This is a genomic window from Brevibacillus sp. HB1.3 (assembly GCF_013186635.1).
Lineage (GTDB): Bacteria > Bacillota > Bacilli > Brevibacillales > Brevibacillaceae > Brevibacillus > Brevibacillus brevis_D.
In genome coordinates, this window is the sequence record NZ_JABMIT010000006.1 from 288,358 (window position 1) to 346,028 (window position 57,671).

General features: G+C 46.8%; 51 protein-coding genes, 2 tRNA genes, 1 pseudogene and 1 riboswitch (2 of these 55 only partly in view). Of the genes and pseudogenes, 17 read left to right on the forward strand and 37 right to left on the reverse strand.

The features are described from left to right. The 10 genes from cas4 to HPY31_RS16540 all read right to left on the reverse strand — a co-directional run. Window positions 1-325 carry the 5' end (the start) of a CRISPR-associated protein Cas4 gene (cas4, locus tag HPY31_RS16495; protein ID WP_087346075.1) on the reverse strand. It extends 359 nt beyond the left edge of the window, so only the first 325 of its 684 coding nucleotides appear in the window; the start codon lies at window positions 323-325; its stop codon lies off the left edge, out of view. A gap of 18 nt (window positions 326-343) precedes the next feature. Further along, complete coding sequence (gene cas7c / locus HPY31_RS16500) at window positions 344-1,225, reverse strand: type I-C CRISPR-associated protein Cas7/Csd2 (protein ID WP_172141582.1); 882 nt, start codon at window positions 1,223-1,225, stop codon at window positions 344-346. 31 nt (window positions 1,226-1,256) lie between these two features. Next, window positions 1,257-3,053, reverse strand: coding sequence for a type I-C CRISPR-associated protein Cas8c/Csd1 (gene cas8c / locus HPY31_RS16505; RefSeq protein WP_172141583.1), 1,797 nt, complete (start codon window positions 3,051-3,053; stop codon window positions 1,257-1,259). Between the two features lie 4 nt (window positions 3,054-3,057). Next, window positions 3,058-3,699, reverse strand: a complete 642-nt coding sequence (gene cas5c / locus HPY31_RS16510) for a type I-C CRISPR-associated protein Cas5c (RefSeq protein WP_172141584.1) — start codon at window positions 3,697-3,699, stop codon at window positions 3,058-3,060. A 15-nt stretch (window positions 3,700-3,714) separates the two neighbouring features. Beyond that, window positions 3,715-5,967 carry a CRISPR-associated helicase Cas3' gene (gene cas3, locus HPY31_RS16515; protein WP_172141585.1) on the reverse strand — a complete coding sequence of 751 codons (2,253 nt, stop codon included), beginning with the start codon at window positions 5,965-5,967 and terminating at the stop codon, window positions 3,715-3,717. Window positions 5,968-6,149: 182 nt separating this feature from the next. After that, a complete protein-coding gene (locus HPY31_RS16520) occupies window positions 6,150-7,241 on the reverse strand; it encodes a YheC/YheD family endospore coat-associated protein (RefSeq protein WP_172141586.1) in 1,092 nt (363 codons plus the stop codon). Between the two features lie 118 nt (window positions 7,242-7,359). Continuing rightward, entirely contained in the window at window positions 7,360-8,553 is a 1,194-nt protein-coding gene (locus HPY31_RS16525; protein ID WP_172141587.1) for a M20 metallopeptidase family protein, read from the reverse strand. 73 nt (window positions 8,554-8,626) lie between these two features. Next, complete coding sequence (locus HPY31_RS16530) at window positions 8,627-9,625, reverse strand: histidinol phosphate phosphatase domain-containing protein (RefSeq protein ID WP_172141588.1); 999 nt, start codon at window positions 9,623-9,625, stop codon at window positions 8,627-8,629. A 152-nt stretch (window positions 9,626-9,777) separates the two neighbouring features. Beyond that, window positions 9,778-10,254 (reverse strand): dihydrofolate reductase, encoded by a 477-nt coding sequence (locus tag HPY31_RS16535; RefSeq protein ID WP_015892627.1) that lies wholly within the window; start codon window positions 10,252-10,254, stop codon window positions 9,778-9,780. Further along, window positions 10,251-11,045: a thymidylate synthase gene (locus HPY31_RS16540; protein ID WP_172141589.1), complete on the reverse strand. Its 795-nt coding sequence runs from the start codon at window positions 11,043-11,045 to the stop codon at window positions 10,251-10,253. The genes HPY31_RS16535 and HPY31_RS16540 overlap by 4 nt, the downstream gene beginning before the upstream one ends. 107 nt (window positions 11,046-11,152) lie before the next feature. Between HPY31_RS16540 and pdxR (HPY31_RS16545) the strand changes: the two genes are divergently transcribed. Further along, complete coding sequence (gene pdxR, locus HPY31_RS16545) at window positions 11,153-12,592, forward strand: MocR-like pyridoxine biosynthesis transcription factor PdxR (protein WP_172141590.1); 1,440 nt, start codon at window positions 11,153-11,155, stop codon at window positions 12,590-12,592. Window positions 12,593-12,709: 117 nt separating this feature from the next. After that, window positions 12,710-12,910, forward strand: coding sequence for a hypothetical protein (locus HPY31_RS16550; protein ID WP_015892632.1), 201 nt, complete (start codon window positions 12,710-12,712; stop codon window positions 12,908-12,910). A gap of 116 nt (window positions 12,911-13,026) precedes the next feature. Here the strand turns inward: HPY31_RS16550 and HPY31_RS16555 are convergent, their stop codons facing one another. Then, the gene (locus HPY31_RS16555; RefSeq protein WP_016743125.1) at window positions 13,027-13,233 is read right to left on the reverse strand and encodes a cold-shock protein; all 207 of its coding nucleotides are present in this window, start codon (window positions 13,231-13,233) and stop codon (window positions 13,027-13,029) included. A 124-nt stretch (window positions 13,234-13,357) separates the two neighbouring features. On the opposite strand from HPY31_RS16555, the gene HPY31_RS16560 reads away from it, so the two are divergent. Continuing rightward, on the forward strand, window positions 13,358-13,816 hold the full coding sequence (locus HPY31_RS16560) for a hypothetical protein (RefSeq protein ID WP_172141591.1): 459 nt from the start codon (window positions 13,358-13,360) through the stop codon (window positions 13,814-13,816). Between the two features lie 186 nt (window positions 13,817-14,002). Then, entirely contained in the window at window positions 14,003-15,466 is a 1,464-nt protein-coding gene (putP, locus tag HPY31_RS16565) for a sodium/proline symporter PutP (protein ID WP_172141592.1), read from the forward strand. A 129-nt stretch (window positions 15,467-15,595) separates the two neighbouring features. On the opposite strand, the gene pdxR (HPY31_RS16570) is transcribed toward putP, so the two are convergent. Continuing rightward, window positions 15,596-17,017: a MocR-like pyridoxine biosynthesis transcription factor PdxR gene (gene pdxR, locus HPY31_RS16570; protein WP_172141593.1), complete on the reverse strand. Its 1,422-nt coding sequence runs from the start codon at window positions 17,015-17,017 to the stop codon at window positions 15,596-15,598. A 114-nt stretch (window positions 17,018-17,131) separates the two neighbouring features. On the opposite strand from pdxR (HPY31_RS16570), the gene HPY31_RS16575 reads away from it, so the two are divergent. From HPY31_RS16575 to HPY31_RS16590, 4 genes and pseudogenes are all read left to right on the forward strand, one after another. Further along, window positions 17,132-17,707: a GNAT family N-acetyltransferase gene (locus HPY31_RS16575; protein WP_172141594.1), complete on the forward strand. Its 576-nt coding sequence runs from the start codon at window positions 17,132-17,134 to the stop codon at window positions 17,705-17,707. A 202-nt stretch (window positions 17,708-17,909) separates the two neighbouring features. After that, window positions 17,910-18,329 (forward strand): annotated as a pseudogene (locus HPY31_RS16580) (DUF4280 domain-containing protein); the annotation flags it as partial. Window positions 18,330-19,180: 851 nt separating this feature from the next. After that, window positions 19,181-19,450: a hypothetical protein gene (locus HPY31_RS16585; protein WP_172141595.1), complete on the forward strand. Its 270-nt coding sequence runs from the start codon at window positions 19,181-19,183 to the stop codon at window positions 19,448-19,450. A gap of 345 nt (window positions 19,451-19,795) precedes the next feature. Then, window positions 19,796-20,659 carry a hypothetical protein gene (locus HPY31_RS16590; RefSeq protein ID WP_172141596.1) on the forward strand — a complete coding sequence of 288 codons (864 nt, stop codon included), beginning with the start codon at window positions 19,796-19,798 and terminating at the stop codon, window positions 20,657-20,659. Between the two features lie 107 nt (window positions 20,660-20,766). On the opposite strand, the gene HPY31_RS16595 is transcribed toward HPY31_RS16590, so the two are convergent. Together HPY31_RS16595 and HPY31_RS16600 are read right to left on the reverse strand one after the other, a co-directional pair. Next, on the reverse strand, window positions 20,767-22,734 hold the full coding sequence (locus HPY31_RS16595; RefSeq protein WP_172141597.1) for a dynamin family protein: 1,968 nt from the start codon (window positions 22,732-22,734) through the stop codon (window positions 20,767-20,769). A 5-nt stretch (window positions 22,735-22,739) separates the two neighbouring features. Continuing rightward, a complete protein-coding gene (locus tag HPY31_RS16600) occupies window positions 22,740-24,401 on the reverse strand; it encodes a dynamin family protein (RefSeq protein WP_172141598.1) in 1,662 nt (553 codons plus the stop codon). 210 nt (window positions 24,402-24,611) lie between these two features. Between HPY31_RS16600 and HPY31_RS16605 the strand changes: the two genes are divergently transcribed. Genes HPY31_RS16605 through HPY31_RS16620 form a run of 4 tightly spaced genes read left to right on the forward strand, consistent with a single transcriptional unit; the run spans window position 24,612 to window position 28,675 of the window. Next, entirely contained in the window at window positions 24,612-26,186 is a 1,575-nt protein-coding gene (locus HPY31_RS16605) for a spore germination protein (RefSeq protein ID WP_172141599.1), read from the forward strand. After that, complete coding sequence (locus HPY31_RS16610; RefSeq protein WP_172141600.1) at window positions 26,187-27,293, forward strand: GerAB/ArcD/ProY family transporter; 1,107 nt, start codon at window positions 26,187-26,189, stop codon at window positions 27,291-27,293. Beyond that, window positions 27,286-28,518 (forward strand): Ger(x)C family spore germination protein, encoded by a 1,233-nt coding sequence (locus tag HPY31_RS16615; RefSeq protein WP_172141601.1) that lies wholly within the window; start codon window positions 27,286-27,288, stop codon window positions 28,516-28,518. The genes HPY31_RS16610 and HPY31_RS16615 overlap by 8 nt, the downstream gene beginning before the upstream one ends. A 4-nt stretch (window positions 28,519-28,522) precedes the next feature. Next, window positions 28,523-28,675: a hypothetical protein gene (locus HPY31_RS16620; protein WP_172141602.1), complete on the forward strand. Its 153-nt coding sequence runs from the start codon at window positions 28,523-28,525 to the stop codon at window positions 28,673-28,675. Between the two features lie 43 nt (window positions 28,676-28,718). Here the strand turns inward: HPY31_RS16620 and HPY31_RS16625 are convergent, their stop codons facing one another. The 5 genes from HPY31_RS16625 to HPY31_RS16645 form a co-directional block, all read right to left on the reverse strand. Then, entirely contained in the window at window positions 28,719-30,440 is a 1,722-nt protein-coding gene (locus HPY31_RS16625) for a hypothetical protein (protein ID WP_253901828.1), read from the reverse strand. A 230-nt stretch (window positions 30,441-30,670) separates the two neighbouring features. After that, window positions 30,671-31,195, reverse strand: a complete 525-nt coding sequence (locus tag HPY31_RS16630) for a type 1 glutamine amidotransferase domain-containing protein (RefSeq protein WP_064201036.1) — start codon at window positions 31,193-31,195, stop codon at window positions 30,671-30,673. A gap of 175 nt (window positions 31,196-31,370) precedes the next feature. After that, a tRNA-Leu gene (locus HPY31_RS16635) sits at window positions 31,371-31,453 on the reverse strand. Between the two features lie 17 nt (window positions 31,454-31,470). Next, a tRNA-Pro gene (locus tag HPY31_RS16640) sits at window positions 31,471-31,547 on the reverse strand. Between the two features lie 134 nt (window positions 31,548-31,681). Next, window positions 31,682-32,170, reverse strand: coding sequence for a hypothetical protein (locus HPY31_RS16645; protein WP_172141604.1), 489 nt, complete (start codon window positions 32,168-32,170; stop codon window positions 31,682-31,684). A 136-nt stretch (window positions 32,171-32,306) separates the two neighbouring features. On the opposite strand from HPY31_RS16645, the gene HPY31_RS16650 reads away from it, so the two are divergent. From HPY31_RS16650 to HPY31_RS16660, 3 genes are all read left to right on the forward strand, one after another. Further along, window positions 32,307-32,531, forward strand: coding sequence for a hypothetical protein (locus tag HPY31_RS16650; protein WP_172141605.1), 225 nt, complete (start codon window positions 32,307-32,309; stop codon window positions 32,529-32,531). Between the two features lie 67 nt (window positions 32,532-32,598). Then, window positions 32,599-33,051 carry a metallothiol transferase FosB gene (gene fosB, locus HPY31_RS16655; RefSeq protein WP_172141606.1) on the forward strand — a complete coding sequence of 151 codons (453 nt, stop codon included), beginning with the start codon at window positions 32,599-32,601 and terminating at the stop codon, window positions 33,049-33,051. Window positions 33,052-33,205: 154 nt separating this feature from the next. Beyond that, window positions 33,206-34,927: a protoglobin domain-containing protein gene (locus HPY31_RS16660; protein ID WP_172141607.1), complete on the forward strand. Its 1,722-nt coding sequence runs from the start codon at window positions 33,206-33,208 to the stop codon at window positions 34,925-34,927. 5 nt (window positions 34,928-34,932) lie between these two features. On the opposite strand, the gene HPY31_RS16665 is transcribed toward HPY31_RS16660, so the two are convergent. The 17 genes from HPY31_RS16665 to HPY31_RS16745 form a co-directional block, all read right to left on the reverse strand. Next, complete coding sequence (locus HPY31_RS16665; RefSeq protein ID WP_172141608.1) at window positions 34,933-36,036, reverse strand: chymotrypsin family serine protease; 1,104 nt, start codon at window positions 36,034-36,036, stop codon at window positions 34,933-34,935. 1,728 nt (window positions 36,037-37,764) lie between these two features. Further along, on the reverse strand, window positions 37,765-39,075 hold the full coding sequence (locus HPY31_RS16670; RefSeq protein ID WP_172141609.1) for a nucleobase:cation symporter-2 family protein: 1,311 nt from the start codon (window positions 39,073-39,075) through the stop codon (window positions 37,765-37,767). A gap of 32 nt (window positions 39,076-39,107) precedes the next feature. Further along, window positions 39,108-39,698: a xanthine phosphoribosyltransferase gene (locus tag HPY31_RS16675; protein ID WP_172141610.1), complete on the reverse strand. Its 591-nt coding sequence runs from the start codon at window positions 39,696-39,698 to the stop codon at window positions 39,108-39,110. Between the two features lie 231 nt (window positions 39,699-39,929). Next, a riboswitch (purine riboswitch) is annotated at window positions 39,930-40,031 on the reverse strand. A gap of 133 nt (window positions 40,032-40,164) precedes the next feature. Then, window positions 40,165-41,250 (reverse strand): ribosome small subunit-dependent GTPase A, encoded by a 1,086-nt coding sequence (gene rsgA / locus HPY31_RS16680; RefSeq protein ID WP_172141611.1) that lies wholly within the window; start codon window positions 41,248-41,250, stop codon window positions 40,165-40,167. A gap of 243 nt (window positions 41,251-41,493) precedes the next feature. After that, window positions 41,494-41,742, reverse strand: a complete 249-nt coding sequence (locus HPY31_RS16685; protein ID WP_172141612.1) for a hypothetical protein — start codon at window positions 41,740-41,742, stop codon at window positions 41,494-41,496. 99 nt (window positions 41,743-41,841) lie between these two features. Further along, window positions 41,842-42,063, reverse strand: coding sequence for a WYL domain-containing protein (locus HPY31_RS16690; RefSeq protein ID WP_172141613.1), 222 nt, complete (start codon window positions 42,061-42,063; stop codon window positions 41,842-41,844). A gap of 169 nt (window positions 42,064-42,232) precedes the next feature. Further along, window positions 42,233-43,474 carry an MFS transporter gene (locus HPY31_RS16695; protein WP_172141687.1) on the reverse strand — a complete coding sequence of 414 codons (1,242 nt, stop codon included), beginning with the start codon at window positions 43,472-43,474 and terminating at the stop codon, window positions 42,233-42,235. Between the two features lie 274 nt (window positions 43,475-43,748). Further along, window positions 43,749-44,372 carry a YcnI family copper-binding membrane protein gene (locus HPY31_RS16700; protein WP_016743149.1) on the reverse strand — a complete coding sequence of 208 codons (624 nt, stop codon included), beginning with the start codon at window positions 44,370-44,372 and terminating at the stop codon, window positions 43,749-43,751. Window positions 44,373-44,386: 14 nt separating this feature from the next. Then, on the reverse strand, window positions 44,387-45,673 hold the full coding sequence (locus HPY31_RS16705) for a copper resistance CopC/CopD family protein (protein ID WP_172141614.1): 1,287 nt from the start codon (window positions 45,671-45,673) through the stop codon (window positions 44,387-44,389). A gap of 178 nt (window positions 45,674-45,851) precedes the next feature. Next, window positions 45,852-46,955, reverse strand: a complete 1,104-nt coding sequence (locus HPY31_RS16710) for a Ger(x)C family spore germination protein (RefSeq protein WP_172141615.1) — start codon at window positions 46,953-46,955, stop codon at window positions 45,852-45,854. Then, a complete protein-coding gene (locus HPY31_RS16715) occupies window positions 46,952-48,061 on the reverse strand; it encodes a GerAB/ArcD/ProY family transporter (RefSeq protein WP_253901829.1) in 1,110 nt (369 codons plus the stop codon). The genes HPY31_RS16710 and HPY31_RS16715 overlap by 4 nt, the downstream gene beginning before the upstream one ends. A gap of 17 nt (window positions 48,062-48,078) precedes the next feature. Further along, window positions 48,079-49,554, reverse strand: coding sequence for a spore germination protein (locus HPY31_RS16720; protein ID WP_172141616.1), 1,476 nt, complete (start codon window positions 49,552-49,554; stop codon window positions 48,079-48,081). A 150-nt stretch (window positions 49,555-49,704) separates the two neighbouring features. Then, entirely contained in the window at window positions 49,705-50,760 is a 1,056-nt protein-coding gene (locus HPY31_RS16725; protein ID WP_172141617.1) for an ABC transporter substrate-binding protein, read from the reverse strand. A 60-nt stretch (window positions 50,761-50,820) separates the two neighbouring features. Then, window positions 50,821-51,615, reverse strand: a complete 795-nt coding sequence (locus tag HPY31_RS16730; protein WP_172141618.1) for an ABC transporter permease — start codon at window positions 51,613-51,615, stop codon at window positions 50,821-50,823. Next, window positions 51,612-52,415 carry an ABC transporter permease gene (locus HPY31_RS16735; protein WP_049684184.1) on the reverse strand — a complete coding sequence of 268 codons (804 nt, stop codon included), beginning with the start codon at window positions 52,413-52,415 and terminating at the stop codon, window positions 51,612-51,614. Before HPY31_RS16735 ends, HPY31_RS16730 begins: the two co-directional genes overlap by 4 nt. 44 nt (window positions 52,416-52,459) lie before the next feature. Beyond that, complete coding sequence (locus tag HPY31_RS16740) at window positions 52,460-53,446, reverse strand: ABC transporter ATP-binding protein (protein ID WP_016743157.1); 987 nt, start codon at window positions 53,444-53,446, stop codon at window positions 52,460-52,462. A gap of 154 nt (window positions 53,447-53,600) precedes the next feature. Then, window positions 53,601-54,551: a DMT family transporter gene (locus tag HPY31_RS16745; RefSeq protein ID WP_172141619.1), complete on the reverse strand. Its 951-nt coding sequence runs from the start codon at window positions 54,549-54,551 to the stop codon at window positions 53,601-53,603. 136 nt (window positions 54,552-54,687) lie between these two features. Between HPY31_RS16745 and HPY31_RS16750 the strand changes: the two genes are divergently transcribed. After that, a complete protein-coding gene (locus HPY31_RS16750; protein WP_172141620.1) occupies window positions 54,688-56,037 on the forward strand; it encodes an aminotransferase-like domain-containing protein in 1,350 nt (449 codons plus the stop codon). 321 nt (window positions 56,038-56,358) lie between these two features. After that, the gene (locus tag HPY31_RS16755) at window positions 56,359-56,982 is read left to right on the forward strand and encodes a YqaA family protein (protein ID WP_172141621.1); all 624 of its coding nucleotides are present in this window, start codon (window positions 56,359-56,361) and stop codon (window positions 56,980-56,982) included. A gap of 55 nt (window positions 56,983-57,037) precedes the next feature. Here HPY31_RS16755 and HPY31_RS16760 read toward each other — a convergent pair whose 3' ends face one another. After that, on the reverse strand, window positions 57,038-57,671 hold the end of the coding sequence (locus HPY31_RS16760; protein ID WP_172141622.1) for an ATP-dependent Clp protease ATP-binding subunit. Its footprint extends 1,505 nt past the window's final position; the window shows 634 of its 2,139 coding nt (coding positions 1,506-2,139); the start codon falls outside the window, past its right edge; the stop codon is at window positions 57,038-57,040.

Genomic DNA, 57,671 nt, shown 5'->3' on the forward strand with positions numbered 1-57,671 from the left:
GAACAACTTTCCAATATCCTTCTCGTCCGTCTAATACAACAGTCTCTTCTGATTCCTCATTGACACGCCTGAACTCTACCATATCCGCGATGCCTCGGATCTTCAATTGCTCCGACAGGACTGGCATAGAACGGACAATCCGTAAGTTCCCTCTCGTTTCGTCAAAGCCATCCTCATCGACGCGTCGATGCACATGTTGTCCTTGTGTAGTCAATACATTTTCCTGCCATTGCTGTTCAATGTGAATCAATGCCCATTGCCGCTGACAAAAAGCAAAATGTTGTATACCGGAAATCATTAAGAAATCGTCTTCAGCCTTCCACATTTACCTTACCCCAGCAATCTACAGCTTTTCGTCAATCGTTACTCCAGAAGGAGCTTGTCCAATTACAACCTCATAATCGTCAAAAGAACGGGCAAGATCAACGTCAGGTTTGCGAGAAACCTTCACCAATTGAAACAGTTTATGTGCCGGAGCATTCCCTAAAGCAGTCGCATGTTCAAAGACAATCAGCTTTTGCGCTGCCATTTTGCCCCTGGAGGCGGATCGATCATGATCAAACATATTCACAAGCGCGATCCACAGTTCATTTAAATCTTCCTCGCTAAAATTGGTCTGATTTGCCAATGGTGCAGATACATACCCTTCCATACGATAAAGCCCATAGGGAACGATGCTCTTCCTTCCCATCGTACGCTCTTTATCCGCATCTTTTTCGTTTGTAACAGCCATCCGTGTAATTGTTACTTCTTGTGGAGAAATTGGATCGATGCTTTTCGAAAAACTAAACTGGACAGGTCCACGTACTTGGCCGCAGTTCACTCCTGTAGTCATTACGGCTCCAAACGTTCGGATATCATAATATTTGTCACACATCCAACGTGTAAGTGTAAGCTGGTCACTCTTTTTCTTTGCTTCCATTTTATCTTGTTTATTTTCTTTCAACTCGATATCCGGATTGTTTAAAAAGGCTTCTTTATTTAAATTGTTTAATACGGCTGATTCCTTTACATAAATTTCAAATGACGGTTCTCCGCCTTTGGCTAACTCTATATAATTTCTGACTTTTCTTTTCAAACACACATCAGTGACCAGACCACAACCCGTTTCAGCATCCAACCGCGGCATATTTCCGGCATCTGGATCACCATTCGGATTCCCATTCTCAACATCAAACAGCAATACAAATTCATAGCGTTTTGTCAGTGCTTTTTTTTCAGTCATTTTATCGTCCTACTTTCCTTTATATTTTGGATTATTGGTCTGCTTTTGGGGTGTACATTTCTTGACGTTGATGATAATAACCAAGCGCAAACATTCCTTGTTCCTCGAGTGTCAATCGCTTCGGAAATTGTTCAGGTAAAGCGTTCATTACTTCTGCAATACGCTGGTCATTATTTCTCCCCCATTTTTCGTCTTTGGTTATATGGTGCTGAGACAATTTAAGTAATCGCGGAAAAACGTTTGCCGGGGTAGCTGTTGCTGCTCCCCAATATCGATCACGGATGGTAGCATTGATCCCTTGCCCTAAAGCACTCACCTGTGTTTTCTCCAGACATGCGAATAACCTGCCCAAATGATATGGAACACTCGTTGATTGTGGATTCAGAGTCATTGTCAGTTCCCCTTCCCTATTAATTTTACGAGCGCGATAATAGCGAATTAAGTAAGCCTTGATCATGGCTGCGCGAACAGTACCAATTTTGTATAATCCTTTTTTGGGATCATCGGATTCGGAACGAATACGATTCATTAATTGAGCAAATATTGATCGTGAATAAGGTTGACCAAGGATAATCGCTCGAAACATTTGGCCTTCCATGTTTGGAGGAATATTACCCCACTCGTGACCGACAGCAATTTCTCTTAGAAGTTCTTTGATAGTTGGGCTACGATCTAATCCATCAATTGACAAATCATGATAATGCCGCCACATCCTTTCACCAATTTCCCCAAGAGATCCTGTGTACCAAAAACGAACAGATAATCTGGCCGCATTTGGAGAAAGCCCTAACACATAAAAAGTCGTGTTTACATCCAGATCATGAAATGTATCTCGAAATTGTTGACCTTGTCGTATTCGAACAACTGCACTTTTTACCCTTTCTCTGATACTTTCTTCATCTGCTTGTGAATGGTCAGCTTCCTCTTTGAATTCCTGAAATAAACTGGATAGCAAATCCTGCTCATTCATTTTTGCTGATTCCGTCCAAAAGACAACTGTCGTATCATTGATCCGGACTTTATGATTTGGGTCTGCCAAAAATCGATTGAGCACATATCCGTATGCGTCTGCTGCCTTTTGAGAGGTAGGGGCGTTATATGATTGTTCTCGTCCAAAGGAGCAAAATGACGGAATATTGAATGAAACAATGGCTGCACCAGACGATTGAGCACCTGTAACATTTTTTATGCTTGGGTGAAGGCGAGCAATTTGGTCTGTAGAAATTTGTTCTCCAGTCAGTAAACACATCTGAATTTTTGCACTATCGTCATTTACTCGTAAACGTGTGTAATAGTTTTCCCACGCCTGTTGAATCACTGGATCATCGTGAAAGAATTTCCCCGTTGGAGCAAACTTCAACACACACAAGCCGCCTGTCTTCAAAGAATCTTGTAATTCCGGGTCAGATATTAGCTGAAGTTGCTCCACTAGTTGTTCGGTAGAGAGTTCCAAAAAAGCATGCAACGCTAGAGCCTCATCTGATTCTGTCCCAGTATTCGCCAATACGTCACTCCATAATTGCTTCAGGCCATCCCGACACACTTGCCGTAAAGATATAGCAGAACCAAACAAATACTCAGCCTTCTCACACAAAAAGTAGGGATTTACTCCAGAACCAGACCTTTTATCCTGTTTCGGTACGTTGTATGTCTGTTTGTCTACCTTCCCTTTTTCATTTACATATGGAATAATCGATACAACATGCCCCCGCTCGTCCAACTGAATCTCGAATGATACAGTCGCAGACGTATACTCATCCCGCGGCATACTGTCTCCTTCTCTTTCCAGCAGCAATTGATAATATCGATGCAACGCCTGTAAGATCATCGACTCACCTCTCTTCCAATTTCGGTATCTCAATGACACTGTCTACCATACGTGCACGGAAGAAATGCGGAACTACTTCTTTCGTCTCTCCTTTTGCATTTACGTGAAAGACTTGGTCGAGCAGTATATACCCCAAATCCTTCACACCTGGATGTACATTTTCGTATGAAACCATACCGCCTTCCAACAATTCAAAATGTGCCTGAAATTCCCTGCATCCTAAATAGGGACGGTGGAAACATTGTCCTTGTCTCGCCCTTCGCAAGAAAACGTTATAATGCTTTTCTGGTGTATCTTCTGCACCTCTTTGCTCCGTCATTTCAAAGTGAGCTTCGATAATGTACTCCACATTCTTCAATAACATGGAAGCACGCTGTTGACGCTCTTCTGTTACATAGATGGACGCTTTTTTTACAGAAGCTTTCGACTCTACTTCATTCCTGCGAATATTTTCAAAACAAATTGGATTAACCACATGAATCCGATCAATTACCCAACGAATCGCCGGCTTCCAGTGAATCGCTTCCAAAATTCCACGAGCAGCAGAGGGCGTTATCACGTCATAACTTACACGCTCCACCTTCATCTCCGGACGCGTAAAGCATGCGTACTCTCCCCAAACCCGTAATCTTATGCCATAGCCCATTGAATCCACTCCTAACTAAAATAGCAAGACGTCCATTTCTGGTTCATCAGTGGCTGCCAACAGTCCCGTCTGGGGATGGTAATACCCATTTTCTAACAGAACCAAAACACCCTCCACGTTCATAAGCAATTGCTTGTTTAGGAACTCTCTGTATTCATGTTGATAAATTTGAACCGTATAAGACTGTAATTGACGCATCACCTGCAACGGATAAGGACTAGTCCTTAACTGCTCAATCAATTGCAGAGCATGGGAATCATAAGGAACGACTATTGCTTTCATTTGTCCGTCAATGAACGTAAAATCTTCTGCAATGTCCTCGAATGGAATTTCCAAATTGGTATTTTTACTTCTCAGCAACTGCATAATTCGTTTCGAATCCGTTACCTGCTCCACTCTACCGTCACATATTCCGTGAATTCGTTCAAAATAATTCCGGATACTGGATAAAGATAGCGGTGATCCCTTATGGTATTTGATCGTATTCTGTGCTTCTATCACCGTTTCTTTTAGCCATCCTCTTGAGGGCATGCCGTGTTTTTCAGGATAAAATACGATTACTCTTCCAGACTCACGACGACCTTCTCGATTACAGCGACCCGCCGCCTGCGCAATGGAATCCAATCCAGCATAGGCACGAAATACTTTAGGAAAATCAAGATCGACCCCTGCCTCTATCAACTGAGTGGATACCAATCGGCAAGGCTCCTGATTTTTCAAGCGTTCAGAGACTTCTGCAATGATTGCGGAACGATGTCTTGCACAAAGTCTCCCGCTCAAATGATAGAGTCCTTCTACCTTGCGTTCCGATAGTTGTTCAAACAATACCTTGGCATGTTTGCGCGTATTCACTATACAAAGAGCTTGCTCTGCTTCCCACATCCACTCTACAATTTTGTCATCAGCAGTCACCTGATTATCGCTACCGCTCACTTCAACCTCAACGCGTTTAAATACTTCCACTAACTCAGCAGGCGTTGGCGTATCCATTATTTCTGTTACTTGTATTCCCAACCCAGACCAGGACGGCTGAGTGGCTGTACAGAGAACTACAGAACATCCATACGCCGCAATCAATTCTTGTAAAGCCTTCATACAAGGCTTCATGTAACCCCGCGGGAGACTCTGCGCTTCATCAATGATGATCACAGAGTTCGCGATATTGTGAAGTTTTCGCAACTTACTGCGTTTATTGGAAAACAGCGATTCAAAAAACTGTACAGAAGTGGTCACAACGACTGGTGCGTCCCAATTTTCCGAACTAATTTTCAATCGCCGCGCTTCATCTCTTCCATAGTTTTCCTCATATTCTTCCTGGTTAAAGTTGCTATGATGCTCCAACACAGTATCCTTGCCAAGAACTGTGCGAAACTGCTCTGCGTTTTGTTCAATGATACTTGTAAAGGGGATGACGTATATGATTCTGCGCTTGTCGTATGCAGCCGCATGCCGCAGAGCAAAGGCAAGTGATGATAGCGTTTTACCGCCGCCCGTGGGGACCGTTAGTGAAAATAATCTTGGGGTAGTTTCTGCCTGACGCGCACATGTAGCTAATATTTGCTGTCTCATTTGGTTGATTCTTGTATTTTGGATATTTTGAAGCTTTTCGGACATATATTTTTCAAATCTTCCGTACATCTCGGTCATAGAAATCGCTTGTCTCATATTAAGCAATTCACGGTCTTCCCGATTACAGTAATCTCTGGTGTCAATCGAATCGGCGTCAACTAAACAAGAATAAAGCATTCTTCCTAAAAAGCTATAATTCCATGCCAAATCCTCTTTACTCCACCCGGAAACAAGATTCACTTTTTCATTAGACCAATCCCGCTCATTAATTTCTATTTCCCTCCATGAGTAAGACCAGTCCGGAATCTTCTCCATTCCCAAGCGATACTGTAAGGTTCCTGCTTCATCCATTGTCCCATAGTTTTGTAATCCACCATGATGTCCAGCTATAATATGTGCAAGTAACCTAGCCATCCTATGATCAAACTGAGTCTCCCCCAAATATTTGCGTATCACTTCACTCTGTACAATCCATTTCGCTCCTGCTGTTGAATGATCGACCCGAATATTGGCACCACGAATACGCTTTTGAAACTCGGATGAATATTTGCCAATGTCATGCAATATTCCGACTAGATAGCCCAAGTACCCTGCTCCAAAAACTTCAGCCGCATGCATACTTTGTTCAGCAACACCTTCAAGATGGACCTTCAACAATTGAAATTGTTGATCATCTCTAGAGTGAGCGTAGAATTTCACTAATATCGCTCCTTTAAAACATGAAATATGATATACCAGTAACAACCGCATTTTTCCCTTATTTTCCCTATTTTTCTACATTATCAACTAGCTATGTAAAAGAGTCAAACTAGGAAAGTGACAACAGATTGAATTGAAATGAATATCCTCAAAAAAAGAGACCTTCCTCAACGGAAGATCCCTTAGTCGGTCAGATTGCTCTTATTAACAAGATACAACGCATACTCCAACGGCCGTCGAACTGCCGTCGCATATCGCTTGTGCTGACGCATCTGCTTGAAGATTTCTCTCCCCGGCTTCGGATTGATTTCGATAATCCAAACCCTGCCATGAACATCAATCCCCAGATCAAAGCCAAACTCCATCATCAGGCCGAAATGCTCTTCAATGCGTGTAACTGTCTTAATCGCGAGCTCCTTGCATTCCTGCACAATCCGCTCAGCCATTTCCTGACCAAATCGTTTGACCAGGAAGGAAACGGCAGGCAATGCTGTTCCTCCCCCATGCAAATTCGAGGTGGACGATTGGATCGGCCCAACCCGAATGCCCATCCCGGTCAAACACCACTGACCCTTCCCGTCCTTTTGCACAAGCATGCGAGCATCTACTGTTCGTTTGGGAACCAGTGACAATTGTAGCCCCTGTTGAAGAAAAAACTGCTCGTTTCCGCTCTTCTCATTCTTCATCCAATGCTCCAGCCGCTCGCACACCTCTGTGAGCGTCGCCAGTTTTTCACAGCTTTTGGCTTGCTGCTTGGTCCTGCCATGCAAAAGGTAACGACCTGCTCGTTTCTCCACACGTAGTATGCTTCTGCCGCCTGTGCCGTTTGTTGGCTTGAGATAAACCAGACGATGATCGGCAAGCATCGTGGCAAGCGTTTTTCTTTCGTAGGGGAGTGTTTCGGGAAGCCAGCGCTGTAGCTGTGGATCTTGTATCAAGATCTGATGAACGACATATTTGTTCGAGAAGCGATTATTCGCATAACGGAACCAGTTTTGCTTGCGAAATGGCAAATAGGCACGATGCTTAGGTAATGGATAGTAGCGATAACGGTCGATGACGATATCAGGCCAGGGAAAAGGTTCTCGTCTCCACTTCTTGCCATCTGGTACAAAACCGTTGATCCACTTTTCTGCAAAACGGACATCTTGTGGGCTAAACAAAAAAACCTCTGCCCCCATTTCTCTTCCTGCCTCTACCAGCCTTCGCAAATAGCCGGGCTCGACAAAGCCTGATTCTCCTCGGTAGGTCAGTACGCCTATCCGTTTTCTCACCGAAAGGCCCCTCCCTCCCTTATTCGATTTTCTAGCTAGCCTCGTATAGCTTATGGTTGAAAGCAAAAAAAAGCGCCTTTGTCCTATGTAGGCAAAAGCGCATCTTTCATGCGTTTTCTTATCGTTGCTGTGTTTCCAAATAGTGCAGCGCTGTTCGTCCCAAGAGCTCGCCTGCGATTAGCATGGCATCCTCGTCGATATCGAAGCGGGGATGGTGGTGGGGATATGTTGCCAGTTTTTCCGGATTGCCTGCCCCTACGAACAAGTAAGCGCCGGGCACCTTTTCCAAATAGTACGAAAAGTCCTCGCCCCCCATCAACGGCTTCATCGATTCCACACGGCCAGCTCCAAACGCTGCAATGGCTGCTTCCTGTGCGATCGCTGTTTCTTTCTCATGGTTAATGACGGCTGGATATCCTCGATCGTAGACAACTGTAGCGCTTCCTCCCATCATGGCAGCCGTCCCCTCCGCAATTTCTGTCAAGCGCTGCTCTGCACGATCGCGGACGGCTGGCAAAAAGGAGCGGACAGTCCCTGTCAAACGACAGCTATCTGCGATGATGTTCGTACTGTCTCCACCGTGGAACGTCCCCACGGTCACGACCACACTTTCTAACGGGCTAACGTTGCGGCTGGCAATCGTTTGGAGATGACCAACGATTTGTGAACCGATCACAATAGAGTCGACGGTTTCTTCCGGAACAGCTCCGTGTCCCCCTTTTCCTTTGACCTCGATGGAAAAGTCGTCCGTATTCGCCATGAGCGGACCAGCACTAATGAATACCTTTCCTACAGGGAACATCGACCAGAGATGAACGCCAAAGATCGCATCGACGCCGTCTACAGCACCATCCTGAACCATTTGAGTAGCTCCGCCCGGATTTTCCTCTTCCGCATGCTGAAAAACAAAGCGAATTTCACCGGCAAACTGGTCACGACGTGCTGCCAAAACAGAAGCGAGTCCCAGTAACTGGGAAGTGTGCGCATCATGCCCACACGCATGCATGACGCCAGGTACAGTCGATTTATACGGTACATCTTTTTGATCCTGAATCGGCAGCGCGTCAAAATCCGCACGCAACGCGACGACCTTACCCGGGCGCCCACCGCGCAAAACGCCGATGACTCCCCTACCACCGACACCTGTGCGAACCTCATCGAAGTGAAGTCCTCTCAATATTTCGGCAATAAGGGCTGGAGTCTTCTCTTCTTGAAAGGAAAGCTCGGGATGCTGGTGCAGATGACGCCTCCAGCTAATGATTTGCGGCTCCATCTCTTTGAGCAGCTCTCTTAATTGTTCCTGCAAGGCCATGGTTCTTACTCCCCCCTGGATTCACTATTCTTGTCCCATCATAGCAGAATCATGGGACAAATGGGGAGCTTGACTAATCCAGAGCGAGCATGCTACGTTTTCGCTTTTCAAAAACCGCAAAGCTCGTATAGCCTACCCGTTTCAACTGCGCTCGAGCCTCGTCCAACTGCTGACCGACTTGATCTGGCGCCGTAGCGTTAGACGCCAAGGTGATGGGCACTCCATTCTGGAACAAAATTTCCAGAAAACGATAGCTGGGCGAAAATTCACGGAATTGACTGGCCAAACCGTAGCCTGTATTGATTTCCGTCGCAATCCCCATACGTCCAAGAGCCCGTGCCACACGCTGATAATACGGCAATAGGGCAGTCTCATCCGGTCGCATACCAAACGCTTTGATGCCATCGATATGGGCGATAACATCGAATAATTGCGATTCGATCGCCTGCTCCAGCTTATCAAAATAAAGACTGTATAATCCGATTAGCTCCTGTCTTCCAAAGCGTTCTTGTGCACCCTGGATCGAATAGCCCCAGCCTTCCAGAAAATGCACGGCTCCTATGCATACATCCCACGGATATTGATTGATGATAGGCCACAGTGTCTCTTCTCCACCCGAAAAATAATCCAATTCTATCCCGACACGCAGCTCAATTCCATCCTCCGCCCAACGAAGCCGCTCTTTTTGCAGGAAAACAACAAAGCTGTCCAGTGAATCGTTTGCGACCTGACTCAGCCATTTGCGCTGCGCTGCCCCCAAACGATCAGAGCCCATGTGCACATGCTGTTCGTAGTACGACCGATACTCATGAAAACGATATAAGTGCTCGACCACGCAAACTTGCTGAATCCCAGCCTGTTTGGCACGGAGTCGATACCATTCAAGCCAATCTCGTGAATACGGGCCTTGTTGTAGGCGTTCTGCCAACCCATTGGTCAGCATGCTTGCCCATTTTCGGCTCCCCATCACTTCGGCATGCTCCACGAGGGGGCGCAATGATTCCGCTTGCTTGAGCAACCAGTCCAGCGAATACGGCCCTTCCTCCAAATGGACGTGAAAGTCTACCTTCACCCGATCACCTCCTTGGGTTCGTCCCTGCTATTTTCTATCGTTATATATGCGTTTGGTTCCATACATATGTCGAGTATTCACATGACGAACGACCTAGTAGAAGAAGTGAAAAAGAACAAAAAAATGCCTCAGCATCGAGGCATTTTTGCTTATCAGCTATTTTTTCGCTCATACACGTAAAACGCATGCGGATGAACGTTCTTCTCATCTACGATACCCTCACGCTTGTCCACCAAGGTGTAAGCATCACGATCCCATGCAGGGAAAAACGTATCGCCCTCTGTTTCCAAATCGATCTCTGTAATGTACAGACGATCAACAACATCGAGGAACTGGCGATAAATTTCCGAGCCGCCAAAGATGATGACATCACCCATGGCGAGAACTTCTTCCTTCGTATGAACGACATCTACACCTTCAGGGTGAAAGTCCTGGCTGCGTGTCAGAACGACATTTCTGCGGTTAGGCAGCGGCTTGCCGATCGATTCGAACGTTTTGCGTCCCATTACAATCGTTTTGCCTGTCGTTAATTCCTTCACATTTTTCAAGTCGGCAGGAAGGTGCCACGGCATATCGCCATCTTTTCCGATGACTTGGTTGCGGGCATAGGCAACAATCAGACTGATCATACGGCCACCTCGCCTTTGATGTGCGGGTGGGATTCGTAGCCAACGATTTCTATATCTTCGTATTTGAAGTCAAAAATCGAAGTCACATCTGGATTGAGCACGAGCTTTGGCAGTGGTTTCGGCTCGCGAGTGAGCTGTAGCTTGACCTGCTCGATATGGTTGAGATACAGATGAGCGTCTCCGATCGTATGAACAAAATCGCCCACTTCAAGCCCTGTGACATGCGCCACCATATGTGTCAGCAACGCGTAGGAAGCGATATTAAACGGCACACCCAAAAACGTGTCGCCACTGCGTTGATACAGCTGGCAGGACAGCTTGCCATTCGCTACGTAAAACTGGAACAGCAGGTGACAAGGCGGCAATGCCATCTTGTCCAATTCAGCCGGATTCCACGCGCTAACGATCAAGCGGCGGGAGTCCGGATTGCGTTTGATCTCATCAATGACCCATTGAATCTGGTCCACTGTTTTGCCGTCGCGTCCAGTAAAAGAACGCCATTGGCTTCCGTATACCGGGCCTAAATCTCCGTTTTCATCGGCCCATTCGTTCCAGATCCGCACACCGTTTTCCTGCAGGTAGCGGATATTGGTATCTCCTGATAAAAACCAGAGCAATTCGTGGATGATCGATTTCATATGCAGCTTTTTCGTCGTGACCATGGGAAAACCTTCACTCAGGTCAAAACGCATCTGATGCCCAAAAACACTGGTCGTTCCGGTGCCTGTCCGATCCTCTTTAGTGACACCCTCATCCAAAATGCGCTGGCACAAATCCAGGTATTGTTTCATCGTCCATCTCTCCTTCCATCTCATCTATTTTACCTGACCCAGACGAAAAGGAAAGATCGGAATGTCATGTTATAATAAATGGATAAATGTAGAAAGCGGGATTCGTGATGGATGGCAAATCTTCTGTTCCTACAAAGCCTTTATATAAACAAATAGCAGAGCAAATCGAGCAAAGAATCAGCAGTGGTGAATTCGGTCCTGGTAGCTATTTGCCCTCGGAGCGCACACTGGCCAAAGAACTGAACGTCAACCGCTCGACCGTCGTCGCTGCGTACGATGAGCTGCAAGCAGCAGGTATGATCGAGCGCATACAAGGAAGTGGCACCATCGTCAGCCAAGATATTTGGGGACTGGCACGGACCCGCGTTCCGAACTGGCGTCATTTGACGGAATCAGGTTCGTTTCGTCCGAATTTACCGTTGATTCGCAAAATCCGTCGTGAAACACAGGAAAATGACTTGATCGATTTGGCGAGTGGCGAGCTCTCGACCGATCTCGTCCCCAATCAAACGCTCCAGCAGCTCATGACCCCCGATGACTTCCCGGCTCATCTCGGGTATGAGCATCCGCAGGGCAATTGGGCTTTGCGAGAAACATTGAGTCTCCACATGAAAACATGGCGAAGCATCGAAGCACCCGCTACCTCGATCATGATTACGTCAGGCGCGCAGCAAGCCCTACATCTCGTCGTTCAATGCTTGTTAAAGCCAGGGGATGCCGTTGCCATTGAGGAGCCGTCTTATTGTTATTCCTTGCCGCTTTTTCATTCTGCTGGCTTGCGTACGTTTTCGCTGCCTGTCGACCGGGATGGAATCGACCCGAAGCACTTGGCCCAGCTCCACCGCCAGCACCGCATCAAAATGGTTTTTCTCAATCCAAATTATCAAAACCCGACAGGGACGCTACTTTCATTGGAGCGGCGCCAGGAATTGCTCGCGTTCTCCTATGAAAAAGGGATTCCGATCATCGAGGATGATCCATACAGCCTGACCAGTTTTTCGAGAGAGCCCCTCCCAACCTTAAAATCACTGGATCAACACGGAACAGTACTCTATATCAGCTCCTTGACCAAAATCGTAGCCTCAGGTCTGCGAATCGGCTGGATCGTCGGGCCCCCTACCGTCATGGAAAGATTGGCAGATGCGAAACAACAGTTTGATTTTGGGCACAGCATTTTTCCGCAATGGCTGGCGAATCGCTTTCTCGGATCGCCTCAGTTTGCGAGTCACATCGATCTGTTGCGAACAGAGCTATCCTTGCGGCACGATCAGCTTGTCTCCTCGCTCCAAGACAAGTTCGGTGATCAAGTAGAAATGGTCGGGTCAGAGGGAGGCATTCACCTGTGGTGTAAATTTAAAGGAGAATGGAGCGGCGAACATTTTCTCACAGAATCAGTCAAACGGGGAGTAGTTTTCGTTCCGGGACATCTGTTCGGTGCAGAGCAAGGATATGTCCGCTTCACCTTTGGCAGAGCTACCCTGGATCAGATCACGGAGGCAGTCTCACGCTTAGCAGATGCATTCTCAGCAAGTGGATGGCCAAAATAATCCCCAAGTGGATGGCAACATTTTTGTGCGGTCGGTATATGATCGAAGTAAGCTACCGCATGCATCCTCGTGTATATCCGGCAGGATGACTGGGCCATACAGAAAGGACTGGCTGTTATGAGTATTTTGCCTTTCATTATTGCTATTATTGTACTTGTTCTCATAGGTCTCGTCGTTACCATAAAAATCGGTATGAACCCATCCGAATCCAAAGTGCGGGACTTTAAACAACGCTCCCGGAATCTGTTGATCATTTACGGCATGATTACCATCGCCTTGGTAATTGCATTGTCAGTCTTTCTCTACAACAACCTCTGATCCATCCCGAACGATACGTGACTTAAATAAGACGCCGTCTGCCTTGTACAGGTATGACGGCGTTTTTGAATCGAAGGAAGTCCTTCGTCATGTGTTTTTAGAAGATGATACCTCTTTTACACGACTTTCCTCGCCACATTGGCGGCTTGCAGCCCACGCTGTCCATTCACGATTTCAAAAACCACCTGCTCGCCTTCCTCCAAGTTCCGGTAACCTGACCCCGTGATCGCAGAGTAGTGTACGAATACATCAGGTCCTCCATCACGCTCAATAAACCCATAGCCCTTTTCCTTACTGAACCATTTTACTTTCCCTTGAATCATTGTGTTTCCTCCCTGTAATCAGTGCAGCTCTTACGCTTACCCCATCATATGCGGATGCGAAGTCAGTGGATATACGGTAAAATAAATAAAGTATGAATCGTCACGCCAGAAAGGAGTGAATCACATGAAAAAAGTTTGGATGATCGCATGCGCGTTGCTGCTCACTGCCTGCTCCGATCTATCAGAAGGGGTTCAAACCGCTCAGCAAGCAGTTGAAACAGGTCAACAAGCGATTGAGACAGGAAAACAGGCTGTCGAAGCCGGCAAGCAACTGGCTGAGTCTGAAGTCGCCAAACAGCTGCAAACATACCTCCAGCAAAAATACGAATCCTCTGAAGCATTGCGTAATGCCATGTTCAGTGGAGATGGTCAGTTGCTGGTAAATGAATTGCAAAAAACCGAGCTTGCGAACTTCAGCTTTTATAAATCTGACATGTTTGGTGTTGAATATACAGGCACACTCTCTGCCGATGGTACTTTCAAAGTGCTCAAGCACGATTTGAACAACCAAGGTGCGGAGCCTACTGTCGTAAAGGAATTCAAAGTAACACTCGACGGAAACGGTCAGGTTCAAGTTCAGTAATCAGGGAAATATTTCAAGAAAAGCCTGCGATCCATCATCGCGGGCTTTTTCGTGTTAGTAAAAAACTTTTTATTGGGTTTCTACAAAATTTTCTGTGTTTCCTTATAGATTTTTATAATTGGGCATGATAATGTGTAAGATGTTCATATAATTTTCACAAATACTAAACACAACGAGGTGCTGCCAATGAATATGCTACTCGCATCTATTATTGTGTACATGGCAGGTATGCTGCTGATCGGCTATTATGCCTACAAACGTACCTCCAATCTGACAGACTACATGCTCGGCGGTCGGTCGCTCGGTCCAACTGTAACCGCTCTCAGCGCGGGTGCATCTGACATGAGTGGCTGGTTGATGATGGGCTTGCCTGGCGCCATGTTTGCCCAAGGTCTTAGCGCATCCTGGATTGCCATCGGTCTGACTCTCGGGGCTTATGCCAACTGGCTGTATGTCGCTCCCCGCCTTCGTTCGTATACAGAGGTCGCCAACAACTCGATTACGATTCCTGCTTTTTTGGAAAATCGTTTCGGGGACGGGTCTCGGATGCTTCGTCTTGTCTCGGCCCTTGTTATTATGATCTTTTTTACCTTTTACGTCTCTTCCGGTCTCGTCTCTGGAGGCGTGTTGTTTGAAAACACCTTCCACCTGAGCTATCAAACGGGGCTATGGATTGTTGGATTGGTCACCATTGCCTACACATTGTTTGGCGGCTTCCTCGCTGTAAGCTGGACGGACGCTGTACAGGGACTCATCATGGTCATCGCGCTCATTCTCGTTCCGCTTGTGACCGTTCTTACAGCAGGCGGATTGGGAGAAACATTTACCGAGATTCACGCTGTCGATCCCTCTTTGCTCGATATTTTTAAAGGGACGAGCCTGCTCGGCATCATTTCTTTGTTTGCATGGGGTCTCGGTTATTTCGGACAACCGCATATTATCGTTCGCTTTATGGCAATCACGTCCACGAGTGAGATAAAAAAAGCACGCAGCATCGGTATGGGCTGGATGATTTTCTCCGTCATTGGAGCCATGCTGACAGGTCTGGTCGGTATTGCCCTGTACTCCAAGCAAGGCTGGACGTTGAGCGATCCTGAGACGATCTTCATTCAGTTGGGTACGATTCTGTTCCATCCGATCATTACCGGCTTTTTGCTGGCGGCCATTTTGGCAGCGATCATGAGTACGATTTCCTCTCAGCTGCTCGTCACCTCCAGCTCCTTGACCGAGGATATTTACAAAACCTTTTTCAAGCGTTCTGCAACTGACAAAGAGCTGGTCACCTTTGGCCGCCTGTCCGTCTTGCTTGTATCTGTCATTGCCTTTTTGCTCGCCTTGAATAAAAATGACACGATCCTCGATCTCGTTGGATATGCGTGGGCCGGATTCGGCGCTTCGTTTGGGCCTGTCATTCTGCTCTCCCTCTATTGGAAGCGCATGAACAAATGGGGTGCTCTCGCGGGTATGGTCGCTGGCGCATTTACCGTTATCATCTGGACTCGTTTTGATGTGCTGAAGGACTTCCTTTACGAGATGGTTCCCGGCTTTGCCATTAGCCTGCTCGCCATCGTGGTTGTCAGCCATTTGACTAGTAAGCCTTCGAATGAAGTAACTGCTCAATTTGATGAGTACCAAAAAAGCATGAACTAATCTCTGCCGAAAAAAAGCCAAGCAGCCTATGCGCTGGACAATTACCCTGTCCCACGCCATAGGCTGCTTTTTTCTGTTGAAACTATTTGGGACCCTCATCGGAACGAGAAGATCCGGCAAAAGCGCCAATCATAACGAAAACCAAGCTTCTGCTAGACGACTGATTCCTTCTGCAATGTCTTGTTCCTCCACTCCACCAAATCCAACGATGATTCGCGGCCGCACATTCGTCGGATCATTGGCCCAGTTATGGCCGCTCGGATAAACGCGAACATCGGACGCACGCGCTAGCTCGATCAGCTCCTTTTCCGTTCGGGAAGTATCTACCTCTAGCAAAATATGCAGCCCCGCTGACTGTCCCAAAACTCGTACTTCCCGAGGCATGTAGGTCTGTATCGACCGAAGCAATGTATCGTGCTTGCGGTGATAGACGGTGCGCATTTTTCGGACATGCTTTTCCCAGTAGCCCTTTTGCATGAACAACTGCATACTCCGCTGCAAATGGCGGGAAACCGGAGAAGGATACGCCTGGAATGCTTCCAAATATCGCCCGAGCAATTGCCGCGGAAGCACCGTGTAATCCAAGCGAAGTGCTGGAGAAAATGCTTTGGAAAAATTCCCGATATAAACCACACATCCGTCCCGATCCATCCCTTGCAAAGATGGCGTAGGGTGTACATTATAGCGGAATTCGCCATCGTAATCATTTTCGATGATGATTCCGTTCGTTTTCTTTGCCCATTGCAACAATTGCTGGCGCTGACCCACTGGCATGACCATCCCATACGGAAATTGATGGGCAGGCGTCGTGTACACGACCGTTGCTTTGCTTTTTTCCAAGGCTTCAATGGACAGCCCGTCTTCCACTAGCGGGATGGACACGACCTCATAGCCGTGCTGGGAAAAGACAATTCGTGCATCTGCATAGCCAGGCTCCTCGATCGCAACCACACGATGTCGATCTGCCAAGAGCAGACATAAAAAGCTGAGAGCCTGCTGTAATCCAGTGCCAATGATGATGTGCTCAGGCCGACAAATGAGCGTACGTGCTCTGCGCAAATATTTACTGAGCTCTTCTCGGAGCTCCCACTCTCCTTGATCATCCCCGTAAAAAGAAAAGTCCTCCGGATAGGCATCCAGCGCTTCCAGCATGCACGAGCGCCATGCAGCGTAAGGAAACGACTTCGTATCGATGACCGAACCGTGAAAATTGTAGCGACAGGTGAGATGCTCCCCTTTTTTCTTTTTCAAGATAGAGGAGTACAAGGCAATCTCCTCATCCTGCTCCACTGGCTCTGACCATCTCTCGATCTCGGCAGCATAAAAGCCACTTCGCTCCCGGCTCACGATGTAGCCTTCTGCGAGTAGTTGCTGATAGGCAGCCTCAATCGTATTTTTTCCGACGCCGCTTGCCTTCATCAACTGACGGATCGACGGCATCTTGGTTCCGGACGGTATCTCTCCTGATGCAATCCGTTTGCTCAATTGCTTGTATAGCTGCTGATACAGAGGTTCCTTGCTCTGTGCATCCATGACCGGCATGTACTCCATCAGCGGCCCTCCATTCTGTACCTTTCCAATTCTCCCAAACTGTCACTATGTATAGGAGCAGTTCTCTTTTACAATGATTGTACCAGATTCACCCATACGAAAGGAGAACAAGTCATGCATATTCATTTGCAAGGAGAAAAGGTCGTTCTTCGAGATATTCGAGCAGAAGATTTGGATACGATTTACTATTGGAAATACGAAGCAGAGGATCGGGAACATCTCCATTGGAATGGCCCCTATAAACCGCTTGATCCGTACACAAAAGAAGAGTATCGTGCCCTCCCTCGCTACCAGGAGTCTCTCGCTCTCGTAGGTACTGATGCACCAAGAACCGAGCTGATCATTGAGATTGACGGCGAGCTAAAAGGCAGTGTCGGTCGCTACTGGGTATCTGAGGAGACGAACTGGTGCGAGATTGGAATCGTCATTTACGACTCCCGCTACTGGCAGAATGGTTATGGCCGGGAAGCGTTTCGGATGTGGATCGACTACTTGTTTACCCACATGGATACGGTCCGTTTAGGCATTGGTACGTGGTCCGGCAATGAACGGATGATCAAGCTGGCTGCTCACATGGGAATGGTGGAAGAAGCGCGGGTACGTAAAGCAAGGATTGTTCGCGGTGAATATTACGATGCGATTAAGATGGGGATATTGCGCGAGGAATGGGAGAATCGGGAATATAAATAACAGGATACATAAATAGACCTTAATACCTATTAACACATCGTTTATTCACAACTTTCTAACTATGACTAGTAGCCAATCCCAAACCGATACTTCAACATGTGGGTATTATTCCCTTTTTATATATAGATTGGATATCGTTCGTCTTTTTTCACCATGAGCATCTTCCATCTGTATAGGAAACTGCCTGTGAGGAGGCGACTGAATGCCCCATATTGAAGATATCACCGTTCAAAAGTCGAATGCGGAACGCAAAAGCTACGTGGTTGTTGGTGCCATTTTATCATGCAGCAGTGGGAGTCAGAAAAGTCGGCTAAAAATGCCGTTCAGTCATGGTGTTTTTGTAAAAGGCAAGCCACAGATGAACATCATGGACTATGTTCCCAACGTCAATATCATGCCATTTGGTAAGTGCAGCAGCTTGAAGAATCCCGCCGTCGCTTCTGCCACTTCAGCTAATAACGGTGTACTAACACCGATGCCGTGTACCCCTGTGATGACCATGCCCTGGATAGATGGCAAACCGGACAAAGTGGTCGGCGGACACCCCGCATTGTTGAACAAATCCACAAATGTGTGTTTCCATTGCGGACTCATCAAGATTGAAGACGACGGGCAGGATTTGAGTGGTGTGACGATAGGAAATCAGTCGTCAACAAATAGCGGGTCTTCAGATGCTAGTTTTAGACAAGGACCAGCTTGCGAAAAGCCACAGGAAAAGCCAAGTATGTTGGATCACTTCATCAAAGGAATATCAAAGCTTGGAAACGTTCCTGCTGCGATGCAAAAAGCGGCAAGTGAACTGCCTGGGGCACTAGAAAAAGCCACAAATGATTTGCCTAAAGGCTTTAAGAAGGCGGCTGAGGATTTACCTAAGGGAGTTAGTGTATTTGTGAGGGAAGGCTATATTGAGCCGATGCAGGAGGACTTGAATACGTTGCGGGATGATAAAATCAATCTCGCGGATGGACTTGCAATCGGTGGGATTGCCTTACATGCACTTACGCTTGGGAGAAGCAAAAACCTTAAAAAAATCGTAAAGGCAACTAGTAAAGGGAATAGGCAAAGGGATAAGACACTAAATAGGATTGATAAGGATTCCGGTCATATTCCAATGGATCCAGAAAAGTTTAATCGAATGAAAAATGCTTTTGAGAAGCAAGGGGGACTTCTTGTTCCTGAACACGAAGCAGTACCACTATTAAATTGGCATGGTACAGAAGCATCAACATTAAATGATAAGACAATTGCGTTTAGACCAAACCCGTCTGCTTCGGCTGTATTTGAGGAGTTTATTCATGCCACTCAGTATAGAACTGGAAGAGCTACCGGTTCAAATATTTTAGAAATGGAGATTGAAGCAAAAGAAAAATTAATCAAACATAGAAAAGCATATGATATACCAAATGTCGAAACTAGAGAAACGATTCAGCATCTTAGGGATTATAGGAAACAATTAGAGGAGCAAAAACGGAGGTGGTAGATTTGTTTAAAGTAAATGTCGAATTTGCAATGTATCTTCAGTCCGCAAATGTTGTTGTTATAACTGGAAAATACGAAGGGCAGTTAACAGGTAATGTTCTAGTTGACGCGAATAACCTTGCTAAAAAATTTGTTGTCAATAACGTTGTTCATATGAAGTACAAGAATCCTGAACAAATTAAAGATACAATTTCATTGAATCTCCAGCCAGATGACTTTGAGGCAGATGAATTAGTAGGTAAATGCTTGATAAGCCCTGATTAATGCAATTGTTTAATCTAGTACATTTACACAATATCTGCAAGGACTCAATTAGAAGAATCAAAATATGACAAGAGCCATTTAACGACAGTAAAAAGGACAATCCCTTCGTCTCTTCAAGACCCGGGAACTATCCTTTTCATTTTCCCACTTAACCTAGAATATTCCAACTGAGCCCCTCACTTTCACACGCTCAAAAAGAAACAATAATTGTGAACAAAGTGATGGTCATCATTTTCATTCCCAGAAATACACTGAATATTTTTTGACGTAACCGTATTTACAGTTACGTCATTTCTTACTTTTATTTGCTACTAAAATCGAATCGTGCACACCACAGGAGGAACCATGAGGCTGGACATATGCAAACTCGATGAGGTGATCGTCATTGGGGTCCCAGAGGACTTGGATTTTGATTCTCACGACGATGATTACGCACAATTTTACAATCCTCGGCTCACTGAGATCCAGCATGTACTTGAACCAGAAAAAATATTTGAGGTGTGGGATTTACAGGGTACCATCATCGGCAAGAGAGTAAGCTATATCGGGCATATTCCAGACGGGTGCTTTGTGAAAAAAATACCCGCAGGAGATTATGCCAAACTTCATTCGAGCGAACTGGATTATACGCTAGATATGTTTGCCAGGACAAATTATATCGAAGAAATGAGCTATGGATTCTCTACCAAAGCAGCGGAAAAAAATGGCAATAAACAAGAATTTTCCTATCGGCCAGTTCAGTATCGTCCTGATGCTGTGAATACACGTACGATTCCATCTTTAGAGAAAGAACGTTCTAAGTCGTTAAAAGAACGCTATGTTTCCATCTTTTTTGATACAGAGAGCTGTAGCTTTCGTCGATTTTTATATAAGCGATATGTTTCACAGGACAGAGGTTGTCTCTGGGAATTAGCGAGATTCAATAACAACGATAAGGGTATCATCAGAGAGGGTCTTTCAAAAAATGAAGCTGCAACATTTTTGCTCCAAAAAGGCGAGGTACTCGTATTTTGGGAAGGTTACAGCACGTTTGGTAAAGAGATGATTCGTGACAAAGTAATGAAGATGGACGCAAAGCATCTGCTAGAAAACTACACGCGCTTCACCTTGGACATGTACATTTTTGATGAGTCATTGACGTGGACAGTTATTTTTCAGCACGAACGAGATGAAGATGGATTCAAGCATATTTTGCTACGGGTAGGATGATGAATGGGCTGACTCTCTATGCACTCCTCCCATTTCTATCGAAAAAAGGGCAATCCCTGGTCTGAAAAGACATAGGGACTGCCCTTTATTACTTTTAGAAAAATTGATTACGCCAACTCAGCCGCCACACGACTCACTTTTGCCGCCAGCTCGTCGAGATCGACGTTCATCTCAAGAGCTGCAAACAGACCTGTGAAGTACTCGTTGATCTGGTCGATGACGCGATTGCGCTCACTTGCCACCAGCTCTTGGAACAGCGTAGAAAACTGCTCATCCAATTGCTTGTTTCCGATTTCTACGTACGCGCTCACTGGTTCTTGCATGCGCTTCTCCAGCTCGTCACGCATTTTTGCTTTGCCATCCTGCTCGAAAAAGTCCTTCGTGTTTTTGAACAAGGAAACCGCTGAAGCAAATGCCGATTCGGCTACTGGCAGCTCGTTCGCAAAGGACAGTGTTTCTACCTGTCTCTGCTGATAAGGTGCCAAGGTCAAACCTGCTGCGTAGCCTTGTACATCCTGTTGCCATGCCGCAACAAGTGTTGTCCCCTGCTTGTTCGTGAATTTCTCCAAGCGAAGGGTAGTGGCACGCAGCTCCTGCGCCAAGTCGTAGCTGATCGAACGCAGAAGATCAGTCAAGCATCCTTGCAGTGCTTGCTTCATGTTGCGTCCATCGTCCTTGATGACAGCCGGGTTAAATGCGAGATTGAACAGCTCGTTAAAACGGAAGAACAAGCGCTGGCGAACGTAGTAGAGCAGCTCCTCGCGCTCTTTTGCCAAGTCGCGTTCGAACGAAGCGGTAGACAGCGCTTCAACAGCTGACAGAGCCTGTGTCTTGGCGTTGCTTGCCGCTTCTTTGCGCAACAGACGCTCGTCTTCCCCGGACTGTGCCATACGCATGAATTCTGTCAAGGTATCATGAGCGCGACGGATTTCACCGATTGCAGCATTCACAGCAATTTGCGTCAGCTCTTCAATCGTAAAGCGGAGGAACTCTGCTTCAAACGACGCCATTCCCGAAAACTTGAATGCTTCTTCTGCCGGCATTAGCGACTCGCCTTCAGCCGTATTCGTGCGCTGGCGGTATACTTTCTCCGCAGAAGCTGCCAGCTTGCCTTTTTCATGCATCCGTGCCAACAGAGCAGTCTGGCTCGACACCGGATAAATACGTGGGAGGCGAATTCCGCACGAGAGGAGGTTTTTCTCGACGTGGGTAATCACACCCTGCAATTCCTCATCGTTTGCTGCGAGGTCACAAGCATTGACGATAAAGAACATTTTATCCATTTCAAACGTATCCTTGACCCGTCCCATTTGTAGCAAAAATTCGCGGTCAGCCTGTGCAAAGGCGTGGTTGTAATACGTCACGAACAGCACGGCATCCGCGTTTTTCATGTATTCAAACGCCACCCCTGTGTGACGCGCATTGATAGAATCCGCACCAGGCGTATCAACCAGAACGATGCCCTGGTCTGTCAGTGGGCAGGAATAGAACAGCTCGATGTATTCCGCAAAACAAGCTTTTTCTTCCTTGGCTACAAAGCCTTTGAATGCCTGCATATCCACCAGCAGTTCGCCACCCAGATGAGCAGCCATTTCTGGCAAACCTTTTGTAACAGCTTTTAAAAAGGTGTAGTGAGGTTTTGCCGTAGGTGGGATTTGAGCGACGTCGATCTTGCCCAGCTCAGCCAATGCGCCATCCAGATCAGAGGCAACCAGTCCAAACACAGCGAGTGAACGGATAACATCCTGCTCAATTGCTTCGCGCTCCTTCACGACGACACGCACAGTTCCATGCGGACGCTCATCCGTAGGCGGCATAATTTTGTTGATCGCTGCTGTCGTCGGATTCGGGGATACAGGCAGCACGAGATCGCCCATCAAGGCGTTGGCAAACGAGGATTTTCCTGCGCTAAAAGCACCAAACAGTGCAACGGTAAAACGATTGGCGGTTAGACGATCTGCTCGATCCAGCATCGCCTGTGCCTGTGCTTGCATCCCTGGTACGGAAACGACTTCTTCACTTGCGCGTCGCAGGCGCTCTGCTGCCGCAATTAGTTTGTCTCGTAGTTGATTCATGCTACTTATTCTCCTCCACGCATAATCGCCAACAGACGACCCTTGGTTTCTTCTTCTCTCGCTGCCAGTCCCGCCAGCTTTTGATGCAGCGCTGCCAATTCACGCAATGCGCCAAGACGCTCGCCTTGAGCTGCACTTTCTACGCGCACTTTCTCCTTTATCATCTCAACCACTTGTGCTATGAAGGAGAGACCTACTCGTCTGTACTCCAGCTTCATCCCGCTGGAAATATCCGCACAGTAGTTCAGGACGTATTCACTCGAAGCAGCACCCTCTTTGATGTGCTTGCTCAGGAACTCACCTGTAATCTCGATCTTGGTCGCGTGCACGTTGGCGTGATATTCTTCGTTCCGCAAATCAAACACTTGCGGCTGCTTGCCAAGCCATTCTTTGAAATGGAAGTCGAGATTTCCCGCCACTTTTTCGCGGAACTCGACGAGAAGCGCTTCTTCACGACGTTCGCGCTCTTCTTCTGTCTTCTTGCCTGCAAACAACAACCCCACCTTGAAGCCCGGTTTGCGGCTCTCCAAGTAGCTTCGTGCTGCTTCGTTCGTGCTAAAATACGTCAAACGAGCATTGTCCAAAAGTACACTCAGCTCTTTTTCCATCTGCACTCGGGCATCCTCAGCACGCTGCTCTAGAGCCGCTGCTGTTGCTTCCTCCTGCTTAAGCGCTTCCTGCACAGCCGCAGCATTACGACTATCGATGCCTTCTACTTCCAGCCCATCCAGCTGGGCTTCCCACTGCTGGCGTTGATCTGCCTGACTTGTTCTTACTACTTGGATGTGTTCATCGATCAAATGCTCGGCAGCACTGCGAACGCTCGTGCCAACCAGCTTTTCACGATCAGCGATCAACTGCGAAAGCATGCCCTTAAATTCTTCATACATGTTCTCAGAATGATCTGGTTCCGCGAGCGACGTGTAAAAAATGCCATCCGGATGAATGTTCCAGGTCGCGAATGCCTCCTCGACACTTTCCTTATAGCTGTCGAAATCCAATTCGAAATCAATATGCTTATCAATCATGTTCACAACCAGATAAACTGGCTTGCCACGATCCTTCAACGTCTTCGTAAAGTTGAAGTTCTCTTCGGCTTGAACATGGTTATAATCCATCATGTAAATGACGACGTCAGCCAAATGCAGAGCAGATTCTGTAGCGATTTTGTGTGCAGCATCTGTTGAGTCAATGCCCGGTGTATCGAGCAAGCTGGCGTATTCGTCAAGGAATGTTCCCGGATAAGAGACCTCTACGGATTCAACCGTATCTCCGTCAACAGCAAACTGCTTGAGCTTCTCCATCTCCGTATCTGGATCAAATGTAAGGACTCCGCTGTTCATGGTGAAGACGCGAGCCGCTTTTTCTCCGCCACGAATCTTCACGACATTCGCACTTGTCGGAATCGGATTGGAAGGCAACAAATTAACACCCAGAAGCGTGTTAATCATCGTTGATTTTCCAGCGGAAAAATGTCCGCAAAACGCAATATTCAGCTCAGCGTTCTTTGTTTTCGCGGCCAGTTGAATGAGCTTGAGCGGCGTGTTTTCGTCTCCCTGCGACTTCATTACTTCTGCGAGTTCTTCCCATGTATGTGCCAGTCGGGAAAAGTCCGTTTCCCGGATCAATACTTGACTGTCAAGCACTTCTATTCCACCCTTCTCCATCGTTCCTACTCTCTCTACTAATTCTTGTTCATGAACTTCCTTTTTACTACACTCTATTCTACCATGCCGAATGTATCACAGGTCACAAATGAGTTCAATTCAAAACTATGAAAGATTTAGCATTCGCCTATTCTTCCGCATAATTTTCCTCTCATCTGGAAAAAATCGCACTAACATGATATTCGCAATCTGAACGGGAGGAAACTTCAAATGATGCGCAGATTTTTGTCACAGCGTCGCCAAAAGAAAACTCCCTCTCTAATCGCACAGCGCTTGCAGCAGCGAAATGATCCTGAGCTTGTACTAACGACCAGTTTGCAGCAAAACATGGAGACGGTTAAAACCGTGCTGGGCAGCCCCCACGATTTATTACTTCGTTCCTTTACGATCGGCAACACCAATCATTCCTGTGCCGTGATTGCGATTGATGGATTGGCGAACTGCGATATGCTGGATACGCAAGTTCTCGGACAAATCCAGTTGATGATCTCGACTGCTTCCAAAGTAGTACCGACTGAACCAGACGAGATTGTCCGGATGCTTTATGAGGAAGTCCTTACTGTCGTTGAAATATCGAAAGCAACGGATTTGACAAAAGTACTCGAAGGCATTCTTTCCGGGGATACAGCCATCTTTGTAGATGGAGCGACCGAAGTCATTATTGTCGACAGCAAGGGCTGGAAAACTCGTGCCATTGAGGAGCCGGTCTCCGAAGGCTTGGTGCGTGGTCCGCGGGATGGCTTTACGGAGAGTATCCGGGACAACACCGTTCATATACGCAGACGTATCAAAGACCCGAACTTGCGCTTTGAAGGGTCGATCATAGGCAGACGCAGCCGAACAGATGTGATCATCGCCTACATTGAAAACATCGTTGATCCAGAACTACTGAATGAAGTGAGACGGCGAATCGCTACGATCGATGTGGACGAGATAGAAGAGTCCGGTTTTATCGAGCAATGGATTGAAGATGATTTTTTATCGCCTTTTCCGCAGATTCATAACACGGAGCGTCCTGATAAAGTGAGTGGAGCGTTGTTTCAAGGCCGCATTGCGATATTGGTGGACGGGACTCCGATGGTGCTCATTTTGCCTGTGACAATTGGCTTGCTCCTGCATTCACCTGAGGACTACTACGAGCGTTGGATTGTCGGTTCATTGGCTAGGCTGTTACGGTATTTGGCAGCATTTCTAGCCGTCTATTCGCCCGCTTTCTATATCGCTCTCGTCACCTTCCACCCTGGCTTGATCCCGTCTGATCTCGCCTTCTCGATCGCGGCCACACGTGATGGGGTTCCATTTCCGGCATTTGTAGAAGCGATCATGATGGTGACGACGATGGAGCTGCTGCAGGAAGCCGGATTACGCTTGCCGAAGCCGATCGGCCAAACTATCGGGATCGTCGGCGGTCTTGTCATCGGTGACGCAGCCGTTTCTGCGGGCATCGTCAGTCCTGTCATGGTCATCGTCGTCGCCATCACTGCCATCGCTTCTTTTGCCATCCCTTCTTATCACCTTGCCATTGCCTTTCGGATGATTCGTTTTTTCGCCATGTTTATGGCGGCCATTTTTGGTATTTATGGTGTGGTGCTTAGCTTTATTGCCATCATGATTCATTTATCCAATCTGACCAGCATCGGGTACCCTTATTTGGCGCCTCTTGCTCCACATATGCCAAGGGATTGGAAGGATATGATTTTGCGCGCACCTGTTACCTTCTTGAAAACCCGACCAGATGCCCTTCACACGAAAGATGAGAACAGAATGAGTACAGGAGGTTCGTAAGTGAGTGCAGAAACCTTGGCGGAGAAAATGATCAGCAAAAATCATATGGGGATTAACATTGCCTCAGTCACAATCGGCGTCGGCATCCTGACCTTTCCCCGCTCCTTAGCCAAGGCAACCGGAGCATTCGATGGATGGATTTCCGTCGTGATTAGCGGTCTTTGTGCGTGCCTGATAGGCTGGCTGCTTGCCAAGCTCGCTGCTCGGTTTCCGAGACAAAGCTTCTTTGAATACAGCTCGATGATCGCAAGCAAACCGATCGCCTACATCTTGACCTTTCTCGTCTGTATTTACACGATGCTATTTGTCTCGTTTGAAATCAGGGCAATCGGAAACATCGCTAAGCAGTACCTGTTCTACAATACCCCAGTGGAAATGATCACGCTCTCTTTTCTCTTGATCGTTCAATATTCCGTGATTGGATCACGTATTGCCATGCTGCGGCTCAACTTGCTGTTTTTGCCTGTGGTTCTTGTCGTCATGTTCGTCGTCCTGCTGTTTACTACCCAGTTGTTTGACATCCAAAATGTTCGTCCCTTCTTTTCATCAGACTGGCGTTCACTCTTGGAAGGCTCCAGAGTAGTCGGATTGTCTTATTCCGGCTTTGAGATTATCCTTTTTTACACCATGCTGATGAAAAAGCCTCAGGAAGGGGCAAAGGCCGTGACGTTAGGTCTCTCGATCCCCATTCTGCTCTACATGACCATCTACATGTTCGCCATCGGAGTATTCTCTGCAGAGGTTGCGACGAACCTGACCTATCCAACCATCGAGCTGGCAAAGGAGGTCGAAATCCCCGGCGGCTTTTTTGAACGGGTGGAGTCCGTTTTCTTCACCATCTGGATCATGACGATCTTCAACACATGTGCGATGTGGCTCGATATTACCGTGCTCAATCTGTCGTCCATGTTCAACAAGGTGCGCAAAACCTTTTGGGTGCTCATTCTTTCTCCCATGATTTATTTTGTCGCGATGCTCCCACAAAACCTGGTTGATTTCTTCGCGTTCGCAGACAGCATCACTTATTTCGGAATGATCCTCGTCTATTTATGTCCGATTTTACTGTTCCTCATCGCTGTCATACGAGGTGTAAAGGGTCATGAATAGACAGCTTACTGCTTTCTGCATCTTCCTGCTTCTATCGACTTTGCTGGCTGGATGCTGGGATCAGGTTCAAATTGAGGAACGAGGATTTGTGGTAGGCGTAGCAGTTGATAAACCACGTACAAAAGAAGCCGAGCAGCAAGCCAAACAAGAGGCACCAGACAAACCTCAAGTAAAAGAGCGTTTTCTCGTCACTCATCAATTCGTCGTCCCCGGTGGATTGATCTCCGGCGGCCAAGGAAAAGGCGGTGGTCAAAACACAGCCAATGAGGCTTTCCTCAACCTCATATCCGAGGGAGATTCTCTTTTCGAGATTTCCCGGGAATTGGCTACCCGGACCAGCAGAACTCCGTTTTATCAGCATATGAAGATCCTGATCGTCTCCGAAGATGTCGCCCGTACGAAAAACGGTTTTGCCAGAGCACTCGATTTCTATCTGCGTGATCCAGATTCCAGACGAAGCAGCAAGGTATTTATCTCAAATGGCCCCGCTAAAGAAGTACTGGAAGTCAAACCGAAAACAGAGAAGCTACCCGCTATTTACGTCAACTCGATTGGAGAAAACGTTAATAAAAATTCCCGCATGCTTCCAGAGGCCCGATTGGGCGATGTCCACGAGGAGCTTCTCAGTTCGTACAGTTTTGTCGTTCCGCGTATCAGAGCCGAAGAGCAGGAGGTAAAATTAGCAGGCGCCTCTGTTTTTACCCGAGACAATCAGTTGGTTGGTTTTCTGGGGGAAGAAGAGACGGAGGGGCTGAATTTTCTCACGGGAAAAGTTAAGGGAGGTATGGTAAAAGGCAAGGTAAAAAACGGTCTTGTCTCGATGAACATCCAAGGGATCAAGCATAGCATTGAAGTAGATTTACGCGATCAGCAACACATGAAATTTACAATAACGATCGAATGTGAAGGGACATTGGCTGAGTCTTACGCCACAATGGATTCTCTGAATAACACTGCGATGAAAAAGCTTGAACAAGTGTTTGCCGAAGAAATCGAGCGAATGAGTAATGATACCATCAGGAAGGTCCATAAGCAGATGAAAGTGGATGTCATCAAGCTTGGCAACTATCTGAAGCAGCATTATTTTTCGCTATGGAAAAAGATTCGGCAGGATTGGGAATCAGGGCAGCATCTGTATGAAAAAAGCGAAATAAAAGTTCAAGCAAAAGTCTATTTACGCAATATCGGTGCAATCAACCGTACCGAACGTCAAAACAACAGGTGATCCCATGCTCAAATTTTTAGGCGTAGTTCCTCCTTATTTGACCTTCACAGGGACGATCATGGCGTTTTTGATTCCCTATCTTTTTTTTAAAATCAATAACAAAATTCATGAGTTAGGCGATCCGCCGTGGAAGAAACGGAATAACTCCGGTTCATAAAACACCAAGCCGAAATGTATCATGTTTCGGCTTGGTGTTTCTCTCATTCTGTATCAATTGTGCGCAAATCGATTTTGTCTTTCAAAAATCCGTCAAATGTCTCAACTCGCCTGCAACTGTTTTTGTTCCACTCGAAGTCTCGTAAATTTTTTTCATCACTCACCGTTTTTCTGCTTTTCTTCTTCAAGATTTTAAATCTTTCATGCGCGGCAATCGATTTTTTGACCGACCTTTCCCATTTTCTTTTATAGATGGGACGTGTTTTTTTGACGATCTTTGAATACGCTATTCTTTCCCGTCTATGATTGAGGATGACTCGTATAACGCGGCTTTGCTTTTGGAGCATGGCTTTGCATTCCTTCAGCAGGTCTGGGCTTATATCTTTTGCGTTCATTTTTGTTTCGATGTCTTTCAGATGATCCTTTTCAAGCTGCAAGCTTTTCAAGTCATCATCCTTCATAGAAAAAGATTCCAAATAATTTTCATTTGCATATTTCAGCTCATCGTATTCCTTACCAATCTTTGCATCCCGCAACTCTTTGATAAAACAACTTCTATATCCTTCGTCAACCATTTTGTCCATCACAACAGCGGGAGCTAGCTCAAAGTCCTCTGGTTGATCTGCATCCTCCATGGCTTCAAACTCGAGAAAATCTTGTCTGTTTTTCTCATACATGATGTCAATCGCTTTTCGAATACCCGCAGACTCTGCCACCAATCCGTCTTGTACACTCCCGTAGTCCGCTACCCTTTCCCTTCCTTTCCATGCTATCGGGTCTTTATTTTTCGCATGATCTGACATCAAGGCTTGATGCATGGAAAAACGAACACCTGTAACGCCCTTCGTATCCTCCAAATCACCGGGCGTATAATCTTTGTCTTCTCCTCGATTGACGGAATACCATAAATGGTATCTCGCCGTATAGTCGCTCTCCGTATAATCCAGATTACCTTCGTCCATATTTTCTGAATATTGATCATAGGACGAATCTCCTGCCGTCGGACGACCAAATTGCCCATTGTTGAGCATCTCTGCCTTGGCCTCCCATTTGAACGGTATTCTGACAGGTAGCTGAATTTCCCATGGTTTATCCGCGTCTATTTTTTTCAAGATCCCCAATTTTAAGAGCTGATCCTGGTCTACACTGAAGTTCAATTGATCGTATTTTACTTCTACCGTGTACTCGTACTTTGTTCCAATTTTCGCTTTACGAAGCATTTCCTCGATTGTATTCTTGTAGGATTCTTTATTATTTTTTGTATCCTGCGGGGCTACATTCCATTCTTGATCTCCCCCTTGTCCTCTGAGGATCTGATAGCCAACCAAATGACCTCCCTCGTAGCTGGCCAATAACCCGCTAATCGCGCCTTCCCGTATGAAAGTCTCTTCTTTTCCAAGTTTTCCGATGGCTGTTACCAAATTTAAGCCTTCACGGTCATTTTTAGAGGTACTTTTTGTAATAAGAGCGGTAACAGAATGAGGACGGTCGCATGTATCTCCCAATTCGTTTTTTGTTTTGGCAAATATCTCTGCATTCAAATTTTTTTCCCCGAATACTTCCTTTAACATCCCCCAAAAAGTAGGAAGTCCTTTATCTGCTTGCACATCCGTAAACTTCCCGTCATCTCCAACGGCTTCTTCAAAATCTTTTTGTTGGTATGCATCTGGATGATCCGCTTTCATTTTATTGAGATTCTCTTGTTTGAGTTTTCTTTGGATGAGTGGCATTCGAGGTTGCTTTTGATTTTGCAGAAGTTGCGTCATTGCCTTGTTTCCTACTTTTTTGGCGAGTTGTAAAACGGGTGGCATGTTTCGGTGGGAATTTTGTGGGGGAAGCACATTGTCAGATAGATTTTTGCTGCTTGGCCTATGATTTTGATTTTCTTTTGGGAGTGACTCCCGATTATTGAACACCCTATCATCCCCTACTAGGTTGGAGTTTCTTTCATGAAAGGACTTACCCGTCTATCCGAGCAAGTCCTTTTCATCATTTCCTATTGTAGTGCCAGCAAATCAGCAAATGCTTTGGCGTACGCAGGCAGATCAGGCGGTCTACGGGAACCTACAATGTGACCGTCTACCACGACCTCTTCATCTACCCAAATCGCGCCTGCATTCTCCATATCATCTTTAATGCCTGGCGTCGATGTCGTGGTTACCCCGCGCAAAATTTTTGCAGAGGCAAGCACCCACCCCGCATGGCAAATATGTCCAATCGGTTTTTTCGCCTCGTGCATCGCAACCACAAACGACAGCACTTCCGGATAGCGGCGCAGCTTGTCAGGAGCCCACCCTCCAGGAACGAGTACGCCTGCATAGTCGGCAGGATTGACCTCTCCCATCGCTTTGTCAGCCTCACACGGTACACCGTACTTCCCTATGTAGACGTGATTCGCCTTCGGGCCGACGAAATGGACGGTAGCGCCTTCCTCTCGCAGTCTCATCACCGGATACCAGAGCTCGAGATCCTCAAATTCACTTTCGACGAAGCAAACCACTTGTTTTCCTGCAAGTCTCAACGTTCTCGCCTCCTTTTCCTTCTATACTACGCTATTGTAGCAGGTACAAAAGGAAAAGACAGCAGGTACATGGATCAAGCATTTTGCCTATCTATCGTCGGTAAAATAAAAAAAGTGAGAAACAGGCCTACTCACTGTTCCCCACCTTATAACAAAAACCATATGTATAGATTGCTGGTGCCGGTAGAGGGACTTGAACCCCCACGGTTTCCCTCACGATTTTGAGTCGCGCGCGTCTGCCAATTCCGCCATACCGGCCTATTTAAAAGAAAACATGGTCGGGAAGACAGGATTCGAACCTGCGACCCCTTGGTCCCAAGCCAAGTACTCTACCAAGCTGAGCTACTTCCCGATTGCCAACTATATCGGACGTTCTCTCATTCGACAATTTCCGATAAGTATCGCAACACTTACATACTATACAGGCAAATTGAACCAATAGCAATACCGGATTTTTTTGGAATATAGTCATTTTTTCCTAGTATTTCATTTCCCTCTCCATGGTGCACAGGCTTTTCCACAAGGTATTTGTCGTTTCAAGAAATCCTGCGGTAGATTAAACGGATAGTCCAGCGGATGACGCCCCACAACAATCCAGCGCCCATTCGAAAGCTTTTTCAACTGGTACACACGGAAAAATCGATCGCTTGGATCGAAGGCAAACCATACCACAAGCGTCGCACACCTGCTGCCCGAAGACAGGACCTGTGATTTTACAATCGGTGGAGCCCCTATCGTATCCCCTACTGGGATCGCGAGTCGTCCGTTTATTCGCCGCAAATCAAGATTGCCGATCACTCGATTTGCCAGACAAGGGGTCATGAATTTTTGCAGGAAACGGCGAATTTTCACGTTGGAATTGAACCGTTTTGGCAAAATGATTCCGCGATCCCCCACTCGCTTATGCGCTGAAAAGATAATCGTAAAGAATGCTTGCTCTGCCAATCGAATGACCTGCACACATTGCTTTTTCATCTGACGTCCCTCCCCCTGTCAGACTATGCATCACGGGAGGAAAATGGTTGGACGCGTACCTATTATACATAAACCGTTGCGTGCAGGGTAAATTAATACGGTGTTCTGATCACCCAAAACCGCAGGAGGTATAGCAATGCCTAGCCAAATTAACACGGACTCGCTTAAAAAAGCAGAGGTAGCCACCACGCTGGCAAAAAATATGATTACGCAAGCAATCGAGCAATCTGCAGCCAATCCACAGCTCGCCGAAGAAGCCTTGAAGCAAGCGTCTCAGGAAATTGCCCAAGCGCAAACGATGGTGTCCCAAGTCCAATCCACGCTGCAAGCCCAAGCGCAAGCTCAACAAAGTCAATCCTAACCAAATGGCAGGCAGACCCGGATTGGACTGGTGGTTTGCCTGTTTTCCCCATACAATAGCAATTGAGATGATTGCTAAAAAGGTGGGGGACATATTGCCGCAACTTCAAGGATTGAATCATTTGCTTTTCTCTGTCTCCGATCTGGAGAAATCTTTTTGTTTTTACCGAGATGTCCTGCAAGCCAAACCACTAGTACGAGGTCGCAAGCTGGCTTACTTTGACTTAAATGGCTACTGGTTGGCGCTGAATGAGGAACCCGACATCCCACGCAATGAAATTGCTCACTCCTATACACACATGGCCTTCACTATTACAGAAGAGTCATTTGATGAGTGGTATGCTCACTTGGAAAAGCATGGCGTTACCATTTTGCATGGACGGGATCGCTCAGAGCGGGATAAGCGCTCCATTTATTTCACCGACCCTGATGGGCATAAGTTCGAATTACATACAGGCACTCTCCAGGATCGTCTCGCTTACTACCGGGACGAAAAGCATCACATGACCTTTTTTGAATAATCGATGACGCTGCCCATTTCTTAATATACTTTTCACAAAATCACAATAGTTCCAAAGATTCAACTCCATACGTGAATGCTATAATCGATAAAACACTTATGGCCTATTCCCTTATGAATAGGCCCGTTTTTCGTAAACATTATGGAGGGATTTTATGTTTGGTAAGCGTGGCGCCCAAACCGTTACCGCCTCAATTCAAAAAAGCGATGTCCAAATGTCCGACCAGCTAACGGGGAAAATTCATTTTTTGCAAATGAATCAAACAGACCTTGATCGGCTGAAACAAATCGAACCACTTCTAACAGAACACCTAGAGGCCATTACAGAGCGTCATTACCACATGCTTCGCCAATACTCCCATCTTATGCAGATTGTCGAAACGCATACGACGGTTGATCGATTGGCCGTATCCTTTCGTCACTATTTGCAATCGCTTCCACATGCCAAGCTAGACGATGCCTATGTAGCCGGGCGCATGAAAATCGGAGAGGTCCATAGCAAAATTGGACTTGCGCCAGAATGGTATACGGGCTCTTACTTGCGGGTCTATGAATATTTGATTCCCGCTATAGTCAATACCTATTCGAAACGTCCTCAGGAATTATCTTCTGTCCTGTTGGCGCTCATGAAGATCATCACGCTTGATTCACAAATTGTCCTCCAATCGTATCAGGAGGACAATGATTACAAAGTCATTGATCGCCTGGGCGAAGTTCTGGAATTAGTGATTCAGATCGATAAATTCAAGCATGTGCTGGACACGCTTGAGGATACGACTGAAGAAGCTGGCAATGTGGGATCTGCTGCTGAGCAGCTAAGCGAATCTGTGCAAAAAGTGGCTCAATCAGCCGTCTCTGTCGCAGAGAGTGCTTCCACGACAATCGAGCAAGCGACGATGGGCAAGGATATCATCCAAGATTCATTAACCAGCTTTCTTTCCATGGCAGATGAATTCCAGGAAATGCAAGCAAAAACTTCGCAATTAATGACATCCATTGCAGAAGTTTCTCAGGTTGTCCAAGTCATCCGCAATATTGCCGATCAAACCAATCTTCTTGCATTGAATGCGTCGATTGAGGCAGCACGTGCCAACGAACACGGTCGAGGCTTTGCTATCGTGGCAGATGAAGTACGAAAGCTCGCCGAGCAGACCAAGCAATCCGTTCAAAGCATTACAGCCACAATCAACAATGTTCAGAATGAAGCTGTCCAGGTAAAAGAAACGGCCACTCTCATGAGCGACCATTTTAACGATAAAGTGATTCAGACACGCGATGCCATTGGGATATTAGGAGATATTGTGCAAAATATCGAGACTGTCGGGCATTCCACTGGACACATCGCAGCATTGGCACAAGAGCAGTCTGCTGCCACAGATGACATTTCCATGCGCATATCGCAAGTCCTGACGAATATGGAGCAGGTCTCTTCGCACGTCTCGAATGTAGGTAGAAACGTCTATAATGTTGGGGCTGGCATTAACAGCCTACACAAGCTGAGCATCGCACAAACGAACCACTTTAAGACCAAGCATTACTTGCGAATCGTCAAAACCGACCATCTCTTATGGAAATGGTGGCTGTACAACTTCATGCTTGGGTATCACCACATTGATGAAAAAGAACTCGTAGACCATCATCAATGCCGCTTGGGGATTTGGTATGACGAGGCCCTGAACAATCCATCCTTGAGCACCTTGCCCTCTTTCAAGCAATTAGAAGCGCCTCATCGCCAGTTCCACGAAACAGTTCGGCGGATTTACCACCTCGTCAAGCAAGGAAAATTAGAGGAAGCAGAAGCTACGTTTGATACGCTGGAAGATATCTCACAACGCATTCTCAACGTACTGGATCAGCTCGCCAAAGAAGTATCCTAATGCTATTATCTACTTTTCTTTCGCTTACCCAGCTGCCTTTTGGAGGCAGCTTTTTTTGTTTGGACACGGTTTAACTCTGCGGGAGATAGCGGTCTAGTACGTGTATTGGTTCGCCCGCCCCTTTTTACTTTGGCAACTGACCTGCCGGCCCTCCCTGTTGCTCTTGCTATCCCCACGCCAAACGCTTGCAATGCCCAGACAACCGGATACGAAATGGAGAGCCTCCCATTGGCTGAACCAGCAAAATTCACAGCCGCCGCGTAATTGCCCGCAGTCAGCCAAACTGAGCCGGAATCTCCCGGCAAGGAGATGGGAACCGTACTTCTGATGACCGTCTGATTCTGAAAACGAATGGTCCCCAGTCCTCCGTAGTTCCCGTAACTGACATCAATATCGGTGTGGATCGATTCGACCGTTCCCCATGCCAGCCCTGATGAACGGCCCACCTTTTTCAATCTGCGCCCGATACCATACGAGCGAATCACACCTGGTACTCTGCCCACGGTTGCATAACGAGGGGCAAGGAGTCGATTGGACGTAGGGATGCTAAGCGCTGCATCCATTCGATTACCTGCATTTCTCCGAAGTCGAACGTACCGATACAAGCGCCCGATTCGATCTCTTCCCGAACGACCACCGTCGGCTCCACCTGGCTGGATGGTCTCGGTATAGCCGCTCGTATTGTTACGATTCAGGACGTGATTATTGCTCAACACAAACCGTTGGCCTCCTCGGGCAACGATTAACCCAGCCGTTCCGGACGCCCCTGGGTAGCCGATGCTATATCCAGCGATCACAGGTCTGATTCTACTGCGATAATTCGTTGCAGAAGGACGTACAGCGGGATGACAATGGCACCGTCCAGAGGTTACGGTTCGAACAGGAACAGATACATGAGCTGTCGCCACTTGTCTTTTGACAAGGACGCAACTCGGGCAGCTCTTCTTCACGGCGGCACTTGCATTAACGGTATACATCACAATACAGGCGCCGCCTTTTTTGTTTTTACCGTTTGCGTAGCCAATCCCGATGCCAATTACGCCCGGCATCCGCTTCCATCTTTTGACCAAATGCTTCTTTGCCAGGAGCGCTTCCTGAAAGGTTGCCATGGCACCCCTTCCTTTCTGGAGGTAGTTTGTTTTACATGGTCATCGTATGTAAAACTTGGCCAACACTGTTGGACGCTTGTCATTGCGGGGAAGCCTTTTTTGCGTATTTGAAAAAGTACGTTATTCCAGCTGTAGTGGTGGGGAGGAAACAGGAGAAAACGCTCAGATTCTAGGGCCACCCGCTTGGGGATTGACTGTCCGGCTCCATGAAAAAAAGCGAAACCCGCGTCCAAAGTCGTCCATTCAGGGGGTGTCTCAGAGGTGGACGCTAAGAGCTTGTTTCTCTTTTTTTCATTGCGCCTCGGTCGGCGTCCCTAAGATCTGCGCTTTTTTCTCCTGTTTCCTCTACGAGCTTTTCGTGTAATCCGATTTTTTAATGCTTTGAAAGCTGGAAAAATGTGATCAGTAACGACAGAGAAGAATATTTCCAGACGTAGCGACTTGTGGAGTCCTACCGAGCGGAGAAGGGATTCGCGGGCAACAGAAACGCAACCGTGCCCATACGACGTAGCGGCTACCACTTTTGCGTTTCCCCGCGAATTCCTTCGGAGCGGACAGTCCCAACCCTCAGCGGGACGGAGCACTGAGCTTAGACTGGAAATATTCTTCTCTTCACTGCAGCCGCATACATAAGAACCTCAAGTTGTTGCTGTAGTGCTGGGGAGGAAACAGGAGAAAACGCTCAGATTCTAGGGCCACCCGCTGAGGGATTGAATGTCCGGCTCCATGAAAAAAAGCGAAACCCGCGTCCAAAGTCGTCCTTTCAGGAGGCATCTCAGAGGTGGACGCTAAGAGCTTGTTTCTCTTTTTTTCATTGCGCCTCGGTCGGCGTCCCTAAGATCTTCGCTTTTTTCTCCTGTTTCCTCTACGAGCTTACCGTGTTTACCGATCTTTTCACGACTTAAAAGATGGAAGAATGTAGTCAGTTACGACAGAGAAGAATATTTCCAGACGTAGCGACTTGTGGAGTCCTACCGAGCGGAGAAGGGATTCGCGGGCATAAGAAACGCAACCGTGCCTATACGACGTAGCGGCTACCACTTTTGCGTTTCCCCGCGAATTCCTTCGGAGCGGACAGTCCCAACCCTCAGCGGGACGGAGCACTGAGCTTAGACTGGAAATATTCTTCTCTTCACTGCAGCCGCATACATAAGAACCTCAAGTTGTTGCTGTAGTGCTGGGGAGGAAACAGGAGAAAACGCTCAGATTCTAGGGCCACCCGCTGAGGGATTGAATGTCCGGCTCCATGAAAAAAAGCGAAACCCGCGTCCAAAGTCGTCCTTTCAGGAGGCATCTCAGAGGTGGACGCTAAGAGCTTGTTTCTCTTTTTTTCATTGCGCCTCGGTCGGCGTCCCTAAGATCTTCGCTTTTTTCTCCTGTTTCCTCTACGAGCTTTCCCTGTTTACACAGGCTTTTAGAGATTTAAAAGAATGAAGAAATGTCATCTGTAACGACAGAGAAGAATATTTCCAGACGTAGCGACTTGTGGAGTCCTACCGAGCGGAGAAGGGATTCGCGGGCAACAGAAACGCAACCGTGCCCATACAACGTAGCGGCTACCACTTTTGCGTTTCCCCGCGAATCCCTTCGTAGCGGACACTCCCAACCCTCAGCGGGACGGAGCACTGAGCTTAGACTGGAAATATTCTTCTCCTCACTGCAGCCACTATAAAAGAAAACCGCCCCCTCCTGTCTATCCAGGAAACGACGGTTCATGATCTGATGATGTTAAGACGCTTCCGAAACAGTTACATTTGCCGGAGCAGTCTGAGATGCTTTTTTATTCGTATGAACAAGCAAGATATTCAAGATGACTGCCGTCAAAGAACCTGTGACGATACCATTTTGCAGCATCATTTTTGCCAAAGTAGGCAGTTGATCAAACATCGTCGGAACCGCAGCCGAGCCTAGTCCAACGGCGATACTGCAAGCAGCGATCAGCAGATTTTCGTTTTTGCTCAGGTCAACCTGCGAAAGAATATTGATACCTGATGCAACAACCATCCCGAACATAGCGATCATCGCTCCACCCAATACCGCGTTAGGAATGACCGTTGTCAAAGCAGCCAGCTTTGGCAGTAATCCGAGAACGACCAGGATTCCACCGGCGCCAATCATCACATCGCGCGATTTAATGCCCGTCAAGGAAACCAAACCGACGTTTTGCGAAAAAGCCGTGTAAGGGAATGCATTGAAAATGCCACCCAGTACGATTGCGACCCCTTCTCCGCGCAATCCTTTGACAACATCTTGATCCGTCACTTTTGTATTGGTCACTTTACCGAGTGCAAAGTAAACACCAGTGGACTCAGCCATGCTGATGATGTTGACGAGAATCATGGTAACAATAGCCACAATACTGAACTGTGGTGTACCGAAGTAAAACGGTTCAACCACGCTAAACCAAGAGGCTTCCGCAACATTCGCGAAGCTGACCATCCCCATCATGTAAGCGACAGCCGTACCGACAATCAAGCCGAGCAGAACAGAAATCGCACGAATAAATCCGGTAAAGAAACGATTAATAAGCAAAATGATAACCAACGTTCCTAAAGCCAAAAGCAAATTGTGCGGTTGCCCAAAGTCCGGCATGCCTTGTCCGCCAGCCGCGTTGTTCATCGCAACGGGAATGAGCGACAGTCCAATGATCGTAACAACTGAGCCTTGTACCACGGTTGGGAAAAAGCGTAGCAGCTTGCCAAACAGTGGAGCTGCCAAGACAACGAATATACCCGATATGATGATGGCACCGTAAGCGGTCGCTAGATTACTCGTGGAAGCAATCGCAATGATCGGTCCTACTGCTGTAAACGTACAGCCTAGCACAACAGGAAGGCGAATTCCCGTATAACGTGTACCAAGAACTTGCAAGAGCGTCGCGATTCCGCATGTGAAAAGGTCAGCAGCAATCAAATAAGCGATTTGCATAGGAGTCAGATTCAAAGCACCACCGATAATCAACGGTACGACGACGGCTCCTGCATACATGGCAAGAATGTGCTGTAAGCCCAAAGTAACAATTTTATGTTTGGCTAGCATGAGTGAACCCTTACCTCCTATTGATTTTTTGATTATACGCGAGCAGGCTCTTCTTCAATAAAATGAATGCCTTCTGGTGACATCGATTCAATACGTGCCAATGATTCGATTCGTACGCCAGCTTGCTCCAAGAGACCGCGGCCCTCCTGGAAGCTTTTTTCAATAACAGCACCCACTCCAACGAGATGAGCACCGGCATCTTTGATAATATTCGTAAGCCCTACCAGAGCAGCTCCCGTAGCCAAGAAGTCATCGACAATCAGTACGCGGTCTTCTTTGGACAGATACTGACGGGAAACACTGATTTGATACGTTTCCTGACGGGTAAAGGAATGAACAGGAGCAGAATATACTTCCTCTGTCAGCGTGACAGCTTTTTTCTTTTTTGCATAAATAAAGGGAACACCCAAAGCAAAGGAAGTTGCCATAGCAAAATGAATTCCACTTGCCTCAATCGTCACGACTTTTGTAATGTTTTCACCAGCGAACAACTCGGCAAAGCGTTGTCCGATCTTCATCGTCAATTGCGGATCTACCTGGTGGTTCAAAAACGCATCCACCTTCAAAACGGATGCCGACAGTACCTTGCCATCCTGTACGATGCGCTCTTGTAATTCTTTCATCAGTTCTTCCTCCTCAGATATCGTTCCGGCCATTTTTACTTGCGGCCTGCTGAAAATATAGAAAGCCCAGAGTGGACAGTGTCACAAGCGGGCTACGTAACGAACCAACGCCAAGTGAAACTGTCCCTCTGGGCTTTTATCCCTTAGGTGTGACACATCATTCGTGCCTGCGCCGCTCGGACCAGCTTTCTTTCAACCCTATGATTGAAATAGGAAAGGAAGAGACGGAACCCTAGACGCACTTTCACTCGTAGTCAGGTGATTTACGGTCACCTGGTAGAAACGGTTGGGCCTTATTCCCAAAATTATACGAGCTACCTATCTAATTTCGAAGTGTAATAACGAGTATTGACCAAATCTATCATAACTCTCGCGTTGGTAGCAAGCGTTAATTTTTGAAAGAAAAAGGAAGCGCTTACTTGTCCAATTAAAGGAAAGAGCCCTGATTTCTCAAGGGCTCACGTACTTATCTCTTTGGTTTTTTCTCCCGCATTTGAACGTTGAGCTTCTTCCATTTATCCCTTTCAGCGGCAGCAAGCCTTGCGTCTTCTTTGCGTGCCAGATGTGCCAATTCGCGTTGGAGCTTCAGGTAACTGTCAAAGCGTGCCTTTTCCAATGATCCATCGTTGATGGCAGATTGAACAGCACAGCCGGGCTCGCGCATATGCTTGCAATCATTGAAACGGCATGTTTCCGCAATGGACTCGATATCGTCAAAAGCACCGCGGAAGCCCTCATCTGCCTCCCAGAGCTGGAGTTCCCTCATGCCCGGTGTATCGATCATGAGAGCACCACTCGGCAATCGGAACAGTTCGCGATGAGTCGTCGTATGGCGGCCACGGTCATCACCTTCACGCACGCCACTAACTTTTTGCATCTCCGCTCCGCTCAATTTATTGATCAACGTGGATTTGCCAACACCAGAGGAACCCATCAACGCAATCGTCTGGCCCTCGCCCAAATACGGTGCGAGCTGATCCAGTCCTTCTCCCTGCTCAGCACTGACTACGTGAACAGGTACTCCGATCGCGACTGATTCTATCTCTGCCATACATGCATCCAGATCGTCACACAAATCTGCTTTGGAAAGCACAATCACCGGGTTGGCTCCACTTTCCCACGCAAGAATGAGATAGCGTTCAATCCTGCGCAGATTTAAATCATTATTTAAGGAATTCACGAGGAAAACCGTATCGACGTTCGCAGCCACAATCTGCTCTTCCACTGTATCCCCAGCTACCTTGCGGGAAAACTTGCTCTTACGTGGAAGAAGTCCGTGGATCGAGGCTTTCATTTCCTCTGGGCGGGCACTGATCACTACCCAGTCCCCGACAGCCGGAAAATCTTCTCGTCCGGTTGCCTCATAACGAAGCTTACCTGTTACCTCGCCTAGGAGCTCGCCATGCTCACTCCACAGACGATAAATACGTTTATGTTCAAGTGTGATACGTCCCACACTGAAGCCTTGCTCAGCATAAGGGGTAAAATGATTAGCAAAATACTCATTCCAGCCCATAGATTGCAATACTTGTTGATTGGTTGTTTGATTCACTGCGGATTCCCCCTGCAATTGGTTAAATAGATGGCTATCAGCCAGAACCAGTCACAGTCGAATCCTCATTTGGTGAACGATATTACTGTTCGCTTGAAAGGAGGATTCCCGTGACCCCGACTACGACACTCTGAACAAATTTGATGGCTACCATAAAACATCTCTCCTTTAGCAAACCTACCATTCAGGTTTGGAATCATATTTCCCAGTTATTGTACCATAATGAAACAAAATGCAACAGCGTCAATCTCCCCCGCCGCCACCACCGCTGTCTCCACCACTACCGCTATCGCTTCCGCCGTCATAGCTATCCCAACGATCATTTGAATCGTGACTTCGATGATGGTGATTGTGAGAGCTGTCTACATAGAAGGCTCCGCCCCCGCTGTCTGAAGAGGAATGAGAGCGCCCACTTCCACCTTTTGCAGCTTTGGACGCTAAGACAAATACTACGATCAAAAACATGATGACGATGACAATGAAGAACTCCATGGTTTGTCCCCGCCCTTCCTCTTTTGTTGAAGTTGTTTACCTATTTAGTATAACATAGTATGGCTGGAATAGACTGGGGGCGTGGAGGGTGATTCCTTTTCATCCGGCAAAATGTCCAGACACAGGTGCGATCGCCAAAATGTTTTCCAATACAAATACACGATACGCCTTCCTCATATAACAATATGCTTTCAAGCTCCCTTTGTTCCCATCGATATGAACTACACGAATCGTTCGCCTGCTAGTGTCCCCATCCTTTTTCAAATAGATGATCTCCACTGCTTGCTGCCGCTCTGCGTACCTTCTCAACTCCTGAAGCATCAGGCTGTCACCACCACAAAATGTGTCTTCTTGTTGTTGAGATCATCACACCAAAAGAGAACGTTTGTTCGCAAGTTTTGATTACAAAAACCAACGATTGCCTCAACAAAAAAGCATGCGCCCTAAAAAATGGACACATGCCTTTTGCTTGTTACACTGTGTATGTGACTCAGCGCCTTCTAAGCGCACGTCCGAACACAATCAGAATCGGTGCCAACAAGATAGCCGCTGCAACGAGCGAAGCGCGAATCGAAATACGCGTCCCAATCCATCCGACAGCCGGACCACCTGCCGTTTGTCCCAACGCATTGGACTGGCCCATCATCGACAAAACCGTCGCTCGCACACTGCTTTCAATGTTTAAATTCAGCCACGTATCATACAGCGGATTGCTCAATGACTGGATCACACCGATCAACAGCAGTGCAACTAATGCCCAGGTAAAGCTAGGGGAAAAGGCAAAAGCTATCATTGCTACAATTTTGAGCCCCGTCAACGTGAACATGCCCACAAGGACAACCCGCTCATTGTTCACATCCAGCCTTTTTTCCACAACGCCTACCACGATGAGGCCGAGTAAGCTTGCGAGTGCGGCAATGATCCCGAACCACATGGGCATCGAAATAGCAGCGAGCTCTGGAAAACCAATTTCTGCGATCAAATGCGCTTCCCACAAACGGTCATACCCTTCTGAGGCTGCACCCGTAAATAGTGTCACGAACAAGATCAGCATGAGAATCGGCTGACTGCGAATCACTTTGGCACCCGAAGTCCACGTCTGAATCATTTCCTTCACGTGGGAAGCACCTTGCTCACGTTCACGGGGAATAAATCCGGTCTCCTTCATGAACAGAATCAGAAAGACACCAAGCCCCAAATACATGAGGCCACCTATGAGGTAAGGCAAATTGGGAGCGAGTGTTGCCAATGCCACACTAAGTGCAATCCCGAGCAGATTCCCAAACAAGGAATAGCGCTTGGCCTTCATGAAAATCGTACCGATCTTCTCTTCCCCGACCTCATCCACAATCCATGCAGTATCCGCTCCACTAATAAACGTATACCCAAGACCACTGACGACTTGCGAAAACAGCACCAAACCGAAGACAGAAATCATCGGTACCCAAGCATCAAGCGCGGGAACGATCCCCTGCATCGCAAATCCGATTCCCAGAAAAAACATCCCAATAATGACGGAGCGACGGCGACTGTACGTATCCGCCACTACTCCTGTTACCCCTTCAAAAACCAGCACGGATAACTCCAAAACCGTCCCGATCACTAGCAATTCAAACGGGTTAAAGCCCAGTGTCACAATGTAGTAAAGCGCATAGGTTGTGAACATGGTCGTATTGGCCAGGGAAGTCAAAAAACTTTTGATCATATATACTTTTGTCGCATTCATGAACATGGAAGCAGTATCCACCTTTTTTAGGCAGATGACGCGTTCCGTTTTCACATACTGATCGTACCTCTACAATCCTCTACTGTGCAAAATGCGTCCGCGTCATGCTGCCGTTCGTATTTTTCCTTCCGTGTACTTGCTTGCTCTGAATAGTGTTTTTAACATGTGATATACACCTCCGAAAGTAATTACAGCTATTATAGAATGTTTTTAATTGCCACACAATGGAAAAAGCCGTGCAGCATGATTGGACACACTGCACAGCTTCATTAGGAAGTACTTACGCTTTTTTTCTAAACAGGCCAACGATGGAGATCAGCAACGCCAAACCAGAGAGTACCAATGGCAAGGTATTGTTGCTGCCTGCACCAGCCGCTTCCCCAGCAGGAGCGGTTGTCGGCTTTTGTTCTTGTCCATGCTCATGCCCTGCTTCGCCTACACCAGCCTTAATGGTAGTGACAGACGCTGGCGTTTTGGAATCCTTATCCCCTGTCCATTCTACAACCTCGCCATTTGCATAGGTCTGATAAGCCTTCCAAGCCAATTGACCCTCTTCTTTTGGGTTTGCCCCGACAAACGTGAACTCTTGGAACTCATGCGCCTTGATTCCGCCTTCTGTGGCTGTCCACACAAGTGCTGTGTTCACACCGTCTTTATCTTTCTCAAACTCGTAGGACCAGCCCGGAATCGGTTGCACGGAGTTTACCTTCACACCAGCCGGGAATTCCACCTTCACTTTTGTCGTGTTGACGTCTTTTTCTACTGGGACACGCACGGTGTATTTTTCATAGGAGCCTGTAGTAGTCTCTTTCGGATAGACGTTCACATGTGCTTGTGCTGCTGTCGCCAATGTCAAAACTGCTCCTGCTACCAGTACACTACTCATCCATTTTTTCATTTTCATCCGATAAATCCTCCCTAGTTTGTATCTGTTTGAATCACGGCTTGATTATTTGTCGTCGCAGTCGGGTAGTTGATTTGACTCATCCAAAGTCCGGCCAGAACTGCGATAATCCCAAATATTATTTCCCAACGCAAGTAAGCGGGCTTCAAGGAATTTTTCGTCCGCCAACGCCTGGTTTGCCTAAAGGCCAGAAGAAGCATGAGGCAGACACTTGCTATTTTTCCGTATAACAGGTAGCTCCATGCCGTTGCACTCTGGATAATATTCATGACATCCGTCTGCACGATCAGCATGACAACGCCCGTCACGACGGCAAGCACTGCCGCCACCGCAACAGTCTGCAAAAAGAACCTCTTGAACGACTCCTGTCCTCGTTCAACCGCTTTGACTGTAAGTAACAAGTAGGCAAGTGCCCCCATCCACACGGCGACCGTCAAAACATGCAGCAGTCTCAGCAAAATGGACAGCCAGACAGGAGCAATGCCCCATGCATGACCGCCAAAAGCTTGCGCGCTGATCAATAGAACCCAAATTCCCACATACCAGCCGGACACCATATTGGGGATCGCAATCAATAACAGTAGGGCAAAGGACACCAGCAGCATGATCGCAAACGGAGACTGGCTGAGCAAGTTCCCGTCCATCTGCCACAGTGCTTGCGTAAGTGATACAGTGGTTAACGATTCGTCATACAGGAACCACAAAAATATAAGTCCGATGATCGCCAAACTCCATCCGATTTGTCTACCAATCCCGATGAGCTGGGCGAGCGAAGGCAAACCATGACGCTGTGCTGCCCACGCTACCAGATACAAGCCGCCACCGACGAGAATAATTCCCTGCGCCAAATAGCGGTACATGATCAAGTAGCTCGAATCTGCTTTTTGCTCATTTGGCGGAACCACGACTGCACTTTTTTGTCCGATGGAAAACGTGAGCTTCTCTGAGATCGGATGTCCATCCTCAGAAACGACCGTCACGATAACCGAATACGTCCCCTCAGCCAAATCGCTCGGCAAATTCGCATTTAACTGCGAGGCATCACCCGGCTGCAATGTCGGCCGCTCCAGTTTTATTTCCTTGCCATTCCAATCAAATAAACGCACGTTAACAAGATCGGGCTCTAATGTTTCGGTAAACCGCGCAGATATTTGTCCTGGATTCGCCTTCAGTACCTCACCATCTTGTGGGGAGCTGCTCATCAAGCCAGCATGGGCGTAAGCAGTTGTCATACCCGTTGTCAGTATAAGTAAGAAGGCGAGCAAAAACACAACCGTATATTGTCTGATGTTGTATGTCACCCTGTCACCTGCTTCCTTATTTCGTCCTTAATCCTATCAGATTAGTACGAGAATCTATATGGCTCCATCGGGCTATCTGTTGTGGCAAAGTGTTGAAAACAAAAAAAGGCATGAACGGAAATTCTGTCCGATCCGTGCCTTTTCAAACTGTATTAGGATGATTTTACAATTGTTCCGATTACCCAATGACGCCTGTACGTAAAATCTTGATCTCAACATCGACATCAAATTTCGCCCTTTTCATGATTTCCCGCCATTCATCCTTACTCATTTTCTTTTTCCCACTTCTTTGACTGGCTATATTGTAGATTTCCCCGAATCCTACCGGGTCAACATCGTACTTTCTAAACTTTTCCAGTAAAAGCACCGTCTCTTTTTGAACCGCCAGCTCGATTGCTTTTTGTACCTTTTTCAACTGCTCAGGCTTTGATAAATCGATTTTTTCAGCCATTTCCTGAATCTGCGCGGACATATCGACTTTCACAGAAAATCTCGGTTTCTCCAAATCCAACACTTTTATTTTCTTTTTGCTTGAGATATGTTCAATGACAGTAAAAAGACGCTTTTTATCGAGAGAAATGTTTATTTCCAATTCCCCCTTATTGTAACGCTCCCGTAATATCTTGAGGAAAAATCCCTCCCTTGCTGTAATTTCTGCCACCAGTTTTTGATCTCGAAATAAACCAATTTGATTAATATGCAATTCATTCTTTACTCTTTCGATATAAGGCATCACAGGATCTTTCCCGATTGCATAATAATCTTTCATGAACTCATGAAGCTTCGAGGAGATCATATTCTCTCCTTCGACGTTCTGCCGTATGGCCTGATAGAGGTAAATTCCAATGTTGCTGTTCTCGGGATAGCGATGTGTCAAAATATCATACGCTCTTCCTTTGGCTACCGTTAAATAGACATTGCTTCCGATGGAGGCATCACGCGTTAAGTTTTCCACAAGAGACAGGATTCCTTTACGTGCTAACTCATCGTGGTAGACCACGACGCGAATTTGACCTCCTACAATTTTTTTGGAAGACTCCCTGTTGTGTGAAACGCTGAGTCCCTTGCTCGTATGCGCTGTGCCCGAAATGACGGTGACCAACTCACGTGCCTCCGGGTCAATTTGATAAAATACCGTGGTACCCAATAGCTTTCCGTCTTTACTAAGATCGTACCCCACTGCAACTGCCAGTCCCAATTTTTCTAATACGTGCTGCTCCCCACAGCCGTTCAATAACACGACCACTGCTAAGTAGTAAACAAGCAACCGTAACCTTTTCATGTCCGGACCGCCCCCTTTCGAAACAGCCGAATCACTACATAAAGCACGATGGGATAAATAAAAATGATATAGAAACCTACTCCACCGAAAATATCCGTGATGAGATTAATCGACTGGCGTGTTTCCAAAAAATTGCTTGCAAAAAACATAACACCAACAATCCCGATAAGGGCCATTCTCTCCTTGACCCCACTAATATGGTGAACCCCCCGCATGGCTACCCACAGGTTCATCAGCAAATTATCCAGCATGATAAGCATCCACAGTGAGATAGACACAAACTCAAAACGCTCCAAAAACGGAAACTCTACAATTTTCATCATCATGAGCGTTGCCCAGATAAGATGCTGAAGCTGCTCCCCTTGAAAGTACAAGAGTGTAACCAGCATGACTGCCACATACAAGAAGGTGGTCATAAACAGCCCACCATGTACATATCGCGGTAGCATTTCCTTTTCCTTCACAAACGGATAGATGAACAAAATAATCTCAAATCCGATGATGGTAAAGGACATCTTCTTCGCACCGTCCATAAGCTCTACAAGATCATGATGAAAGACTGGCTGCAATAAATGAAAATCGGCGTATTGCATGGGATAAACCAAGAGCAGTAACTGCCAGACCGTCAACCCGACAGAAAAAAAGCTAATGCCAGCCAGCACCCGAATGCCACCCGTCACTCCATAAATGGCCAGGCAAAGCAAGGAGGCATTTAATACCCAGGAAGGCACTCCTGGAAACATCCATGACTGAATGATCTCGATGTACCCTCTCAAGATCGTTAAGGCAGAGCCCATGATATATACGATAAAGATGAAATTAAGAACACGTGCAGGCCATTTTCCAAATACAGTTTGATGAATGTCATACAAATCCATATCTTTGAATTTCGCTAAGATTTTTAGCATGAACCATGCCGCTATATGGGTCATAATGCCTGCTATTATGACCGAAATCCAGGCGTCTTGCTGCACCCTATCATAAATAAAGCGTTGGACACCCGCTATGCCGATTCCAACCTGATTGCTATGGACCATAAATAGCGCAAGAGAGACGCTGATAGCCATATGGGTATTCCGACGAAAAGTGGACCGTGACATTGACATTCACATTCAACACCTAACTACTGAACTGGTCTTTTTTTCCCGGCCTCATCAGGCACACGGGTATCGTCAGGAGAACGTGTCATAGCCGGACGCTTGCCGAGAGAGTAAAAAGGGAACCGGATCAGACTGTTTTTAATATCCTGCAAGCGAAAAGGAAAAAAGGGAAGAAAAAACGGACGTCCCAGACTTGATTGACGCAGGATGTGTATCAAGAGAAAAGACGCACCAAGCATAATACCAAAACCTCCCCAAATTCCAGCTAACAGGATAATCGGAAAGCGGAGGATTCGGACTGCCGTACTCATCATGTAGGAGGGAAAAGTAAAGGAAGCTAATGCACTGAGCGCCACAATCATGATCAATATGTTACTGGTAAAACCTGCTGCAACCGCTGCCTGTCCAATTACGATACCGCCAACAATCCCTATCGTTTGCCCAACTTTAAAAGGAAGTCTCGCTCCAGCCTCCCGCAGGAATTCAATAATCATCTCAAGCAGCAAAGCTTCAAACAAAGGGGGAAAAGGTACCTTGGAACGAGACTTTACGAGCGATACAAGGAGAGCAGATGGAATCATTTCATAATGAAACGTAAGTGCAGCCACATAAGTAGCTGTAAAAAACAAAGAAACAAAAAGGGCCGAGAAACGCAACAATCTTATGAAGGAAGCCATTTGCCACCGGATATAAAGATCTTCATTGGACTTGAAAAAGTCCACGAAGGAACTGGGACCGACGATAGCAAACGGGCTCCCCTCGACAAATACGACCACCTTTCCTTCCAACAGGGCTTCACTTACATGATCAGGTCGTTCTGTCAGGATTAGCTGTGGAAAAATAGAGAACGTATTGTCATCAATCAGTTGAACCAATTTTCCACTGTCAATCACGCCGTCTATATTTAGATCGCGTAAACGCTGAATGACGGTTTGAACATTTTCAGGAGCCGCCAGTTCCTCCATGTAACATACTTCCACATTTGTCCTGCTACGTTTCCCAATCGTACTAGATACGTTGGTCAGCAAATCAGTCGAAAGATATCCCTGTAGAACCCCTAAGTTGGTTTCCAAGTCTTCTGTAAAAGAAACCTGAGGACCAAAAATCTGGGTTTCGACCTGAGCCTCTCCCAAAGAACGACTCGGTATTCTTGCTACATAGAGAAGGAGCCCGCACGCTATCCCTTCGATTTGAAGATAAATCCATCCCCTCACGAGATAATCGCTGACTTGGTTGTAATCCATGGTTTTGGTGACATGAGCAACAGGAACATTCCCCAAAACCGTATCAGGATCAATCTTTTCGTCAGGTAACCTTCCGAAATAAGGAAGCAACACCTGCTGAAGAATGACCGTATCGACTAGATAGGGTAGGTAGGCTAGCAACAAGCTATTGGTTCCACAAGAAAGGGTACGAAACACCATTCGCGGATTTCGCATGTGATCCCATAATTTTTCTCGCGTCTCGCTAACGGATTCAGAAATCATGTTGGTTGTCATCTTATGTCTACCCCAATATATGGTGTCCCCTTATTATTTTTCCAATGCCCTCGCTCTATTCCCCTTTCAAGCCGAAGAGTAGGCTCGCAAACAAAATAAAAACAAAAAAACCGAGACGGAAATACTCCATCTCGGTTCGTTCACCACTATTTATCTGCCGCTCTTCATTTCAGTCCAGTAGCGGTCGTATTGCTGCAAGGTTTCTCCTACATCCACCAGCCACTCCGCACGGGCAATGTCTGCTGTATCCAGGAAGACCATCTTGTTGGCACGGTATTCTTCACTGTGCAGTGGGTATGCTTTTTCGTTCGGGTTACTGTAGCCGATAGACTCGTAGTTTTTCACACTGACCTCTGGGTCCATCAGGTAGTTGATGAACTTCTCAGCCATTTCCTTGTTCTTAGCGCCCTTTGGAATTGCCATCGTGTCTGCCCAGATCGTTGCGCCCTCTTTCGGAATGACGTAATCTACATCTGGATTTTGTGCGTGAATGAAAGCCGCGTCACCGGACCAAACCATTCCGATCCATGCTTCTTCCGCAATCATCTTTTGCTTGATGTTGTCTGTATCAAAAGCAACAACATTCGGTACTACTTTTTTCAAATCAGCAAAGGACTTTTCCAGTTCCTCTTTGTTCGTCGTGCTATTGGAGAAGCCATTTTTGATCAGTGCCATTCCCATAACCTCACGAGGGTCGTTCAGCATGATGACACGGCCCTTGTAAGCTTCATTCCACAGATCATTCCAGCTTGTCGGGGTTTCTTTTACATATTTCTTGTTGTAAGCGATCCCGGTAATTCCCCATGTATATACGAGTGAATACTTGTTTTCTTTGTCAAAAGGAGGTGTCTTGAACGTAGACACGATATTGCCCATGTTCGGGATGTTCGCTTTGTTCAGTTCTTCCAGGAGACCCAGCTGAATCATGGTACCTACCATGTAATCAGAAGGTTGGATCAGGTCGTAGCCAGATGCACCCGCTTGAATTTTTGCCAGCATTTCTTCGTTGCTGCCGTATACATCATAGTTGACCTTCACATTGAATTTTTGCTCAAAACCTTTGATGACGTCTGGGTCGAAGTTGTCTGCCCAGCTGTAAATATTCAATACTTGTTGCTCTTGCTCAGATGACGATGAGCAGCCTACAGCAGTCACCGCAAGTACGGCGGTCAGAGCGCCGATCATCAAGGACTTGAAACGTTTCATTTTTTCCTCTCAACCTCCAAATCAGTTATGGGATTGCCTTATGCAAACTCCATGATGGTTCTAAAAGATTTGATTATTTTTCGAGTCTTTGCGGCGGAAAATCTCTGCCACCACAACTAACAGTACGGTACTCACGATCAAAAGTGTCGAGAGTGCATTCACTTCTGGCGAGACGCCTCGTTTTACCAACCCATAAATGTAGAGTGGCAATGTAGTCGAATTCGGACCAGCCACGAAAAACGAAATAATGAAATCGTCCAGCGATAGGGTAAACGACATCAGGAAACCTGCGATGATCCCAGGCATGATCAGGGGCAGCGTCACATAGCGCAATGTCTCCCATGGAGTTGCTCCCAAATCTTGAGACGCTTCTTCTAGTTCTTTGCCCATATCAGCCAAACGTCCAGAAATAATAACCATCACATAGGGCATGCTAAACGTAACATGCGCCAGGATCAGGGTCACTTTCCCCAGCTCCATCTGTACCTGACTAAATAGCACGAGCATAGCCAACCCCATCATGATCTCCGGGATGACGATCGGCAAGTACATTAACCCGTTGAAGATATTGCTCCAACGCAGGGAAAAGTGCTTGACCGCCAGAGAAGCAGCCGTACCCAATACCGTTGCAATGACGCTACTGATAACCCCAATCGTCAAACTGTTCATCAGCGCTTGCATGACCTGCCTGTTTTCAAACAAAGAAACGTACCACTTCCACGTAAAACCAGTCCATGTCGCGTTGATCCGTGAATCATTGAACGAATAAAGGACAAGGATCAAGATTGGCAGATACAAAAAGACCAGCATCAGCCATGAGTATCCAGATAGTGCGTTTCGACGTAATGTTTTCATGCTGATCCCTCCTTTGTCTCGCTCGCTTTGGTAGCGCGGAAATAAAGAAGAATCAACAGCATGGACAATAGCATCAGCACGATGGACAAGGCAGAACCAAACGGCCAGTCACGGGCAGACAAAAATTGATTTTGAATGACGTTTCCGATCAAAGCCGATTTCGCTCCTCCCATGACATCCGGAACGACGAACATCCCGATGGAAGAAACAAATACGAGGATCGATCCAGTGACGACACCTGTCTTGGTCATTGGCAGAGTTACGTGCCAGAAAGCCTTCCATGGTGTTGCCCCCAGATCATACGCTGCTTCCAGCTTGCGGCGATCCATCTGCTCCAGTGACACATAAATCGGCAGTACCATGAACGGCATAAGCGTGTACACCATCCCGAGCAGGACAGAACCCGAATTGTACAGAAGTGGCAGCGGCTCCGAAATAATGCCCAGCGATTGTAGGAACGTATTGATTACGCCTTGCGAACGCAGGATGATTACCCACGCATAGGAACGGACCAAGAAATTGATCCAAAACGGAATCATCACGAGCAACAGCCATATTTGCTGAGTCGATTTTTCCAGCCGTGAAATGTAATACGCCAACGGATAGCCACACAAAATCGAAAATACAGTTGTTAAAACCGCTACGACTAACGTATCCCAAAAAATTTGGCCATACAGCGGATCGAAAATGCGGATGTAATTGTTCAGCGTAAACTCATAGACAACTTGCCCGTACGTGCCTCTTTTGAGGAAAGACAGTATGGCGATCATAAGCATAGGCAGGACGAAAAGCGCACCCATCCACAAAAGGGCGGGAAGCGCGAGCAGTTTTACCGGCTTCTTGTTTAACAAGGAAGGATCACCTCGTCCGTCTGTGCCCAGCCAATGGCCACTTGATCTCCCACCTGCCAGTCCAGACCGTCACCTGCGTACTGGTGTGCCATTACGGTCATATCCTGCCCCTCAAGGCGGATAAATACCTTGCGCAAATTGCCGAGGAACACCGCGTCAGCAATGGTGCCCAGCTTCTTGTGCTTGTCCTTGTCGGAGTCAACCGGGTACAACTTAATCTTTTCCGGACGTACCGCTGCATTCGTTCCGTTTTCCCGGAAAATGTTGTTTTCCCCAATAAAGGTAGCCACAAACAAGGTTTGCGGGGAGTTGTAAATCTCTGCTGGAGAAGCAATTTGTTCAATTCGTCCCTTGTTCATGACCGCGATTCGATCGGACATCGCCATCGCTTCTTCTTGGTCATGGGTGACGTAAATGAACGTTATCCCTAGGTTCTTCTGCAAGTTTTTCAGTTCAAGCTGCAAGCTTTTTCGCAATTGGTAGTCTAGCGCACCTAATGGCTCGTCCAGAAGCAGAACGCGTGGGTTGTTAATAATCGCCCGTGCGATTGCTACGCGTTGCTGTTGTCCGCCAGATAGCTGCTTTGGCGTACGTTTCCGTAATTCTGTCAGTTGGACGTACTGAAGTACTTCCTCCAAACGCTTTTGTTGTTCAGCTGCGTTCACTTTTTTCATTTTCAAACCAAACAGGATGTTTTGCTCCACGGTCATGTGTGGAAACAAAGCATATTGCTGGAACACCATGTTCATATCGCGTTGATATGGCGGCACATGGCTGAGGGGCTTTTCGTCTAGGAAAATTTCCCCGGTCGTTGGCTGCTCAAAGCCAGCAATCATTCGCAGCAGTGTCGTTTTCCCACAGCCACTGGGGCCGAGTAACGTCAAAAACTCCCCTTCTTCGATGGAGAGAGAAAAAGAGGGGACGACGACAGTATCTGCAAATCTCTTTTCAATTGAATCCAGATGTATAATTTTTTTCATTCCGTCATCTCACCATATGTCATTATACTCACAATCTAGGTAACTATATCGTGTATGATACGATTTGTAAACAGTTTCACGAACGATTCCTCCTCAAAAACAAACAGAGCCAATGAATAAACATTCGCTCTGTTGCGTATCTTTCTATCTTTTCTCACACAGACGTGGATTTCGATTGAGGCGTGTGCTTTTGTTTTTTTAATTTTGCCCCTAGGAAATTCGTCCCGATCACCCCGATAATAATCATCACTGCGCCAATAAGATGGTAGTATGCCAATTGTTCCTGCAAAAAGATAACGCCCGCCACGATCGTAACCAGCGTAGACAAATTGTTAAACACGCTGAGTTTGGATGCCTCCATCTTGGACAAGGCAAAGTTGGTCATAAAAGACGTCATGAGCGAGGACAGAATCCCCAAAAATACAATCGAGATGATAAATGTCGAACTGGCGAAAGGAACAAAATAGGTCGATAAAGTCCCCTCTGCACTGTGGCGAATGACTGACCAGCCGTTAAAAAACAAAAATCCGAGTACCGCCACCATATAGGTCATGTCTATATAATGAAAGGACTTTGTCATTTTCCTCGCCAGAACACTATACCCCGCCAAAGAAAACGCAGATAACAGGATGAGAATGGTACCGATACTGCTCCCTGAACCTGAGCTTACACCAAGCCCCTTCATTGCAAAAATGTACACGACACCTCCGACGGATAAAAGCGTGGACAGCTTTTGCAGCCACGTAGAAGACTCTCCCAAAAAGAATGCCGCCATGACCATAGTAAAAATCGGAACGGTTGCTTGAATAATTCCCGCCTCAGACGAAGTGGTATACACCAGTCCAAACGCCTGAAGGGTAAAGAACAGAATGGGGTACAGCATGGCGAGCGGTATAATCGTGAGCATGTCTTTTGGTTTGATGGACAGCTTGATCCACCCAAACACGATCGGGATAGAAGCAACGATAAATGCCACGGTAAAACGGTGTGCCAAAGTATCAACCGGATTGGTTACAGCGAGTGCCATTTTCAGAAACAAAAATGACAAGCCGGTAATCCCCGCATTCAGTAATGCCGCAAGAATCGCTTTTTGTTGGTCTTTCATCGTATGTATCTCTCCTACTGGGGACTTTTTACAGACGGCCGTCTTAGGTTAATAGTAATGGGGGATCAATCGTGCTACAATGCAAAAAAGGAGTAACTGTACCGATACAAATTCAGCGTAAGGGAATGTTTTTTGGATGCACAAATATTTGCAGCTTCAAAATGAACTCGAAACGTTGATTGAAAGCCTCTCGTATCAAGACGGAGACCGGCTTCCCTCCATTCGGGAGCTCGCCACTCGCTACCAATGCAGCAAAAGTACCGTGATTCGCACCTTGGATGAACTCGAAAAGCGTCATCTCATCTATTCGGTCGACCGAAGCGGCTACTACGTCGTGAAAAAGCAAAGGAGGATACAGCCCGCAGATACGTCGATAATCGATTTTGCGACCTCTGCTCCCGATCCTGACCTCTTTCCTTATGTCGATTTTCAACACTGCATCAATAAAGCGATTGAAACCTATAAAAACGATCTTTTCATATACGGAACTACACAAGGCCTGCCATCACTCATTGCCGTCGTCGCCAAGCTGCTTGGGAACCATCAGGTTTTTACAGATCCGGGCAATATTTTCATTACCTCCGGTGTCCAACAAGCTCTAACCTTGCTGTGTAGTCTTCCTTTTCCAAATGGCAAAGAAACGATTCTGATTGAGCAGCCCAGCTACCACCTATTCATTGAAAGCTTGCAAGTACGCAAGCATCCTGTTCTCGGGATCAAGCGCACTGCTCAAGGAATCGATTTAGAAGAGCTGGAATCTATTTTCCAAACGGGAGAAATCAAGTTTTTCTATACGATGCCTCGCTATCATAGCCCACTCGGGACGTCATACAGCCGAAAGGATAAGCAGCGCATTGTGGAGCTTGCCCAGCAGTACGACGTCTATCTCGTGGAAGACGATTACATGGCAGACCTTGAGCATGACAGCAAAGCGGATCCCCTCTTTGCCTATGATCGCTTTTCTCGCACGATCTATGTAAAAAGCTATTCCAAGATTATTTTTCCCGGGCTCCGTCTGGGTGTAGCTGTTATACCTGATGCGTTAAAGGATTCCTTCAACCAACACAAACGACTCATGGATATCGACAGCTCCATGTTATCTCAAGCTGCGCTGGAAATTTACCTAAAAAGCGGAATGTTCGAGCGACACAAGCAAAAGATACGCAGTTCCTATCACCGGCGATCCAACCTGCTGATGGCGTCCTTGAACCAGTTTGCGGCGAATGGAGAGCATCTGTTCACCTTTCAGCCCCTTGCGTATCCGGGGATTCATACGCATATTGTGTTGAACGATTCCATTCCGGTCCCTGCTGTTATCAGCCAGCTCAAAAAACGCTCAATCCTTGTGGATGCTACTGACAAAAATTACTTGCTGGGCTTTCCGCAAGAAAATATGTTGAAGCTGAATGTGTCCTATGCCAAGGAAACAATGATTGAGCAAGGAATTGACGTGTTGATGGATGTGCTACGCCGCATGCACCGTTAACCTATCCGCCTTAAGTCGTAGTTAAAATCCGGCGGGGGTGCGTTTTTGGACAACAATGAAATCACGATAATGGAACTATTGAGTAACCAGAAAACGATCTACATCGTATTATCAGATACAAAGAGCATGGTTTACCCGGATTATTCTTTGGTATAAATTGTTTCAAGATGCAGGGATTGGGGTATTTCGTTGTATAATAAGGGAATCCATTTCAAAAAAATTCGTTCCATAGTCGGCCAGTTTGAAGTAGAATCGCATCTATACACATACGTAATTGAGTTGATGACTGGCAGTAACGATAGAATGACAAAGGAGAAATAGATGCTTCAGAACATTTTAGATTTCTTAATGGAATACGGCTATTTAGGAATGTTCATCCATTCTTTTGCAGACGCAGTCATCTTTCCCGTTCCTGCCTTCTTTCTTCAAGTGCCACTCAGCCTCGTTGATCCTTCGCAGGCATTGTGGATTGCTACGGTAGGCTACATCGCTTGTCTCATAGGGACTCCCGTCGGTTATTTTATCGGTAAAGTACTAGGTAAATCCGTTCTGTACAAACTTCTCAAGAAGGAATGGATTGACTCTGCCACAGAGATGTTTCAAAAGAAGGGCGAAGTCGCGATCTTCATCGGTTCGTTTACACCGATTCCGTTCAAAGTATTTACAATCATGTCGGGGTGCTTGAAATTCCCGTTGTGGAAATTGATCGGGTATGCCGCAATTGGACGGGCAGTCAAATTTTACGCAGTTGGATTCTTGTTCTATTTTTACGGTAAAATGGCGGAAAATATGGTCCATAACGTTTCTCTCTATATCTTTCTCACCGTGGTGCCGCTCATCTTGATCGGGTTATGGGTGAAGAAAATCGTCGCCAAGCGCCGCCAGCTGAAAATGGAAAGTACTCGCGTCGGCAATGGCATCAATGAGAAACTCATGAATAAATAAAGAAGATCGTAAATAGAAAAGAAACCCCAGATCGGGGTTTCTTTTTTTACAACTGTTATCCTTTTTTCACTCGAATTACATCATCCTCGACATCAATAACCATTGCTGTCACATTGTCTTCTTCCATCACCAGATCCGCAATGCCATCCTCCACATATTGCTGAATCACGCGGCGTAATGGACGTGCCCCGAAGGAAGGGTTGTAGCCCAGCTCTGCCAGCTTTTCTTTTGCGGCATCTGTCACGCTGATCTCCATTCCTTGCTCAGACAGATTGCCCATGACATCTTGCAGCAGCAGATCGACGATTTTGACCAAATCCTGTTTTTCCAGATGAGCAAAGGAAATGATCGAGTCGAAGCGGTTCAGGAATTCCGGCTTGAAGTACGCTCCCAGAGAATCCAGCACGGTCGCAGGCTCGGGCGCTTGTGCCCCAAAGCCAACGGAGATTTTACGCTCGATCACACCGGCATTGCTCGTCGCAATGATGACCGTCTCCTTAAAATTCACCGTACGGCCTTGACTATCTGTCAGACGGCCATCCTCCAGAATTTGCAGGAACATGTGCATCACGTCTGGATGTGCTTTTTCGATCTCATCCAGCAGGATAATGCTGTATGGATTGCGGCGTACGCGCTCAGTCAGCTGACCTGCTTCCTCATGACCGACGTAGCCAGGAGGAGAACCGATC

Bases quoted from the DNA above. Each gene is read 5' to 3' on its own strand.
- HPY31_RS16745 (WP_172141619.1), bottom strand. From the start codon at position 54,551: ATGAAAGACCAACAAAAAGCGATTCTTGCGGCATTACTGAATGCGGGG.
- HPY31_RS16725 (WP_172141617.1), bottom strand. From the start codon at position 50,760: ATGAAACGTTTCAAGTCCTTGATGATCGGCGCTCTGACCGCCGTACTT.
- HPY31_RS16685 (WP_172141612.1), bottom strand. From the start codon at position 41,742: ATGGAGTTCTTCATTGTCATCGTCATCATGTTTTTGATCGTAGTATTT.
- HPY31_RS16750 (WP_172141620.1), top strand. From the start codon at position 54,688: ATGCACAAATATTTGCAGCTTCAAAATGAACTCGAAACGTTGATTGAA.
- HPY31_RS16690 (WP_172141613.1), bottom strand. From the start codon at position 42,063: ATGCTTCAGGAGTTGAGAAGGTACGCAGAGCGGCAGCAAGCAGTGGAG.
- cas5c (WP_172141584.1), bottom strand. From the start codon at position 3,699: ATGGGCTATGGCATAAGATTACGGGTTTGGGGAGAGTACGCATGCTTT.
- HPY31_RS16645 (WP_172141604.1), bottom strand. From the start codon at position 32,170: ATGAAAAAGCAATGTGTGCAGGTCATTCGATTGGCAGAGCAAGCATTC.
- HPY31_RS16560 (WP_172141591.1), top strand. From the start codon at position 13,358: ATGAAAAAAGTTTGGATGATCGCATGCGCGTTGCTGCTCACTGCCTGC.
- HPY31_RS16755 (WP_172141621.1), top strand. From the start codon at position 56,359: ATGCTTCAGAACATTTTAGATTTCTTAATGGAATACGGCTATTTAGGA.
- HPY31_RS16665 (WP_172141608.1), bottom strand. From the start codon at position 36,036: ATGGCAACCTTTCAGGAAGCGCTCCTGGCAAAGAAGCATTTGGTCAAA.
- HPY31_RS16600 (WP_172141598.1), bottom strand. From the start codon at position 24,401: ATGGAGAAGGGTGGAATAGAAGTGCTTGACAGTCAAGTATTGATCCGG.
- HPY31_RS16700 (WP_016743149.1), bottom strand. From the start codon at position 44,372: ATGAAAATGAAAAAATGGATGAGTAGTGTACTGGTAGCAGGAGCAGTT.
- HPY31_RS16650 (WP_172141605.1), top strand. From the start codon at position 32,307: ATGCCTAGCCAAATTAACACGGACTCGCTTAAAAAAGCAGAGGTAGCC.
- putP (WP_172141592.1), top strand. From the start codon at position 14,003: ATGAATATGCTACTCGCATCTATTATTGTGTACATGGCAGGTATGCTG.
- HPY31_RS16710 (WP_172141615.1), bottom strand. From the start codon at position 46,955: ATGAAAAGGTTACGGTTGCTTGTTTACTACTTAGCAGTGGTCGTGTTA.
- HPY31_RS16575 (WP_172141594.1), top strand. From the start codon at position 17,132: ATGCATATTCATTTGCAAGGAGAAAAGGTCGTTCTTCGAGATATTCGA.
- HPY31_RS16675 (WP_172141610.1), bottom strand. From the start codon at position 39,698: ATGAAAGAATTACAAGAGCGCATCGTACAGGATGGCAAGGTACTGTCG.
- HPY31_RS16740 (WP_016743157.1), bottom strand. From the start codon at position 53,446: ATGAAAAAAATTATACATCTGGATTCAATTGAAAAGAGATTTGCAGAT.
- HPY31_RS16525 (WP_172141587.1), bottom strand. From the start codon at position 8,553: ATGGCCTTGCAGGAACAATTAAGAGAGCTGCTCAAAGAGATGGAGCCG.
- HPY31_RS16715 (WP_253901829.1), bottom strand. From the start codon at position 48,061: ATGTCAATGTCACGGTCCACTTTTCGTCGGAATACCCATATGGCTATC.
- HPY31_RS16625 (WP_253901828.1), bottom strand. From the start codon at position 30,440: ATGACGCAACTTCTGCAAAATCAAAAGCAACCTCGAATGCCACTCATC.
- HPY31_RS16615 (WP_172141601.1), top strand. From the start codon at position 27,286: ATGAATAGACAGCTTACTGCTTTCTGCATCTTCCTGCTTCTATCGACT.
- HPY31_RS16540 (WP_172141589.1), bottom strand. From the start codon at position 11,045: ATGAAACAATACCTGGATTTGTGCCAGCGCATTTTGGATGAGGGTGTC.
- HPY31_RS16720 (WP_172141616.1), bottom strand. From the start codon at position 49,554: ATGACAACCAACATGATTTCTGAATCCGTTAGCGAGACGCGAGAAAAA.
- cas8c (WP_172141583.1), bottom strand. From the start codon at position 3,053: ATGATCTTACAGGCGTTGCATCGATATTATCAATTGCTGCTGGAAAGA.
- pdxR (WP_172141593.1), bottom strand. From the start codon at position 17,017: ATGGAGTACATGCCGGTCATGGATGCACAGAGCAAGGAACCTCTGTAT.
- cas7c (WP_172141582.1), bottom strand. From the start codon at position 1,225: ATGACTGAAAAAAAAGCACTGACAAAACGCTATGAATTTGTATTGCTG.
- HPY31_RS16735 (WP_049684184.1), bottom strand. From the start codon at position 52,415: ATGGGTGCGCTTTTCGTCCTGCCTATGCTTATGATCGCCATACTGTCT.
- HPY31_RS16730 (WP_172141618.1), bottom strand. From the start codon at position 51,615: ATGAAAACATTACGTCGAAACGCACTATCTGGATACTCATGGCTGATG.
- HPY31_RS16550 (WP_015892632.1), top strand. From the start codon at position 12,710: ATGAGTATTTTGCCTTTCATTATTGCTATTATTGTACTTGTTCTCATA.
- HPY31_RS16535 (WP_015892627.1), bottom strand. From the start codon at position 10,254: ATGATCAGTCTGATTGTTGCCTATGCCCGCAACCAAGTCATCGGAAAA.
- HPY31_RS16670 (WP_172141609.1), bottom strand. From the start codon at position 39,075: ATGCTAGCCAAACATAAAATTGTTACTTTGGGCTTACAGCACATTCTT.
- HPY31_RS16605 (WP_172141599.1), top strand. From the start codon at position 24,612: ATGATGCGCAGATTTTTGTCACAGCGTCGCCAAAAGAAAACTCCCTCT.
- fosB (WP_172141606.1), top strand. From the start codon at position 32,599: ATGATTGCTAAAAAGGTGGGGGACATATTGCCGCAACTTCAAGGATTG.
- pdxR (WP_172141590.1), top strand. From the start codon at position 11,153: ATGGATGGCAAATCTTCTGTTCCTACAAAGCCTTTATATAAACAAATA.
- HPY31_RS16695 (WP_172141687.1), bottom strand. From the start codon at position 43,474: ATGTTCATGAATGCGACAAAAGTATATATGATCAAAAGTTTTTTGACT.
- HPY31_RS16620 (WP_172141602.1), top strand. From the start codon at position 28,523: ATGCTCAAATTTTTAGGCGTAGTTCCTCCTTATTTGACCTTCACAGGG.
- HPY31_RS16595 (WP_172141597.1), bottom strand. From the start codon at position 22,734: ATGAATCAACTACGAGACAAACTAATTGCGGCAGCAGAGCGCCTGCGA.
- HPY31_RS16660 (WP_172141607.1), top strand. From the start codon at position 33,206: ATGTTTGGTAAGCGTGGCGCCCAAACCGTTACCGCCTCAATTCAAAAA.
- HPY31_RS16555 (WP_016743125.1), bottom strand. From the start codon at position 13,233: ATGATTCAAGGGAAAGTAAAATGGTTCAGTAAGGAAAAGGGCTATGGG.
- HPY31_RS16590 (WP_172141596.1), top strand. From the start codon at position 19,796: ATGAGGCTGGACATATGCAAACTCGATGAGGTGATCGTCATTGGGGTC.